The following is a 57,671-nucleotide window of genomic DNA, read 5'->3' on the forward strand; positions in this document are numbered from 1 at the left end:
AGCATAACTTTTGAAATAATCTAAAACCAAGGCATGTGCTGGATAATCAGGAAAGTGCGCCGGCATAGGAAAATCTTCAAACTCCGACCAACGCTTGGAACTGATAATATGTGTGGTTTCATAAACACTGGAATGATTATTTTTTTCATCATATACCCAGTTACCACCGATCTGATTATTTTTTTCGAAGACGGTGATATCAGTTACTCCCTGTTCTTGCAAATTTTTAATTGCAGCAAGTCCACTAGGACCTGATCCAATAACGCAGACACGAGGACAATCTTTTTTACCCTTTTGCTTTATTTGCATTACTCAACACCTTTTTTACTTCATCCATTATCATTGCTTGAACCACAGGATCTTTATCAATCGTGAAATGATTCACTTCAATTCCTTTTATCGTAGCGACATTGATATTGTCAATACGAGTTTTTTCTGGATTTACTGCCCTGAGTTTCAAACCACTAAACATAGGAACAAAACCAGGTTTGTAAAAATTCATCGCATGCTTCACATTAGGAGGTACAATTGTTTGAGACACCGCATCTACAGTAACGAGTAAATCTACTGGGATGCCTGCTTTATCAAGATTACGTGCTACTTTAATTTGCTCATTAGCACCCAAAGAATGCCCTACTAGAATAATAGGTCGGTGCATCTTATGTTTTTGATAATAAGAAACTATAGAACGCGTCACATTACCGGCGTTGTACCACATATTACTGGGTGCTGGTATATTACATTCCTCAACAACAGTTCCACTCAGTGTTCGCATACCCGTACTAAAAAGTCCAAGGCCACCTAACATCGTATGTACTTCACCCCGGTAGGATTGAGTTTTACTCGCCTTTACCGTTTTCACTTGTTTCGTTGATTTCTGAGATGTAGGTTGATGGACCACCGATTGAGCGATCTTTGGTATTGGTTTTTTCTCAGAAGCCCTGCCACCTGATAAGTCAACACAACCAGTGATGCTCATGGTGATGAGGAAAAACAAAAATGAGCAGAAAATACCTAATTTTCTATTTTTGAAGAAAGAGTTCATTTTATTATTATTCTTATTTTTTAGAGAAAAGATCATAGCCTATTCTTAGAAGGTTTGCCAAGATGGCTCATTCATGAAGTTCACTCTTTCGTGCTGTAAGTCTGCGATGAATTTTGTTACTCTGCGTCTTAAAGATGGAATACTGTTGTTATGCTTAAAATTTAAACCAAAAGGATTGTTTTCTATTTGTTTTCATTTTTATGGGATATTTTTAACTTATCATGGAAAAACAAAACAAAATTCTTACAGTAACTCAGCTCAACCGGCAAGTTAAAAGCTATCTTGAAAATGAACTGGGAATAGTCGATGTTGAAGGAGAACTCTCTAATTTGAGTAAACCCTCCTCAGGACATTTTTATTTTACCCTAAAAGACAGCAACGCCCAAATCCGTTGCGTTTACTTTAAAAATCGCCATGTCAGTGCGCATAAACTAACCGATGGCCAACATATAATTGCCAGTGGAAGATTAAGCCTTTATGAAGCACGTGGCGATTATCAATTGATCGTGGAACAAATTACCGAAGCAGGTCTTGGTGCGCTCTATCAACGTTTTGAAGCGTTAAAAAATAAACTTGCCTTAGAGGGTTTATTTGACACCGCAAAAAAAAGACCTATTCCGATCATGCCTCGTATCATCGGAGTAATCACTTCAACCACTGGGGCCGCAATTCGCGATATATTATCCACTCTTGCTCGTCGATTCCCCTTGGCAAAGGTCATAATTTATCCCAGTGAAGTACAAGGTGCTGGTGCGGCACAACAATTAATTCATGCATTAGAACTGGCGAATAAGGAACAAAGATGTGATGTACTTCTTCTTGCGCGTGGTGGAGGAAGTATTGAAGATCTTTGGGCGTTTAATGACGAACAATTAGCGCGTCATATTGCAAGGAGCTCAATCCCTACGGTATCTGGGATAGGGCATGAAACAGATTTTACAATTGCTGACTTTGTATCGGATTATAGGGCAGAAACACCTACTGCTGCCGCTACCGCGGTAACGCCTGATTGTAATGAATTGGTTAAATTATTAAATCACTCTATCTCACGAATGCATGAAGCAACCCATCGATTTTTGCAAAAATACCAAATTAAACTACAGCATTTAATCGACAAGATATCATCACCACAAAAAGCGATTGCGAGTTACTGGCAAACATCCGATTATCTGGAACGGCAATTAATTGCTCATATGGTGTATCTTATCAAACAAAAAACACATCAATTGCATCTGTGCATCAATCATCTGAACGCTAAAAACCCCAAAACACAAATCAAACAAACACAGATACTGTTACAAAAAATTACTTTGCAGTTAATCCAACACATGCAAAATAAAATGAATCAACTTAAATATCAATTAAGAACTCAACTGTCTACCTTGCATGCAGTCAGCCCCTTGGCTACACTGGATAGAGGATATGCAATTGCAACGAAAGAAAATAAGGTGTTGTTTTCCAGTCAACAAGTAACTATGGGCGACTCAATCGAGATACTCTTGGCACAAGGTAATTTAACTTGCGAGATCACTCAAATCAACGAGTAAAAAAGTATCTGCTCAGGAGGGATTCTTGAATTTTGGTGAAAGGTTGGATTTGAGCCCTGGTTGCGCTTAAACGATGCTGAGGAAACCTAATATACATCCGTATGTGAGGCTTCCGAATTTTCTTTTCGCGCCAAACATATGCCAAATGCTGCCTTTCGGTACATTGGGCGTAAACGGATACGTAAAAAATGCTTGAAGAATTAAACAATAGTCTTGATTTCATTATAAGCCAAACAAAAAATAACATTCCCATTTTGGAAATTATTTTGTTAATACCCTGGCTTTTCTTTTTTGTAAGCCTGGTCTATAGAAAAATATTATTTCTAGGTATTATCCCAAGACAAATCCGCGGCATGCCCGGGATCTTATTTGCCCCACTGCTGCATGCCAATTTCAATCACATTTTTTTTAATTCAATTCCTTTGGTGGTTTTAAGCAATTTCATTTTGATCAACGGACTTAACTATTTTCTAGTGGTTACAGTAATGATTACCATCTTAAGTGGGATTGCTATTTGGTGCTTTGCCAAACCTGGCTTACATGTAGGGGCTAGTGGCCTGATTACCGGTTATTGGGGGTTTTTAGTGAGTAATATCTATCAAAAGGGTACTTTAACTACCATAATCTTGGGAATCATCAGCATCTACTATTTTGCTGGTATTTTTTTTGGTATTTTCCCCAAAGAAAAAGGCATATCTTGGGAATCCCATTTGTTTGGTCTTCTCGCCGGTTTAGCAGTCAGCTACCTATTTGGACTTTACCCCAATTATTTTCAAGTCATTTCAGACCCAGGTTGGCCAAGATAGTAGAAATGTAAACAGGCCCTATGTTATTCTAAACAGATAAAAAGAAAAATAACTCGAGAAATCAAGATGCACTCACTTAAAGCTTTTTTCTATGCAAGTATATTAAGTATTCTGATCTCACCCGCACAAGCGGCCCAAGGAACTAAATTTTATATAGATGGCTGCTGCAGTAATATGGGCGGAATTAGTTATTGCGACTCTTCAGCTGGACGACTTGTTTGTAAAAATGGTTTTTACTCTACCTGTTATTGCACACCACATGCTGTAATGGATTTACAACTCTTTCGGGGTTGCTGCTTATGGAAAGGCGGTCCTGTAACTACTTATACCATAACGGGGCTCGTTGTATGTAATGATGGTTCTATATCAGAAGAATGCTCATTGAGGCCAGAAGAGAAAATTGCAGCTTGGTAAACTTCCGATATATACTTCGCGGCTTCTATAATTCGGCGAAGTATAACCATCAGGAACTTACATGCTCGATCAGATACAATCTACTATCACTTTATTAAAGAAGCAAAAACCATTAATACTTTGCCTAACCAATTACGTCACCATGGATTTTATGGCCAATAGTCTTTTGGCTTTAGGCGCTGCCCCCCTTATGTCTGAGTCTCAAGCAGAAATTGAAGAATTAGCCCATCTTAGTCAAGTTATTTATGTCAACATAGGTACTCTAGATGATGCCTTTATGGAAAGAGCCTTACTCGCAGCTCATGTTGCACACGCTATAGGTAAACCATTAATTCTAGATCCTGTGGGTGCTGGAGCAAGTAAGCTCCGTACTTCTTCGGCAATGAGATTACTTCCTTATGCCCAAGTCGTTAGAGGGAATGCCAGTGAAATCATCTCATTAGCGGGTTCAAATGGGGCGACAAAAGGAGTTGAAAGCGCAGACCCTGTTACTGACGCAATCAAAAGTGCTCAAGTGCTGGCGCAATCACAAAAAACAGTTGTGATTAGCGGCCCCGAAGATTTTATAACCAATGGCGTGGATCACAAAATACTGCCCTTTGGTTCAAGCTTTATGCCACTTATTACAGGAATGGGTTGTACGATGACTGCCGTTCTTAGCGCATTCATTGCCTGTCATTCCGATTATTTCCAAGCAGCGCTGCAAGCAACTGCTTATTTTGGTTTATGCGGACAATTGGCTCATGAACACATAAAAGGGCCTGCCGCATTCAAACAGGTATTTATCGATAATTTATTTCATCCTGATTGGTCCTTAATGTCACAAGCAATTGAGGGAGTATCGCAAGATGCACTATAAAGCTTTATCTATAGCAGGATTTGATGGTTCTGGTGGCGCAGGAATTCAAGCAGATCTAAAAACCTTTTCGGCATTTGGATGTTATGGAATGACGGTTCTTACTGCCTTACCAGTACAAAACACCCGTGGTGTTAGACACTTCTACAATATCCCATTACAAGCCATAGACGATCAGCTTCATGCTTTATTTGATGACATTAAACCTGACAGTATAAAAATTGGCATGCTCTTTAATAGCGACATCATCGAATTGGTTTCTTCATTCCTGAAAAACAGAGCGATAGATATTCCTATTATTATTGATCCTGTAACTGTCGCTAAAAGTGGGGATCCTTTATTATTACCTGAAGCAGTAAGTTCACTAATCACTCAACTGATGCCACTTGCAACGTTAATTACACCGAATCTTCCGGAAGCAGCTACATTTACGGGGCTGCACGCAAACAATGAAGAAGAAATGTTGGATGTTGGAAACAAATTACTCGATTTTGGTCCTAAATATGTTTTACTCAAAGGGGGACATCTGTCATCTCAGGAGTCGAATGATTTATTAATAGGAACAAATACAGACGTTCATTGGTTTAGAAGCCCAAGGATTCATTCCAAAAACACTCATGGTACTGGCTGTACCCTTTCCGCTGCAATAACGGCCTGTCTTGCTCAAAACATAGATTTAATTACATCATGCCGCATCGCAAAGAATTATTTATTCCATGCCATAAACGCCGCAAAAGAAGAAAGTGTTGGTCAGGGAAATGGTCCAGTACATCATTTTTATCATCTTTGGCCGGTGCAGTTAGAAGATATTTAGGAACATAGCTTGTGATTTGTAGCCAGGATTAGGACAAAGAACCCACGTCATCGCGAGTACAAGGAGGGATCTCCAAAGGGGACATGGTGTGAACTGCACCCTCTTCATTTTTTTCAATTAATTCACCAAAACTCAAAGCGCTGAAAAGTATTAATAGATAGCCTATTGTTGAATAGCAAAATACAGTATCTGAAAAAGATAAGATACAAAAAGAAACCAGCAGGCCTAAAAGAAATGGTTTCATTTCATTTAACTGCACCATAGTTGTAAACAATGCGCCTATAAAAAAAAGGAAAAGTACAATCCCTGCCAAACCAAGTTCTGAAAGGGTCAGCCAATATTGGCTATGGGGCTCATTAAGCTTATGCCCCCAAGAAGGAATCGGTTGATCTTTAACAAAGTTATACTGAAATCCTCCAGTGCCCACTCCTAAAATTGGATGCTTTTCAAATAAAGATTGGGCATATTGATGAAACTGGATTCTAAAACCTAAGGAGGTGTCCGCCTGATTGTTTTGCAATAGCTTGATTTCATTTATCATTGAAAGAGTTCTCTCGTGCATTACGGGGCTTAGCACGTAGGCTAAACTCATTGCTCCAACAAATACCACCATCCCTATAAGTGCTTTTTTAGGTGTAAATTTTTGTAAGATAACCAAGGACATTAAAATGCCGTAAGTCACATAGCCTGTTCTTCCAGTATTAATAAATAATATTTGATAACTTCCCACTAATGCCATAAGTAAGTAAAAAAACCGCATCCAACCACTTTTATTATTCTGCAATAATAAAATTAGGGCAAAATAAACTCCTAAGGCAATCATAAAACCCGTAACGATATGATTATAGAAAATATATCCCGGGTCTTCAGTGTTTATCGCGAGAAGTTGTTTCTCCTTAAGAAATGAAAGAATGCTAGTGAGTAACATCACCAATATATAAGAATTCAAAACCCACAGCCTTGTCTTTGGTTTAACAAACCCCACAGCAAGAATGGGTAAGAAAAGGAGTTTAGAATATTTATCAATAACATTATATTGTAAGGAAAATGGGGCTTGAGACCAGGAACAGGCAATAAGAACAAACAAAAACAAAACAAGTCCGGAACGAGCCCATAAGGTATTAAAAGCGTAAGGCAAAAATTGTCTGTAATAAGGAGTTAATAGCAAAGCAAGCAAGCTTAATATCAATAAAATTGATTTAATACTGGTGCTTATAGGAATAAAAAAAACCAATAAAACAAGAAAGGTTGGTGCAATTAAATTAACTTTTCCCTCTAAGAAGCTTCGTATCAAATTAATTCCTCTGTATTTTTTGCCAAAGAAGGCAATTGTTCCATATCAATATCTTGATACAATTGCTTAATGCCACGATAAAAAGTTCCTTGTGCATTAAATACTGCAAATAAGAAACCTATTCTGCCATCCAAAAAACCACATTGCAAGATATAACACCGGAGGAACATCCATGAAGTGCTGGCCATCGTTTTCATAAAACTGGGGGTTCTTTTCTTTTGTATGTATGTTTTTGCACTATACGACGAATATTTATTCATTTTATATAAGACATGACTGACGTCTTTAAATGAGTGGTGCATAATGGCGGTTTTAATTTTACCAATACGTGTACCCTCTGGAAGCACTATTTTTTCATGCACAATATCATCACTAAAATGCGCATTTGCACGTTTAAAAAGACGAATATGACGCTTGGGACTAGAAGAGTACTTTAGGGGTTGATTATAAAAATGCATTTGAATTGCTATTCTAAAAGCATCCGCAGAATTAGAGGCCATAGCATCCATGATTTCTCTTTGTAATTCCTCACCAACTGATTCATCAGCATCAAGATTCAACACCCAGTCACCCCGAGCTTTTGATAAGGCTCTTTGTTTTTGAACCCCATAACCCGGCCAGTCAGTAGAAAAAACATGTTCCGTATATTCTTTGGCTATTGCTACTGTTTTATCGGTGCTTCCCGAATCCAGGACAATTATTTCATCAGCAAATCGAACGGATTCGAGACACCTTCTTATATTCCTTTCTTCATTTTTGGTTATTATTATTACACTCAACGTCATTTAAAAAACGCCCTCTCTATGATCATGACTATCAAAATGTAATTTTCCATCTTTAACTTTTAAGGTTACATGACCACCATGCATCAACTTACCGAATAAAAGCTCATCAGCCAGAGGTTTTTTAACATTTTCTTGAATCAATCTGGCCATTGGGCGAGCGCCCATGACTTTGTCATAGCCATGTTCAATAAGCCATTCACGAGCCATTTTATCCACGTTAAAGGTAACCCCTTTATGACTTAACTGTTCATCCAACTCCATAATAAACTTATCAACTACAAGACCAATGGTGATTGCATCCAATGGAGCAAAGTTAATGATGGCATCGAGTCTGTTTCTAAATTCAGGACTAAATTGTTTTTTAATCACTTCTAGGCCATCATTGCTGTTGTCTTGTTGTGAAAAACCGATGGAATTTCGTACTATCTCTCCTGCACCAGCATTTGATGTCATTACCAAAATGATGTGCCTAAAATCGGCTTGACGACCATTAGTATCAGTTAAAGTCCCATGGTCCATAATTTGTAACAGCAAGTTAAATACATCTGGATGAGCCTTTTCGATTTCATCAAGCAACAGTACAGCATGAGGATTTTTAGTCACGGCTTCTGTCAACAATCCCCCTTGATCATAACCAACATACCCTGGGGGAGCTCCAATTAAACGTGAGACAGTATGTTTTTCCATGTATTCAGACATATCAAAACGAAGTAATTCGATGCCTAAAACATTAGCCAATTGTCGCGTCACCTCTGTTTTTCCAACACCTGTTGGTCCGGCGAATAAGAAACAACCTACTGGTTTTTGTGGATCTCTCAGACCTGAACGACCTAATTTAATCGCAGAAGCTAATGCAGTAATTGCTTGATCTTGTCCATATACTAGAAGCTTCAAATCACGTTCCAAATTGCGTAAGGTATCTTTATCACGAGCAGAGACCTTCTTGATGGGTATACGTGCAATTTTTGCAACAACACTCTCAATTTCAGTAACACTAATTATTTTTTTACGTTTGCTTGCTGTTAATAAATTTTGATAAGCGCCTGCTTCATCAACAACATCAATTGCTTTATCAGGCAAAAATCGATCATTAATGTATTTTGCAGACAACTCAGCAGCAGCTTTTAAGGCAGGAATTGTAAATTTCACACCATGGTGTTCCTCCAATCGCCCTTTCAATCCTTTCAATATTTCAAAGGTTTCATCGACTGTAGGCTCAGGAATATCGATTTTTTGGAAACGTCTTGCCAAGGCCCTGTCTTTTTCAAATATGCCTCGGTATTCTTGATAGGTTGTTGAACCAATGCATTTTAGCTCGCCATTTGCAAGCAAGGGTTTAATAAGGTTTGATGCATCCATGACACCGCCTGAAGCTGCACCAGCACCAATAATAGTATGAATTTCATCGATAAATAGAACAGCCCCTTCTTGTTGTCCTAATTGCTTTAATACGGCTTTTAATCGCTTTTCAAAATCTCCTCGGTACTTAGTACCTGCAAGTAACGCACCCAGATCAAGTGAATAGACTATACAATCACGGATCGCATCAGGTATTTCACCATCCACGATACGTCGTGCCAATCCCTCCGCAATTGCGGTTTTACCAACCCCTGCTTCACCAACGAGCAAAGGATTATTTTTTCTGCGACGACACAATACCTGAATGGTACGTTGTATTTCTTCATGACGTCCGATTAAAGGATCAATTTTTCCTTGTTTCGCACGTCTATTGAGGTTTGTACAATAACTTTCTAGAGGTGATTCATTGCCTTCTGATGAACTCATATCATCTTCCATAGAGTTCATGTTCTCATGCATATCATTGTTTTGATACTTAGAAACACCATGAGAAATATAGTTAATCACATCAAGTCGGGTGATATTCTCACGGCGTAAGAAATAAACTGCCTGACTTTCTTGTTCACTAAAAATTGCTGCTAAAACGTTAGCCCCTGTTACCTCTGTTTTTCCTGCAGATTGAACATGAAAGACTGCGCGTTGCAATACACGTTGAAAGCCTAAAGTAGGTTGAGTTTCCCTGTCTAATTCATCCTCAGGGATTCTAGGAGTGGTTTCATCAATGAATTCAATTAAATCACGGCGCAGGGCTTCAATATTTGCATCACATGCTTGCAATACACTTCCTGCCGCTGGGTTATCAAGCAATGACAACAACAAATGCTCAACGGTCATAAATTCATGACGTTTCTCTTTGGCTTCCTTGAAAGCTAAATTCAAGGTGAATTCAAGTTCTTTATTTAACATTGTCGTTGCTCCTCTTCAGCCCATAGCAATTTACTCGGGTTCCATGCTCGATAGCAATGGGTGCTGATTCATTCTGGCGTACTCATTTACCAGAGCTACTTTTGTTTCTGCTATATCTCGTGTAAATACCCCACACACGCCTTTTCCTTGGATATGAACCTGTAACATCACCTGAATTGCAATTTCTTCATTAAGATGAAAAAAATGCTTCAGTACATCAACTACAAAATCCATAGGTGTATAATCATCATTGAGCAACACCACTTTGTACTTTCTAGGCACTCTAATCTCTGTGCTCTGTTCCGGCTCAGCGACTTTATGCCTTACAATTTCCTCTAGATTTTGCCCAGTCATAATATACAACCTCTATATTATTTTTATAGACTCACTATGCACTTTTGGCCAGTAAAATCAGTTATTTTTAATGAAAAAATTAGTCTTTGAAATAATCAAAAACATATTGGTTAGATAGCATTCATTAAGCGATAAACTGAAAAAGATACACATTGTAGCCTAGGTAAAGCACAGTGAATCTTAGGAGACCATCTCCGTCTTCCCTTAAATTACTCTGCAATTCACCTCGGCTATTGGATATCCACTCAATTTACATATGCTTAATTATCTCATCTCCAAAACCAGAGCTACTCACCAAAGTAGCACCGATCATACCACGCTCAAAGTCATAAGTTACAGTTTTGGCTGCTATAGCACCTTGCATGCCTTTGATAATTAAATCCGCAGCTTCATTCCATCCCATATGACGGAGCATCATTTCAGCAGAAAGAATAATTGAACCTGGATTTACTTTATTCTTTCCTGCATATTTCGGTGCTGTTCCATGCGTTGCTTCAAATACAGCAACTTCATCACTAATATTTGCTCCTGGAGCAATACCAATACCGCCTACTTGAGCAGCCAAAGCGTCAGAAATATAATCACCGTTCAAATTAAGTGTAGCGATTACACTGTAATCTTCTGGTCTTAAAAGAATTTGTTGCAGGAACGCATCAGCAATTACATCATTGATGATGATTTGCTTGCCTGTTTTAGGATTCTTGATTTCCAACCAGGGGCCGCCTTCATATTCTTTAGCGCCAAAAACATCACGTGCGACTTGATAGCCCCAGTCTTTAAACGCACCTTCGGTAAATTTCATAATGTTGCCTTTATGAACTAAAGTTACCGTATGGCGGTCATTATCAATCGCATATTGGATTGCAGCTCTTACTAAACGTGTAGTCCCAGCTTTAGAAACGGGTTTAATCCCTATTCCGCAGTGCTCAGGAAAACGGATTTTTTTAACGCCCATATCCTTCATTAAGAATTCAATCACTTTTTTCGCTTCAGGAGTATCCGCTTGCCATTCAATACCGGCATAAATGTCTTCTGAATTTTCCCTAAAAATAACCATGTCTGTTTTTTCTGGTTCTTTGAGTGGACTTGGAACACCCTCGAAATAACGAATTGGTCGTAAACAGGTATAGAGATCCATTTCTTGGCGAATTGCCACATTGAGTGAACGAATCCCACCACCAACTGGGGTCGTTAATGGGCCTTTAATTGAAACAACATATTTTTTCATCGCATCTAGGGTTTCTTTAGGCAACCATTGATCGGGACCATACACTTTAGTTGCTTTTTCACCGGCATAAACTTCCATCCAAGCAATTTTTCTCTTATCGCCGTATGCTTTAGCGACTGCAGCATCAACGACTCGAATCATGGGAGGTGTTACATCAACACCAATACCATCACCCTCAATAAAAGGAATAATGGGATTATTAGGGACACGAAGTGACAGATCCTGAGCAACAGTAATTGCTTCACCTTGTGAAGGCACTTTGATTTTATCGTATGTCATTGACAACTCCGTAAAATTAGAGAAAAGGCAATGATAGCATGTGATAACTTGGAATCCCAAGTATCATTTCTATTTAATTACTTCACTTGGATGCTTACTAAGCAGACTGAATTAAATACCGAGCTTTTTATGCGTCAATCTGATGTCAGATTTAAAATTTATGATGAAAAATGTATGCTCAGCTTAGCTACCTATGCCTTTTTCTGACTGAGCGACATTGAAAGATGAAAAAGAAATGCTAGGTATTTAATTCTGCCAGCTTATGCATGTTGCAACATTTTAATTTGCTCGATCAGCTGATCATATCCAGCTTCAACGTTGATATAATCATTTTTTGATAAATATATGGACAAAGATCCATCATCTGTTGCAGAAGGTTTTTGTAAAACTCCATTATACCCTTTGCTTTTTAAACGGAGAAAATCATTGATTTTGGTAACTAAATAAAAATTACGAAAATAATTTTCAGGAGTCATATGAATTGCCTGCGCATCATTTTCTAATGTCTTCCCAGGTAGATAATCCTTAAGTGAATAAGTTGAATTGTTATGAACAGCAACGACTTTGCCTTTTGGCAACAATTGTTTGATTTTAGTTGCCAGTTTATTTACTTCGCGATGCGCCTGGGGATTATATTGGCCAAACTGCGATAAGGTTTTTTTAATCCCGTTATCTGTAAAAATACGATTGGGATCAAACTCATAACGTTGGTTATTTAAATGAAATACGATGTTACGACCTCCAGAATGGACCAAGGCAATAAGACTCCCCCCTTCCTTTTGAATCACTGTTTGAGCTGCTTTTAAAGCGGTTTGTTCATTATGATGCAAATGGATATAAGTTTTTCCTTTGCCTACTAAATGCTTAATTTCTACTTTTTCATCCCCAACCATTACAATATGATTCATTGCATAGGCAAATTGACAAAAGAAAAGCGAAACAAGTATCGAGTATTTCATCTACAATATACACCCAGACATAATTTTACAATGCTGGTTATTGTACAATAATTAACCTATAAAAACAATGAATTGGGTAAAGGAATTGCTCGCAATATAGAAAACACCTACTATAAGCCCACTCTACTTTTTTGATAATATCTAATGCCTGAAATTATATTGTTCAATAAGCCCTATGGTATCGTCAGCCAATTTTCTGGAGATAATCCAGAACATACATTAGCTACTTTTATTCATAAGCCCCATTTTTACGCAGCAGGCCGATTAGATAAAAATAGTGAAGGATTGCTATTATTAACAAACGATGGCCTATTGCAACACCAATTAACTCATCCCAAATTTGAAAAAAGAAAATATTATTGGGTTCAAGTAGAAGGCATACCCTCTCAAGCAGATTTGGAACCACTTAAAAAAGGCTTGGTCCTTAAAGACATTACATTTTTACCTGCCGAAGTAAAACTTATAGACGAACCGCAGTTATGGCCTCGTAATCCGCCAATTCGCTTCAGACAAAATATCCCTACCTGCTGGCTAGAAATCATTTTAAAAGAAGGAAAAAATCATCAGGTTCGCAAAATGACCGCAGCAATTGGCTTTCCCACTTTAAGATTGGTACGACATCAAATTGGTAATTGGAAATTAGAGGATTTACAGCCTGGTGAATACCGAACAATACAGCACCATTTCAAGTAACCCGACGCCTATCACGAGTACAACGGGGATCTCCATCGTAATACAGGGCTACAGCATCGAGACCCCTCACTAAGTCCGGGAATGAGGATTCAGCGATAAACCAATCGCTTCAGCAGCGTATCTTCTCCAAGTAAGCGAATCCATGGCCAGAGAAACATACCCACCAAAGCACTCGCTACGGGTGTAAATAAGCTGTAATTGAAACCAAGTAGCGCGGTGATTAAAGAAATAATAGATTGATATAAAAGACAAAAGAATCCAATTAAAAAAATTTGTTGCATCATTGAAAAAAACTGAAACCGTCGCGATTTGCTGGAAGCAATCCAGGTGACAAAAAGTAAAGCAAATGAATGTTCACCAATTACTGTGGCGAGTAACACGTCTAATAACAGTCCCACGAACAATAATGTAGTCAGTCTAAAATTACCTGGCAAAAAATATTCTATATAAAGTACAAGCAACAAAACCCAAGGGGGTCGAAAAGCAGAAATTAATTCCGGCATAGGTAATATGGATAAAAGAAGAGCTATAATAAATCCCAAGCACAACCGTATGCGAAGATTTCTAATCACATGGTCTCCTTGGCATTTAATCGCTCATTAATTTGTTCATTCAATTGCTCTTGTTCAGCATCAGGCCAGATCAGTAATACAAGTCGATTACGATTGAGCAGTGCGACAGATTTCACTTTCACTTTCACAAAATCCTCGCCAGGAATACTATTCACTTCTTCCACGAATCCTACAGGATAACCTTCTGGATAATGTCTGTCCAAACCGGAGGTGACTAATACATCGCCAGGATGAATTGAGGAGGTTTTTGGTAAGTTAATTAGGGATAACTTCTCTATATCATTTGTTCCAACAAGAATTGCCCGCTCCCCAGTACGATTGTTTCGCACAGGCACGGCACTTTTAGAGTCAGAAATAAGTAAAACTGTACTGGTTATAGGACCAACATCAACAATCTGCCCCATAACACCTTTTGCATCCAAAACAGGCTGTCCTACATATGCCCCATCACGTTTTCCTTTATTTAAAACAACTACTTGACGTGAATTGCTGGTATCCACAGCAAGAATTTGTGCCGCCATTGCACGCATGTCCGCCTGTGACGAGGTAAGGAGTAATTCTTTTAGTTGCGAATTTTCTTTTTGGATTACCGTTAATTTTTGTAATTCTGCTTCCAACATCGTTTGTTGATATCGCAATTGCATATTTTCGGCAATTAATGCTTTTTTCGCGCTGACGAGTGACTGCACCCAGCCAATTACGCGTACAGGATAATCTACTGCATATTGTAAGGGGGCAACAATAAAGGAAAAGCCGCTTCGCACACTATCTAAATAACGATAATGATAATCAGAGAACATTAAAAAAACAGAAAAGACAAGAGCGAGTACAAATCCTATAGAACTGTACCCGCCCCGACTAAATAATCTGTTATATGTATTATTCTGTTGAGAGGAAATCACCGCCACGCAAGTCCATGGTTTCTAAAGCTTTACCACCACCACGTGCGACACAGGTTAGTGGATCTTCAGCTATTAATACAGGTAAGCCCGTTTCTTCCATCAGCAGAGTATCTATGTTTTTCAACAGAGCTCCGCCTCCAGTTAGAACCATACCACGTTCAGCAATATCAGCTGCTAATTCAGGTGGAGCCAATTCTAGCGCTGCCCTTACAGCACCAACAATACCAGATAAAGGCTCTTGCAGTGCTTCTAAAATTTCTGCACTAGTTAGAATGAAACTACGAGGAACGCCTTCAGCGAGATTTCTTCCACGGACCTCTATTTCAAATAAATCACGACTTGGGAACGCTGAACCAATTTCGTGTTTAATACGTTCTGCAGTAGTTTCACCAATAAGTGTTCCGTAGTTACGACGAACATAAGATACAATAGCATCATCAAACTTGTCGCCGCCTATGCGAACAGACTGGTGATAGACAATTCCACTTAAGGAAATAATAGCGACTTCAGTGGTGCCACCACCTATATCCACAACCATAGAACCACTAGCCTCTTCTACGGGCATTCCAGATCCTAAAGCAGCCGCCATAGGTTCTTCAATAAGAAATACTTCACGCGCTCCAGCACCCATTGCGGACTCACGAATTGCGCGACGTTCAACTTGCGTAGAGCCGCAAGGAACACAAACCAGAACACGTGGGCTTGGTCTTAAGAATTTATTTTCATGTACTTTATGTATAAAGTGCTGCAACATTTTCTCAGTAACAAAAAAGTCTGCAATCACACCATCTTTCATTGGTCTAATGGCATTAATGTTGCCTGGAGTCCTTCCCAGCATTCGCTTCGCTTCAAGACCAACAGCTGCAACTCGTTTTTGTCCTGATTCATTACGCAAAGCAACTACGGAGGGTTCGTTTAAAACAATCCCTTTATCTCTTACATAAATCAATGTATTGGCTGTTCCCAAATCAATCGATAAATCATTGGAAAACACACCCCTTAATTTTCTGAACATAAGCCGCAATATCCTGTTCTTTTTTTTGTGCGCTACTTTATCCTAAATTTGGATAAAAATCGACAGTTCTTATACAACAATTTTAAATTAAAGAGTGAATTTTTATACATGAAGATAATTTTGAGTTTTTGAACTGAAAACACGAATGCAAAAAATAGCTTCTAATACTATTTATGAAACATGGAACACTCAACTTTGCCAGATTCTTGGTTGGTTTTAGGCGTGCCCGCTTGCTTTTAACCAGATCCCCGAGTTACGCCAGCCCTCACCCAAGATGATTGAAGTTTGATAACCTCAATAGTCTAGGTGCAACGCAGCGAAACCCGGGATATAGTTTATATTTTTTACAGGTCGGACGTAACACCTACTACAGCGACCTAAAAAATAACTTGTTTATGATTTATTGTATTTTACTAATAACAAATACCTGATTTAATTTATCTCGATTTGTAGTCATAAATCGCTGCCCCAAGCCCTTCACATCGGCAAGTTCTTCCAATGATTTAAATCCATGATGACTTTTCCGATAGGCAATAATTGCTTCAGCACGTTTTTTGCCTATACCCTTTACAGAACCAGTAAGCGTTGATAAATCTGCGGTATTAAGATCAATTTTATGAATTACTATAGGGGGCTTTTTCTTCACCGAAGAGTCTTTAGGGATGACTGCATGAGCAGAAAGAGTGATTACAGATAATGACAATGCAGTAGCAATAAATTTTGCTCTCATAATTTTCTCCTAATTGTTGGACTAAGTGGCTCGTTCCAGAGCCGGCAGAAGTATCCCAAGATTTTGGCGCACTGTCGAGTGTTTTTTTTAATTTTTTGCTTAAAGTTCAATGAGTAACAAAGGATTTGTCCTGATTCAAAACGGATGCATACTTCCCCTTCTGCCATTATCCCAAGGCCTCGTCATTCCGAGCATAGCGAGGGATTACGTCGTGGCTCAGAATGACGAGAGAAGGGAGACGTGAAATGAAATCAAACGGCTGTGGCCTTATATAGTACGTAAGCAACACATGCAGTTAATTTTTTCACCATGTCCAAGTGCAAAAATTCATTAGGACCATGTGCATTAGACTGAGGTCCTAAAACTCCGGTAATCATAAATTGTGCCTCCGGAAATTTCTTCCCTAACATTCCCATAAAAGGTATGGTTCCTCCCTCTCCAAAGTAAGCAGCTGGTTTACCATAATAAGCCATTGATGCTTCATCAGCAGCTTTTTCCAACCATGAAGCAAGTTTAGGTGCATTCCATCCTTGTGATCCATCACCTACCTTAAAACTTACTTTGGCATGATAAGGAGGGTTGGTGGTTAAGGCATCATGCATTACGGTTGCAGCAACTTTAGGGTCAACTAGGGGTGGCAAACGCATAGACAGTTTTAATGACGTTTGAGGGCGTAAAACATTTCCTGCGTCCGCTATGGCAGGAAATCCATTGGCCCCAGTCACTGTTAATGCCGGTTTCCAGGTTCGATTTAAAATTAATTGTTTTCTGTCTTTTGTTACTGGTTCAACCCCAGCATATAATGGAAATTCAGCATAAACCGAATCTCCTAGAACCTGAGCACATTTCTCGGCTTGTTGCGTTCTTTCTTCAGGAATATCACAATATAACTCAGGCAATTTCACTTCTCCTGAAACTTCATCTTCGATTCGGCTAATCAATTGTCGAGCAACCCGAAAACTGTCTGCAACAATGCCACTTGCCGCGCCGGAATGAACTCCTTCACGAATTAGTTCAACGGATAGTTCACCTACCAAATTCCCGCGCAATGAAGTAGTCATCCATAATTGTTCGTAATTACCTGCTCCAGAATCAAGACAAATAACCAGGTTGGGTTTGCCAATCCGTGCATTGAGCAATTCAATGTAATAAGGCAGATCGTAACTGCCACTCTCCTCACACGCTTCAATAATTAAAACGCAACGTGGAATAGCTAAACCTTGTTTTTGTAAAGCGCAAATCGCAGTTAACGAAGCGTATGCAGAATAGCCATCATCTGCAGCTCCCCGGCCATATAAGCGCCCATCTTTTAATACCGGTTTCCATGGATGCAAATCTTCGTTCCATCCTGACATTTCAGGTTGTTTATCGAGGTGACCATACAACAAAACCGTTTCGTCAATTTGACCTGGAACTTCGATAAAAATTAAAGGGGTACGCCCTTCCAATCTCATAATTTCCAGCATCATCCCTTTAGGTGCATGGGCTTTACACCAATTTGCAATATGACTAACCGCCTGCTCCATTAATCCATGCTCCTGCCATTTTGGATCAAAATGAGGTGATTTATTCGGAATTTTTATGTATTCACTTAAGCTGGGGATAATTTCCTTTTCCCATTGACCACATACAAAATCATACAGTGCTTGCGGATTGAACATGAACTTGCTCCTCAATTATAGCTACAATTTGGTCCGTAGCCGACTTAATATTTAGTGCATTGATTTTATTATGAATATCCCTTTTATTTTTCTCCAGTTCATGCAAGCTTTGCAGCAAAGTGTCTGTATTTAAAGAGCGATCTTCAATGACGAGGCTAATACCCAAGCCTTGGAAATATCGTGCATTTTGGATTTGATCTCCTCGACTGACCTCAGCCGGTAAAGGAATTAAAATATGGGGCTTACCTAGAGCCAAAATTTCATAAAGGGAATTAGCTCCAGCTCGAGAAATAATGATTGACGCTGCAGCAAACAAATCAGCTAATTCTTCATGAACATATTCAAATTGTTTGTAGCCTACATGATCAATTAAAGAAGGCTCTAATTTCCCTTTTCCACAAATATGAATAATTTGATATTCTTTGGTTAATTGCTCTAGTGCATCACGAATGCTGCGATTGATAGAGCCTGCTCCCAAACTACCCCCAATCACTAAAAGACAAGGTTTTTTAGAATTAAATCCACAGAACTCAAGACCGCGGTCACTATTACCTTCAAACAACTGCTCACGGATAGGCGTACCCGTCACTTCTATTTTATTTTGCTTTTTAAAGTGCTTTTTCCCCGCCTCAAAAGTCAGGCAAATTTTATTAACAAAAGGAAAACAAAGTCGATTAGCAAGTCCAGGACTCATATCCGATTCATGAGCAACAACAGGAATCCGATTTAAACCAAGCCCCTACTACTACTGGAAATGCAACAAACCCTCCCTTGGAAAAAACCACATCGGGTTTCATCTTATTAAGCAAGAAAAATGATTGCACGATACCCAGTATAATTTTAAAAGGATCCAATAAGTTTTTTACACTCAAATACCGACGTAATTTACCGCTGCTGATCCCATAAAATGGGATTTTAAGTGGTTCTATCATCTGCTTTTCAATACCCTTTGCTGAACCAATATAGGCAATTTCCCAACCTTTATGACTTAATTCACGTATCAATGCCATATTAGGCGCTACATGTCCTGCGGTACCTCCTCCCGTAAAAACAATCATGGGCATCATAAAATCTTCCTAATAAGTAAACTTAAGTCTATAGCTTGAATCGACTTGGTAATCGCACCAACGGAGATGAAATCAACACCTAACCGCCCTATTGCAGCAATATTTTCCAGAGTAACCCCTCCGGACACCTCTAATGTGCAATGTTTTGGTTGATTCATTCTCACTGCTTTTTCAAGCATACCCTGACTAAAATTATCCAACATAATTCGATCTGGATGAGCACAAATGGCTTCGCGCAACTCATCTAGAGTTTCCACTTCTACCTCAACTAACATTTCTTTATGACTTTGTCTTGCCAAAGCAACCGCTTTAGCTACGGAGCCACAGGCTGTAATATGATTTTCTTTAATTAAAACAGCATCGTAAAGCCCCATACGGTGATTAAAACCACCCCCACAAGTCACAGCATATTTTTGGGCCGCTCTTAATCCTGGAATCGTTTTACGCGTATCCAGTAATCGAGTCGGTGTGCCCTGGAGCTTTTGGGCATATCGATATGTTTGCGTTGCTGTGGCGGAAAGAGTTTGTAAGAAATTTAATGCAGTACGTTCGCCTGTTAAAATACTTCTTCCTGAGCCATATAGAGTACATAGAGTAGATGGTTCTGCTAACCATTCCCCCTCAACAACACGCCACTCAAGTTTAATTTGGTCATCAAGTTGATTAAATACCTCTCTGACCCAAGCTTGCCCACAGACGACCATAGGCTCCCGCGAAATAATTTCAGCCTCAACCTGAAGCTGGGGAGACAACAAAATCGCAGTCACATCGCCATCACCTACATCCTCATATAATGCACGGGATACATCGGCTTTTATGTCTAAAGAGGGGTTATTCATGTGCTAGTTTCCTATCTTTTGCCGCATAACGCGCTTTGAGTAACATAGGAGCAATAAAAGTAGTAATCATAACCATTAAAACGATTGCAGAAAATAAATCATCGGAAATAACACCGAGAGTTCGACCAATCGAAGCAAACACTAAACCTACTTCACCGCGTGGCAACATACCCATACCAATGAGCAAGCGATCATCTGAGGGGCGCGCCCCATAGCCACTAATTAATTTACCTACTACCGCTGCGACGATTAAACCACTTGCCAAAATGATTACATTCCAATGGTAAAAACTTTCTAATTTAACCTGGATACCAATCACGATAAAAAACATAGGCGCCAATATGGATTCCAAAGGAGATAATAAATGATAGATACTGCGACTTTCTTGTTGGCTCAGAGGTATCCCATCAAAATAGTCATCATGAAGAATTATTCCCGCCGTAAACGCACCAATAATTGTGGCAAGTTGAAGCACTGAAGCCAACCAAGAGAGAATCATAATAAACAGAAAGGAAATAAATAATTTTGCTTCCCAAGGTTCAAGAAAACGAAAAAAATGAATTGCCTTCCGTAAAACAATCGGACCTAAGAACAAGGTTCCTGCAAAAAATAATGCAGCACTCACCATAATGCGCAATACAACCATGATATCTACTGCACCACTAATGACTAAGGAACTAACGACAGCTAAAATGATTAGCCCCAATACATCATCTAACATCGCTGCACCCAAAATGATTTTTGCTTCCCGAGTACGTAATTTTTTCATTTCAGTCAGTACTCGGGCTGTAATACCTATACTGGTGGCACTCAAAGTAGCAGCGATAAATAAATCAGATTGATAGGAACCATTAGGCATTAATAGGTAAGCGACGCCAAAACCTAGGAGCATAGGTGCGATCACCCCAATCAAAGCAACAAAAAATGAATCACGGCCTGTATGTTTCATTTCTGCTATTGAGCCTTCCAAGCCCACCATAAACAGAAGAAAAATAACGCCATATCGTGAAAAAATATCCACAATATAAGCTATTTTCAGAAAATCGGATCCGTGCGGTCCGCTTAAAGCGCCAACAATTTGTTGTGCATAATTGGTGTTAGGGATAATTGATGTAACTGCTTGATTTAACGGAACTCCTTTGAGTATTTCTCTGACTATATCAAAAATTGAAGAACCTTCTCTTAATAAAATAGCCAATGGAAATCCATAATAATAAAATAAATTACCGATAAGAATTCCCATGACTAACTCACCAAGAACACTAGGCTGATTTAAGCGTCTTGCTGTATAACGGCCAATAATTGCAAAGAAAAAAATAGTAGTCACACCAAGCAATACAAACGCAACCGGATCAACATGATCAGGCTCAGCCGAGGCAAAAGCCATCGCAGGGCATATTCCTGCAATAAAAAGCCACCATTTTAAACGCTGCATTACAGTTCCATACTTTGCTAAAATACTCTCTTCGTAAATGTACTCGTAACCCAGTAAAACGGAGTGAAACTTTCGGCCCCCTCCTAGCCTTCACCTAGGCTACACTGAAAACATTACCTACACGGTTACATCAGTCCCCTACAGACTATGTTTTGCCAAAAATAAACAGGTTTCCAAAACAGAGTCTGGGTTAAGTGACACACTCTCTATGCCCTCTTTCATTAACCATTGTGCAAAATCCTGATGGTCTGAAGGTCCTTGGCCACAAATACCTATATATTTATTTGCCTTTTTACATGCAGAAATGGCCATATGTAACAAAGCTTTTACTGCATCATTACGCTCATCAAATTGAGCAGCAATCAATCCTGAATCCCTATCCAAACCTAAGGTTAACTGAGTTAAATCATTAGAGCCTATAGAAAAACCATCAAAATATTCTAAAAATTTTTCTGCTAGCAATGCATTGGAGGGTACTTCACACATCATGATTACACGCAGTCCATGTTTGCCTCGCTCCAGTCCATGTTGTTTTAACACCTGAATGACATTACTTGCTTCAGAAACAGTCCTGACGAAGGGGATCATCACTTCTACATTGGTTAAGCCCATTTCTTCTCGAACTCGTCGTACAGCTTTACACTCCAAGGCAAAGCAGTCGGCAAAAGATTCAGAAACATAACGTGATGCGCCTCTAAAACCCAACATCGGATTTTCTTCATGTGGCTCATATAAATTACCGCCAATAAGATTAGCATATTCATTGGATTTGAAATCTGATAATCGTACAATGACAGGCTTAGGATAAAACGCAGCTGCGATTGTCGCAATTCCCTCTTTTAATCGTTCAATATAATATTCAACTGGAGAAGCATAGGCTGCTGTTTTTTCGATAATAAATTGTTTTAACTCTTTATCTTTTAGGTTATCAAAATCCAGCAATGCGCGTGGATGAATACCAATTGTATTGGAAATTAAAAACTCTAAGCGAGCTAAACCTACCCCTGAGTTGGGAATGGATTGGAATGTAAAGGCTCTTTCCGGATTACCCACATTCAACATGACTTTCATCGGTAGCTCAGGCATAGTTTCTACATCAAGACGCTCTTGCTCATAAGGTAATAAGCCTGCGTAAACATAACCGTTATCCCCTTCAGCACAGCTAACAGTCACTTCATCACCATCACGAATGGTTTTCGTCGCATCCCCACATCCGACTACTGCAGGAATACCCAACTCACGCGCAATAATAGCGGCGTGACATGTTCTACCACCACGGTTGGTCACAATAGCAGAAGCACGCTTCATAACGGGTTCCCAATCAGGGTCAGTCATATCTGAAATCAATACATCACCGGGTTGGACTCGGTCCATTTCACTTACGTCTTTAATAATTCGTGCTTTACCTTGGCCTATACGTTGTCCGATACTGCGGCCTTCGGCAAGTACTTCACCCTTCTTTTTAAGGGTATATCGTTCCAATATTTGTTTATTGTCACGGCTTTTTACTGTTTCAGGACGAGCTTGTAATATGTATAGTTGACCATTCAAGCCATCTTTTGCCCACTCTATATCCATGGGCCGGCCATAATGCTCCTCAATAATCATGGCTTGATGAGCCAAACGTTCCACTTCATCTGGGGTTAAAGAAAATAATAATCGCTCTTTCGCATCAACTTCGACCGTTTTAACGCGTTCTTTCTTGCTGGGATCATCACAATAAACCATCTTCAACGCTTTACTACCTAGATTTCTGCGAATTACTGCAGGTTTACCTGCTTTTATTCCAGGTTTATGTACGTAATACTCATCAGGGTTTACGGCTCCCTGAACAACCATCTCACCCAAACCATAAGATGAAGTAATAAATACGACCTGATCAAAACCTGACTCAGTATCCATAGTAAACATCACACCACTTACCGCCAAATCACTACGAATCATCTGTTGAATACCTGCGGATAAGGCGACTTCATGATGTTCAAACTGATGATGTGTACGATAAGTGATGGCTCTGTCATTGAATAATGATGCAAAAACATGCTTTATTGAGAGTAGAACCTCATCAATCCCTTTTACATTTAAAAAAGTTTCTTGCTGACCGGCAAAGGAGGCATCAGGTAAGTCTTCTGCTGTTGCGGATGAACGAACTGCCACACTAAAATTATCATGGCCAATCGTTTTCGCCAGCTGTTCATAAGCAACTCGCACTGAGCGTTCAAACTCAGGGGTAAATGGCGTGTTGACAATCATTTGTCTAATTTCTTTCCCTACCACAGCTAATTGCTGCACATTATCAGCATCCAGGTTTGCCAATTTTGCGTAGATTTTTTTATCTAAATTATCCTGAGACAAAAACTCCCGGAATGAATCTGCGGTCGTCGCAAAGCCACCAGGAACAGCAACCCCTGCTGAGGATAAATGACTGATCATCTCTCCAAGAGAGGCATTTTTTCCACCAACCTGCTCCAGGTCGTGCATGCCAAGATGTGCTAAATCAATAATATGTGTTTTGACCGTCATAGATACCCCAAGCCCATAAAATGATAAGTTGTCATTTTACTGAAAATGTACGGCTATGGGAATTGAAACTTTATTGTCAGACAATATTCGTACTCATACCTTGAATTCATCGGATAGTTTTCTTAATTCAGGATATGAGTACCTATACTTTGTTCTGTTTACGATTCGCTAGATTATGCGTTACTTGCAGCCAAAGCCTGAGAAAAATCCTTATGGAAATTCGCGGCGCCCAGAAGTTCAATGATCCCCCCTTTGCGTAGTTTTTCCTCTACCCGTGAATTAGCTCCACTTAAAATCACTCTCACTTTTCGTTCTTGTAAATCTTCAATAACTTCTTCCAAAGTTTGCAAACCTGTTACATCCATAAAGGGAACCCAACGCATTCTAATGATTAAAGTCTTGGGATCAGAATGAGTTACTGCTAAAGCATGTTGAAATGCTTCAGCGGCTGCAAAGAAGAAAGGGCCTTCGACAGCATAAACCAATACACCATCAGGCAAAGTGTCCATATTTTGTCGTGCCAATTCATGCGCCAATTCTTCCTGAGACATTTGTTGTACTTCAACGCTAGAAGCCATACGCCGTATAAAATGCAACACAGCAATAATTACACCTATGTTGACTGCAACCACCAAATCAACAAACACCGTAAGGAAAAAAGTGACTAATAAAATCACCACATCAGCTTTGGGGGCACGTTGTATTAATTTAACAAAATGTTTTACTTCACTCATATTCCAAGCGACAACAAATAAAATTGCGGCCAATACGGTAAGAGGTATATTTACGGCCAAAGGAGCTAAGAAAAGAATAATGAGTACTAATGTGAGTGCATGAATTATCCCTGCTAAAGGGCTATTTCCCCCATTGCGAATGTTTGTTGCAGTACGGGCAATCGCCCCTGTTGCGGCAAACCCTCCAAATAAGGGTGCAAAAATATTCGCGATTCCTTGACCAATGAGCTCTTGATTGGAATTATGTTTTGTTCCCGCCATTCCATCAGCGACTACTGCAGATAAAAGTGACTCTATGGCACCAAGCATGGCAATAGTAAATGCAGGTCCTATCAATTCGAGCACTCTATCTATTGTCAGATCAGGGAGTTTAAATTCGGGTAAACCTTGAGGTATTCCTCCAAATAAGGAACCTATGGTTGCCACCCCAGAAAAATGATAGATGGACTGTAATATGGAAACGGTTAATAAAGCAACAAGTGGGCCTGGGACACGTTTTAATCCAGGAATTCTGTTTGAAAAAATGACCAGGAATAACGAGAAAAAGCCCAAAATAGTTGTAGGTACATTGAGCTGTGGAAGGGTATGCAATAAGTACCATAATTTTTCGTGAAAATGGCCGCTACCTCCAGAGGGAAGACCAAAAAAGTAATGCCATTGTCCAACCCAAATCACTACACCTATTCCTGCTGTAAAACCAATAATTACGGGGGCAGGTATAAATTTAATAATACCACCTAAACGAGCCAGGCCAAAAAATAATAACATGAACCCCGCAATCAAGGTGGAAATTTGCAAACCAGAAACCCCGTATTTTGCAGTAATACCTGAAAGAACTACAATAAATGCGCCTGTAGGACCTGCGATTTGCAAACGACTTCCACCCATCACTGAAACAATTATCCCAGCGATAATTGCTGTATAGATCCCTTGTTCCGGCCTTACCCCCGAAGCAATAGCAAATGCCATCGCAAGAGGCAAAGCGACAACTCCTACAATAATTCCTGAGATAATATTTTGTAACCAATATTTTTTGTGAAACAGACCTGCTTGATAGGATTCGATAATGGTTTTCATAAAATGATGTGACTTATTTTTAAAAATGAGATCATTATACACAAACATATTAAAAAGATATCAAATTTGAGATAAAATTCCTTACTTTAATTCACATCTGGTCGCGCATCTAATATTATATGTGCTTTATCATTAGGGCTAGCAACTTATGACTCTTACTGCTTTAAATGCGATCTCTCCAATCGATGGACGTTATATTAATAAAACACGGGCTTTGAGTCCTTATTTTAGTGAGTTCGCCTTAATTTATTATCGCCTCACTGTAGAAATTCGCTGGCTTGAATCTTTAGCTGCGAATAATTCTATTACAGAGGTCCCGCAATTAAATCAAAAGGCTAAAGATTTTCTCAATGATCTGATTGCCAATTTTGATGAAACTGAAGCAATCAAAATTAAAGAATTTGAAAAACAAACAAATCATGATGTTAAAGCGATAGAATATTATCTAAAAGATAAATTCCAGCAAAATGACAGCTTGAAAGCAATTACTGCTTTTATACATTTTGCCTGCACCTCAGAGGACATCAACAATTTAGCTTATGCGTTAATGGTAAAACAAGCCATTGCACAGGTCATTCAACCTACGCTTGCTGAAATCATGGGCGGCATTACCCTCCTAGGAAAACAACATGCCGATGTATCTATGTTATCCAGAACCCATGGACAGCCAGCAACGCCGACAACCATGGGTAAAGAGCTAGTCAATTTTGTTGCTCGTCTCAAAAGACCACAGCAACAACTATGTGAAGTCTTGATCCCAGGTAAATTCAACGGTGCTGTTGGTAATTATAATGCCCATGTTGTGGCCTATCCAGAAGTAGACTGGCGTAAACACTGTGCTAACTTTGTCACCTCTTTGGGGCTATCTTTTAATGCCTATACCACACAAATTGAGCCACATGATGGTTTGGCAGAAGTATCACAAATTATGATCCGTATTAATAATATTCTACTGGATTATACTCAGGACATCTGGAGTTATATTTCTCTGGGCTACTTTAAACAAAAAACTGTAGCTGAAGAAGTTGGTTCATCTACCATGCCTCATAAGGTGAATCCTATTGATTTTGAAAATGCAGAAGGAAATCTGGGGGTAGCCAACGCCCTATTCATTCATTTTGCTAACAAACTCACACAATCAAGACTGCAACGCGATTTATCTGACTCTACTGTTTTACGCAATATAGGGATGGGATTTTCTTACAGCTTGATCGCCTATCTCTCTTTGACTAAAGGTAATGATAAATTACAAATCAATAAACGTGCTTTACAAGACGATTTAAAATCAAACTGGGAAGTACTTGCAGAAGCGGTGCAAACGGTGATGCGCCGATATAATGTCCCCAATGCATACGAACAATTAAAAGCATTAACCCGGGGACATGGAATAGATGAGCAAAGCCTCAAGTCATTTATTAAGGAACTCTCTATACCCGAAGAAGCGAAAGCGCAACTGCTTAAACTGACACCAGAAAACTATACGGGGCTAGCAACTCAGTTAGTAAAGGCCTTTTTATGAGTGATACACTCACACAACAAGGACAAACTTTTGAGTTTGATGTGCTTGTTATTGGTACAGGACTAGCGGGTTTGCAATATTGTTTGCAGCTCATTAGTTTGCAGCCACGTCTAAAGATTGCATTAATTAGCAAGGCAGAGGCTATTGAATGCAATAGTCGTTACGCTCAAGGTGGAATCGCTGCTGTTTTTTCAGCAGAAGACTCCCTGGAATCACATATTTCGGATACTCTGGTTGCAGGTGATGGTCTGTGTTATCCGCCAGCTGTTGAATTCATTATTCGGCAAGGTCCAGACGCAATAAAACAACTGAGCGAATATAATGTTCATTTTAAACAAGACAGCAAAGGCAATTTTAATTTAGCACAAGAAGGCGGACACTCTCACCGGCGTATTTTTAATTGTGGCGATCAAACCGGTTTATCCATCACACAAATAATGAATCAACTTGCTTTGCAAAGTGAACAGATTTCTCTTTTTGAACATCATGTTGCCGTAAACCTCATTACTTATTACCATCCCCATCGCACCGATATTCAAGGTGAAGTTTTAGGGGCTTATGTTTTAGATTGTTCCGCGAACCGGATTCATACTTTTTTGGCAAATTGCGTCATACTGGCCACAGGAGGCGCAGGTAAAACATACAGATACACCACCAACCCCATGGTTGCCACAGGAGATGGGGTGGCCATGGCTTATCGTGCTGGAGCTCGTGTGGGTAACATGGAATTTTATCAATTTCACCCTACCCTATTGCATCATCATTCTTTAAATAACTTTCTCATTTCAGAAGCAGTGCGTGGTGAAGGGGCTTTACTTAAAAATGCCGAGACTGGGGAACGGTTCATGAAACAGTACGCCCCAGAACAAATGGAGTTAGCAACACGTGATGTGGTTGCACGGGCCATTTTAGTGAAATTGAACGCAGTCAAATGGGATATGTTTATCTGGATATTACCCATCAATCCAAAGAGTTTTTGAAAAAACGCTTCCCGCAAATTTATACAACCCTTTTATCCATTGGCATTGGATATGAGTCAAGATATGATTCCTGTTGTGCCGGCAGCACATTATCAATGTGGGGGAATACTTACCGATATTGATGGCCGCACGGATTTAAAACGGCTCTATGCTATAGGTGAAGTGGCGTTTACTGGTTTACATGGTGCCAATCGTCTTGCGAGTAACTCCTTACTTGAAGCTTTAGTTATGGGTTCCAATGCCGCCCGATGTACTTTAAAAGATATTTCTTCCCCTTGGAAATATACCGAACATATTCCGAACTGGAGTGCTCCCAGTGAAGTCAATGCACGACGTGCCAGTCAAATTAATGCGCAGTGGCGGGGATTAAGAGGAGAAATGACTTCTTATGCTGGGATAGTCCGGACTGAGGCAGGGCTTGAAGATCTACTACAATTAATAATGAAACGAAAAAAAATAATTGAAGAGTATTATTGGAGGCATTGCATCACCCGAGATTTTATTGAGCTGAGAAACATTATTCTTAATGCCGAATTAATTGTAAGAGCTGCTCTGGCAAGGCGAGAATCACGTGGCGGTCACTTCCGTGAAGATTATCCTAATAAAAAAGCTGAGGCACAAGAAAGTATTGCCAAACTCGGATTAATGGATACTTCACCTGAATAATAGATTTAATGTAGGTTGGGTACAGCTACCGCCATCCCGGGCGTAGCCAGGGATGGCGAGGTTCTATTGCACCCAGGCTAAATATTCCAAACGACACATTAAAATGATTTGAGGCAAAAATAGATGTTTAAAAATCCCACCCTTTACACACCTGAAACAACATTAATGCATATCCGGAACGATATGAGCATTTGTCAAAGTGACTACCCCATAGACTGGTATCAGGAAGACTTTATCCCATATGCCCAAGAATACCAAGCATTGCCAGATCGTAAGCTCACCACTGTTTTAGCATGGATGACTCCTTATCTCAAAAAAGCACAGGATCATTTTGGAGAGCGATTATTACTCTTGGCACATTATTACATGGGTGGTGATATTGTCCGCTTAGTCGAGCAATTTGGTGGACTTATTGGTGATTCCTATCAATTAGCCTTGATGGCAGCCGAGCATCCTGAAAAATCCGTTATTATTGAATCTGCGGTGCATTTCATGGCTGAATCAATTAGTATTTTAGCGAATAAGGACCAACAAGTTTACATCACTAATCCTAAATCCGGTTGCACTATGGAGATGCTTGCTAAAGACTTCATGGTTGAACCTGCCTTTCTTGATTTAAATGAACGTTATGGTGCCGAGAATATTTTACCTGTTTGCTATATGAATACTTCAGGCCGAGTCAAAGCGCTTACTGGAGCCCAAGGTGGCGCTGTATGTACCAGCTCCAACGTAAAAAAAATATTTCAATGGGCACTAAAGCAAGATAAAAAGATCCTCTTTATTCCCGATCAACATATGGGCGAGAATGTCGCCTATTGGTTAGGCATAAAAAATCGTGCTTATTGGCCAGGTGGAACTGCAGGCGCTCAATATTCTCTTGCGGATCAAGATGCAAAAACACTGAAACAGTTTGATGACGCACAACTGATTCTATTTGCCAGCCAATGTGCCGTACATACGCATTATCAACCAGAAATGTGCGATTATTGGCATCATCAAGGATATACTACGATTGTTCATCCTGAATGTCGCAATTCAGTGATCAAAGTAGCACAGCACTCAGGTTCTACCGCCTTCATCTGGGATTATGTGGTTCATGATCGTGCCAAGACCAAACGGTATGCTATTGGTACTGAGAATCATATGGTAGAAAACCTCAAACAACATTGTAAAGGCTTAAATATAGAAGTAGTCAATTTGGCTGAAGCACCTAAAAAAGAAAATGAACAAGGTATAGGCTGTGGTTGCGCTACCATGTCACGCAATGATCCTCCGCATCTGGTCGCGCTTGTCGATTTACTCAGACAAGGAAAAACAATGTCTTATAATGAGGTTAAAGCTGGAGATGTGGTCAATGAATTCACTGGAAGCAGACATAGATTGGCAGAACATGATCAGCAATGGGTTATCGATAATGCCAAGAAGTCTTTGCAAATGATGATAGATATAACGGAAGATCGTATTTAATTCTTTCGCTTAAATGGATTTAAAAATATAGCCTGGATTAGTAGTAGAACCGAAAAACGTGTTCAGTGCAGCCAAGCGTAACCTGGATTACGCTTGGATGTACTTGAGTAGAAATTACCAGTAAGTTAATGGTGATCTCAATGACAAGCACAGCTAGGTGATTGAGAGCCATCTTTACAAGTTAGATAACCAGTAGATTTATTGCATTGACCTACCCCACCGTGTTTCGAACAACAACCTTTATTACTTGTACCGTTGGTCGTAGTACTTGTTGTACTGGTTGCAGGTTTAGTAGTAGTCGATTTTCCACTCCACCAGTGAGTTTTAGGCTTGGTTGTAGTTGTAGGAGTAGTTGTCGTAGTTGGAGGAGTAGCAGTTGTTTTTTTGGTAGTTTTTTGCTTAGTCGATGTTGTAGTCTTTTCTTTCTTACACTTACACGTTGGTGACGCCGTACCATCCTTACACATTTGAAAGCCAGTCGTTTTATTACAGGAGGCTACCCCGCCATGCCCTGAACAACATGCCGCATATACCGCTAACGGACTACTCAGTAAAAAAAGAACAGCTACAAGCTGGTTTATCCATCTAGAAGCCCTATTAGTATTTTTCATTTGAAACTCCATTTTCGTCCATGACATTAATAATATAGACCATATTTATTAAAACGACACAAAGGTTGATACCCCTAAACATGGACATACAAAATTAATATCCACACATAAGTTACACGCCCAATTTGCTTTAAACTTAATTGCCTTCTTTAAATCCAAAAAGTCCTTTAATCTTGGCAAAAAAACCTTCAGCCTCTGCTTCGAGCTCTCGTAAGTCGCCCAACTTTTGAACGATACCCAGTTCCTCTTCATTGAGTTCCACACCAATTTTACTTAATGCTTGTTGGGGATCATCTTTTAATTCACTAAAAAAGTTAGGATCGTTTTTAATCGCTTCCATTACTGCCATCACTTTGGGGCTTTGGCTTGTAAGTGTACTGAAATCCATAATCATGACTCCTTAGATGATTAAACATAAACATATAGTTATTTTAGTACATAAATTAATCAATTCTATCGATAATCCTTATACCATACCCGTGATTTAAATCATGCTGTATAAAATTGACATTGTTCCAATCCCTGAGTACAAACAAAACCATTTAACGTCTCAATCCAACTGTAATCCTGACGCGATGGGATTTTAGTTAGGGCCTGCCACCAAATGGAGTAATCACCCGCTGAGCTCCTATAAGTACAAACCACTCCTTGTCCATACCCAGCAACTAAAATATTTGCCCGAACAAAATAGGTATTCTCATCCCCTTGCGGGGGATTAGGTGAATAAGGATTGACAGTCCACGGAGCTGGTGGCACGCCCCATTTTAATGAAGTCGTTTGCGGATCAGGACAATTCGTCGCATAACCAACCCCAACAAATTGCGCAAGAAAAAAACTAAATAGGATAAAATGATATTGCCTCATAAAACTCACTTTTATAATTAGCTATTTTTTAAATAATAATATACTAAAACCCATTGTGAGAATTTATTTCTTTGTTATAATGGCCGCTCAAATGCCTGGGTGGCGGAATTGGTAGACGCGCCGGATTCAAAATCCGGTGGTGGTGACACCGTGTGGGTTCGAGTCCCACCCTAGGTACCATTAACTTATTTATTTTCTAGACATCACATCCCTTCTAAAAAAATCCATAAGCAACTTTAATTTTAAAAATAATTAAAGACTTCTCAACTCCAAATTAACCTTATTAAACGTTTTCTCTCATTGTTGCGCTATGCTGATGCAGGTCGGGCCTTGGCCCGACATTTCCTTAAATACAAAAGCATGATGGAACTTTTTTTGGGACCCAACAACTTTTTAAACCAAAAAATAAAACCAGCCTATACTATAAAGAAGAATGACATGCGCTTTACGCAACTTAAGGAATTAAGATGTCGACCAAGTGGATTAAGAGTCATCTGACTTTGATAGCAGGACTTTCATTACCCGTTCTACTGATGCTTGTATTTGTTGTTTCTAATTTTTCTTTTTTAAAATCTGATCCACCACGTTATAGTCTCCTATTTTCTGTCTTGGACTCCTCATCGGGCTCCTTTCCGGTGCAAGTGAATCTAATCGTTAAAAATGATAAATTGGTGGCTCAATACTCAAAAACTCAAAATAATTACTGGGGAATAAAAAAACTCTACTTATTTGATGCAAAAACACAAAAAGTACGTGAACTCCCTTTAGATTTCCCTAATTTTAAAGATAACTCCAGTTTTAAAGAGGAAGCGGTGCAATCAGCCCAACAATTTAAACTGGATACCTCACTGGAGTCTCCTGATGGCTATGTTTTGTATACAGACAATAATAATTTGAATACTGGATTGTTGTCCGATCTTCTGATTGGTAATAACTATAAAAATAATTATATTTGTCTTAAAAAAGACGCTACGTGCTTTAAATTATCCAACCCTAGTTTAGGACGCTATTTTACTTCGAGTAATGTCCAATTTATTGGCTGGATTAACCATGAATAAAGAGCAAGCGTTACAAAAAATCGTTGATCTAGCCAAACAATATCAAATTGAAATTAAAGAAATTGCCATCGCATTGAAACCGAATCAATCTACAAGCCCAACAGATCAAAGCAGCTGGCTAAATAAACTGTACAGTTACCTAGGCGGCATCTTAATCTTTGCAGGTATTTGCGCACTGATTGTGATGAAATGGGAAGAATTCAATTTCTACGAACGTGTGACCTTGACTTTAGGTTTTGGCTTCTCGTCCTATATTTTGGCATTTGTATGCTTCAAACACCCTAATTATCAAAAAACTGCGACGCCATTATTGCTGATCGCCTTATTCCTTGAACCAACGGGACTAATCATCTTATTGCAAGAGTATCCTACGCTCCTGCCAATCGGGTGGTTATTCATCATAGTCATTATCTACTTTACCCATCAACATCTTGCAATTATATGGGATAAGACATTCATTCTTGCAATCACCACGGTTGTATTTGGATGTATCCTTTTTTCCTGTACAACAGGGACTAATCGAATTTTTCTAAATCTAGGTTTTGGATTTTTAACTTTTCTTCTGGGTCTTTACTATCAAGACAAATCATCCAAAATATCCGCTCCATTATTTCTTGTTGCCGCAGTTCTTGAAGCCGGTGGCTTGCTCACTTTTATATCACAACATACTTCGATACTGATGCCAACATGGGGGGTACTTTTTGTAAGCTTTATACTCTTTTTACAATATGGCATTACATTTATAAGCACACGACTTACAGTACTGGCTTTTATTACGTTGGTTTTCCTCTACTCCTTTTTCCTGGCAGCATTTGAATTACTTGGAGTACCAGAGCGCTTAAAATGGTTTGTACTCAGTAGCTCATTATTAGCTGTCAGTTCGTTTATAAATCATTCGAAATACCAAAGCATTGCTGGATTACTCTTTTTCATATCATCAGTGGTACTACTTTCAGTAACCTTCGATGTCGTTAAAGATAAACCCTATGAAATACTCTATTTGGGATTAGCTTGTGGATTAATTTATATGGCAATAATAGAAAGCAGCCGCGTCTTACTCTTCATCTCGAGTTTGGCCACCCTGTGCTTCATTTTGTATTTTTCAAGCCAACATTTCCCTCACACCATTGGCTGGCCAATTACACTGATAATAATTGGACTACTCTTAGTGGGGGTTAGTGGTATTGTTATCAAATTAAATAAAAAATATATGTAACAGCTACCACATTTACCTAATGGGATTCAATTCGCCCTCTTTTTCTACTTCATCCACATTTTGTCGATTTGCTTTAGTTTGTTCCTTAATCATAATTAAAAATGGAATGAATAACAGAGCAAATAAAATTGAGAGTTGGTACAAACCTACCCAGCCGATTGCTATTTGAATCGTTGCTGCAACTGGTCCGGATAGAATACGAGGTAATGTAGATAGAGCAACAAGCATCGAAAATTGGGTTCCGGTATACTGTTTGTCAACTAAACGCATGAATAAAGCAACAAGCGCTGTAGACCCCATTCCCGCTGCAAAATTATCAAAAAATACTGCAATTGCCAATAATGTAATATTTTTTCCTGTTATTGCCAAAGCAACAAATAGGACATTGGTTAATGCTTGCAACAATCCAAAGATCAGTAACGAGCGATACAACGAATAACGCATCAATAAAAATCCTGCACACAAGCCGCCAAGTAAAATGGAACCGACTCCTAGCATTTTATTGATGTAGCCGATGGTCTCTAAAGAAAAACCAAGCCCTTGAATTAAGAAAGGCATAACAATACCACTGGTAGTCGTTGTAAAAGCTTCACCTAACTTATAACAAAAAATAAAAAGTAACAGTGGGATAATGCCTGGACGAAATATCAATTCCTTAACGGGAGCGAGAAAAGATAAAGCAAAATTACCCTTCTCTTTGATATCAACACTGGGTTCCTCACTAAAGAAAACAGCAAACATGCCCGCAATCATTATGAGCCCCATAAAACGGTAGGTATAAGCCCAACCTAATTTTTGTGCCATAACTAAAGCCAAACCACCTGACAACAATAACGCAATTCGATAACCTAATACGGCTAAAGAAGCTCCCAAAGCATGTTCGCTCACTGGTAAATATTCTGCTCTATGCGCATCAATAGCTACATCTTGGGTGGCAGAAAAACACGCTAAAATCAAAGCCAAAAAAGCCATTAATTTAGGATATTGCTCTGGAGTAAACCACGCCATTAAGTTGAATCCAAGGAGCAATAAAAATTGCATACTTAAAATCCAGCTTCGTCTTTTACCCATGCTAAAGAGAGAGTATCGGTCTAAAATAGGTCCCCAGAAAATACGGTAAGCATAGGGCAAACTAACTAAACTTAAAGTTCCGGTAGCAAAAACGGACATCCCGCTGTATGCAAACCATGCCTGTAAGGTACTGCTGATTAACGCCATAGGCAAGCCAGAGGAAAAACCTAAAATGAAAACAATAAATAGTCGTTTATTCATTTTGCGGAGCTCTCAACGGCGGAAAAATTGATCTTGAAAGAAAACCTCACTCCGACTTTCAGGAGTGAGGTACGATAAGGAGGGAAATTCCCTTCTCATTGATTAGGCAGCTTTTTTAACGGAGATCAAATGAATTTTGAAAATTAAAGTTTCATTTGGACCGATAGGACCACCAACGCTACGTGGGCCATAAGCTAAGTCTGAAGGTACGAAAATTTCCCAAGTAGAACCAGCAGGCATTAATTGTAATGCTTCAGTCCAACCAGGTATTACTTGTGATACTTGGAATGTCGCTGGTTTACCTGCTTTTTCAGTGCTGTCAAATACAGTACCATCAATTAAAGTACCAGTATATTCAACTGTTACTGTATCAGATTTGCCTGGCTTAGCTCCTGTACCGGCTTCAATAATTTTATATTGCAAACCACTTGGCAATACAACTACACCTGATTTTGATTTGTTGGTTGATAAGAACGCTTCACCTTTAGCCTTGTTCTCTTCAGCTTTTTTATTGAACTCGGCGCTGCGCTTTGCCATCAAATCTTTCTGAAATTTATTCAGAACATCTTTCATTTGTTGTTCAGTCAAAATCAATTGGGCACCAGACATTCCATCTTGCATTCCTTTAGCTAATGCGTCCGGATTAATATCAATACCTTGATTTTTGAAGTTTTTTCCTAAATCAGCACCAATACTATAAGATAATTTATCTTTATCCGTAACAAGCGATGTAGCATCAGTAGCAGCCATTGCAGTAGACATTGCCAGCCCCATAATGGCCGCAGTGACCAATTTCATCTTCATAAAGAATCCCCTTGTAGTCTTTCTGTTGTGCATATCTTCTCAATTTCTTTTGGAAGTTATTGCATTGTAAAATGCATCATAATTCTGCCTAAATTCACGTGAAATTACCAGTATTTAAATGCGATTAATTGTAATTATATTACAAAGTTCATTGAATTCATGACTATCCTTAAATGCTTATCCCTGGCAGCACTGAGTAACAGCGAAGCGACGGCGAACCGAAAGTCAATAGGTTCACTATAATTAAAATAGACAAATAACTAAGATCCCTCTACACTTTGCACTAATTGTAACTAGAGATTAACCCACATGAACATCAGTGTTTTTGATTTATTCTCCATTGGAATTGGTCCTTCAAGCTCCCATACTGTTGGTCCCATGCTTGCTGCTAATGCTTTTTTAAAATTATTGGAAGAAATGCAGCTCATGAATCAGGTACAACGTGTTAAAACCGAACTTTATGGTTCACTTGCTTTAACAGGCAAAGGTCATGGAACAGATAAAGCTATTTTAAATGGATTAGAAAACAAAGCACCTGAGACTGTAGCTCCTGAATCGATGGTTCCGCGTATGCATGAGATTCTCAGCTCCCATACGCTCAATTTAGCAGGCAAGAAAAATATTCACTTTAATGAATCAACGGATTTTCTGTTTTTGCAAAAAGAGCTTTTGCCAAAACATTCTAATGGGATGCGTTTTTCCGCTTTTGATAGCCAAGACAATTTATTAATTGCTCAAGTTTATTACTCAATTGGCGGTGGTTTTATTACTACTGAAGAAGATTTTTCCAAAACCACTGAAGATACGAACCCACCTCCATATCCATTTTCTACCGCAGCCCAGCTCTTGGAGTTATGTCAAAATAATAATTTAAGTATTGCGGAATTAATGCTTATTAATGAAAAAACATGGCGCAGTACTGAAGAAATTCATCATGGAATTTTGGCAATTGCCAAAGTTATGGATGATTGTATTGCTAATGGGTGCAAGCATGATGGCATTTTACCAGGCGGACTTAACTTAAAAAGACGTGCCCCTGATTTATATAAAAAGCTCATGAATGAAAAAGGCGTAAAAAGCATTTTCGAACAATCAGATATCATGAACTGGCTGAATCTTTATGCCATGGCAGTCAATGAGGAGAACGCAGCGGGTGGACGTATCGTTACGGCACCAACTAATGGGGCTGCTGGTATTATTCCTGCTGTGCTCAAATATTGCCAACACGCACATGATAGAATGAGTAATGAGGACATTTACACCTATTTTCTTACTGCAGCAGCGATAGGCATACTTTACAAAAAAGGTGCATCTATTTCTGGGGCTGAAGTAGGATGCCAAGGTGAAGTCGGTGTTGCCTCTTCTATGGCTGCAGCTGGCCTTACAGCAGTACTTGGTGGCACTGTAGCTCAAGTTGAAAACGCAGCAGAAATCGCAATGGAACACCATTTAGGAATGACCTGTGATCCTGTTTTGGGTTTAGTACAAATACCATGCATAGAACGTAATGCCATGGGTGCAGTAAAGGCAGTTAATGCAACACGAATGGCACTTATTGGTGATGGTCAACATCAAATTTCGTTAGATAAAGTGATTAAAACAATGAAGCAAACAGGAATGGACATGCAAAGTATTTATAAAGAAACATCTATGGGTGGCTTAGCAGTTAATTTACCGGAGTGTTAAGAACGGTGTATCTGCTGTTTTGATATTTTGTATAATAAATTTCTCTAAACCAAATAGCCTATGTTCCTCCATCACCTTATAAAATGACTGAATTTCCTCTTCTAAACACGAAGAGGAAAGTTCAGTTACAATCCCCACTAGTTTTTCCATCTTTTTATTGACTCGCATATTCCTATACTGCTTCTCTCCACCTCTATCTTTAACAAAAAATAAATTCTTACTTATCGAATGCCATGCGGTTTCGCCCTTGGAGTTCACAATCTCATCTTTAAGCTGTTCCGAATCACGAACTTCTTTTTCTAGTTCTGGTACAGAGTGTTTTGTTCTTAAGAGCCTGACAGGTAGAGAACTCGCAACGAGTTTAAAATCATAGATCTCATTGAGCTCCTCCTCCGTATAACAATTCGTCAGAGATTCACGAAATTGGGCCAAGGTCCTCGCTGCCTCATCTATTTTTCTTTCATGTTGATGAGACCTCATATAATCATAAACGGGGTTGTACTTATCTTGATTCGATAGCATTGAAACATTATCGGTCACAAAATAGGCGCATGTACGCCCTTTCATTTGTAATGTGTCTATGGGAATATAAATCATCAATGTACACAATTTACTTAAACTACCAAACCTCATCTTACTGCTTAATAAATTGGTTAAAACGAGTGATTGTTTGAAACCAAGCGGATCACAAATCAAAATATCTAAACCAGGAGGGGTTTCTGTTCCTTTAAAATTGAATTCTAAAAAAGACCAATGATTTAATTGCGCACTTCCGTCCCATTTTGAAAAAGCAATTTCAAACCGCAGATCCTTGACACAACACTCAATCATTTGTTCAATAATCCCTGCTAAACAATCCATTTCATCATAGCTCATTGCGAAAGCGTTAAATTTATCGCTACTTTTTTTCAACCGTTTTTTTAAATATAAAAAGAATGCCATAAGGTCTTCAGGGATACTGTCAGGCTTTCCACTAAGTGCGAGTAATGATTGAATGTCCGAAATATTTTTCATAGTTATAATGATTTGATATTTAATTATTTTTTTTTATTAATCTAAATTAGTTTAATTAAAATTGAAAATAATTTTTATTGAATTAATCAAAATACATTTTTTATTTTCAATTTGAATAAAACTTGAATTTTATGTTTTCTCGTGTACTATAGCGCTTCTTTTTAAACCAGAGGTAATAATAATAATGAAAATGAAACCCCATGAGTGGATGAATGAAGATGGAGAACTTAATCTCATTACAAGAACTCAAAAGAAATTAGCACAAGCCCCTCAATCACAAGCAATATTCTCACAATATCTCTTCTTTAAACAACATGACTTAACTGGTGCGCAACAGATTAGAAAAAATGTGAATCATGCGATGGAAATCGCCTATGAACGAGATGTTGGATTCGGTCCGACTGAGCACGCGGATCTTCCTCACAACAAGTTTGGTTACTAAGATATAAAATCCCTTTTCCCCTATCTACGTCATCCCGAGACAACGAGGGATCTCCTCATTGTGACATACCATAGTCTGGAGATGCCTCGCGATGCTCGGGATAACTGGATCAGGGAAGACGGGAAATTCAGAAACCATTAACGAAAATCCATGCGTCTGCACTTTCTTTAGAAAAAAATAGATCACTCATTGCAAAACCAACTACTGCTGCAAGCGTGTCATTAAAATAAACTAAAGGAATGCGTTCCCTTAACCATGGTGGAACGCCCCACTCTTGGAATAATTTTTTTAAACGCTTGGTTTGCCCATGCCAGAAAAATTCTTCTCCGCCTTGTCTGAATCGGACAGATATTTTTGTATTGGGAGGAACAACTAGACCTTGAATGCTTTTTTTTGCCAATAAATGAATTTGCAGATCAGCGATGATTAAAGGAAAAGGAAATACCGACCATTCAATGCAGGAAGGTAATTTATTTGTATTTTTCCTATCTATGTATAAATGCCTTTGGTAGCGACGCACAATCACCTCTGCCCAACTCACCTCTGGAATCGCATCGGAACTTGCAAAGATCACTTCATCAATCAAACGCTCAAAAGTAGCTGTCGAGGGCAATTGAACTCGATTATTTTTCAACCAAACCCTGAGCAGATTCACAAGACGATCGCGGCTGAGTTCTTTTAATGGTGTTATCAACAAAAAATTGTTTAAAAGAACGTCTGAATTTTCTTCCGATGCAGTCACCTTATTTCCAACCTCATCTGGGGTGGAAAATTGCTGCGTCGATACGGTGCCCAAATTCTCATGTACTGGTGTGTACGTTGCGGTTCTTCCTTCGATATCCCCTTGCCCTTTTCTCTCCTTAGAGTGTTTGGAAATAAGTCGACTATCTCCTTCTGCCAAGCTATCTAAATTTCTTTTAGCTTGCTGGCAATGAATCGCTGTTCTTGCGATATTACCCACCACTCCAGGCCATTTTTTTTTCAACAAGGGGATAATTTGATGACGAAGGTAATTGCGTGAATAATTAATGTCCTGATTGCTCTCATCTTCAATCCATCCTAATTGATGTACCACAGCATAACGCTCAAGTTGCGCCCGGGAATGATTTAAAAAAGGACGAGCCACTTCTCCCAATCCCAATTTGCCCCAATCACACATCGCAGCCAAACCATCCACTCCAGCGCCTCGAAAGAGTTGCAAAAGTACTGTTTCCGCTTGATCATCCAAATGATGTCCTAAAATCAAGCAATTTTGTTCGGTCATCAAAGAAGAAAAAACTGCATATCGAGCAATGCGCGCCCTCTCTTCGATATTGGCTGAGCGATCAAATTGTACGGATTGGGTCATTAAAGGAATGCCCAAATGATGACAAAACTGCTCGCAATGTGCTTGCCAATGAGATGCTCGAGCACTAATACCATGATTCACATGCACTGCAACTAATTTAGCAAACAAGGTGGGATGGGAAGCGAGCACATGCAAAAGCACCGTTGAATCAAGCCCTCCACTAAAGCCTACAATTAGCTTATTAAAATGGCTTAGGCGAGAAAGCCACTCGGTATTCATTAGAACACTTTCCAAACTCGCTGATGGAGGCGAGGCGTGATTAGACGCGGAGCTTAGAACCGGAGTGTACAAGCAAGTACTTGAAGATTCGAGCACCTCATCGGCCATGCAATCCACCTCCTCAGTTGAATCTGGAAGGAGATCTAATAAATCTTTAATCACTTGCACCCATAGCCATAAATTTTTGGTATCTGTTTTCGACCAGTTGGTCCAATGGTAATTTCTTTAAAGCACGTAATTCGCTAACCAAAACATCCTTTAAACGCGCAGCCATTTCATCAACATTACGGTGTGCCCCCCCTAATGGTTCAGGCACTACCATATCAATTAACTTATTTTCCAAAATCTTATCTGCCGTAATTCTCATCGCTCGAGCAGCTTCGCTTGCTTTAGAAGCATCTTTCCACAGAATCGAGGCACAACCTTCTGGAGAAATCACTGAATAAATACCAAATTGCAGCATGAGCACACGGTCTCCGACGCCAATTGCCAATGCACCTCCAGATCCGGCTTCTCCTGTTACCACACAGATAATTGGAGTTTTAAGATTTGACATCACAAAAAGATTTCGCGCAATTGCTTCTGATTGATTGCGTTCTTCGGCACCAATCCCTGGATACGCTCCTGCGGTATCAATAAAAGTGAAAATAGGTAATTTGAATTTTTCAGCCATCTTCATCAAACGCAAAGCTTTTCGATACTCTTCAGGACGAGCCATCCCAAAATTTCGATATACTTTTTCTTTAGTACGTTTACCTTTCTGATGGCCAAGCACCATAACTGGCTCACCATTTAAACGAGCCAAACCGCCAATAATTGCAGGAGCTGAAGAACAACTTCTGTCGCCATGTAACTCCTGAAAATCTGTAAAAATACGTTCAATATAATCTGTAGTCTGTGGCCTTAGTGGATGTCTCGCCATTTGCGCTACTTGCCAAGGCTCCAAGTTTGAAAAAACTTGGGCTGTTAAATCAGAACATTTTGCTTGAAGTCGTGCGATTTCATCACTTAAATTCACTTCGTTATCATGTCCTAACATACGAAGTGCTTCAATTTTTTGATTCAACTCTTCGATGGGTTGCTCAAAATCCAAAAATTGTCTGCTCATTGAATACTCTTTGGTGAATTAAATATCATGGTATATGATAACCTTAACCGACAATTGATGCCAGATTCAAACAAAGTATATGATCATTACCGGATTTAACCCTTTAAATACACAAAACTGCATCTTAAATGAAGCTCGAATTGATCTTTGGCAATTTTCTTTAGTGCATGAATTAAACAATGCATATGAACTATTAAATCATGAAGAGCGAGCACGTGCGGAGCGATTCTACTTCAGTAGACATAAACGCCGTTTTTCTACTGCCAGGGCCACGTTGAGAATCATCTTAGCAAATTACCTCAATATTCCTCCTGAGCAGCTGGAATTTACTTATAATGAGCATGGAAAACCAGAGGTCATCAATACAGCAAAATTACAATTTAATATAAGCCACACGGGTGACCTAGCGCTACTGGCAGTTGGAAAAGGATTTCCTTTAGGTGTTGATATCGAGAAATATTCCGCCAGGCCTTATGAGGGAATTGCCAAAAATTTATTTTCCGATCTTGAATATGAAGAGTTTATTAAAGTACCTCTCGCTTTAAAACCGGCTGTTTTCTTTCATGTTTGGGCGCAAAAGGAAGCATTTATTAAAGCCTGTGGCTTAGGTCTTTCTTACCCAACCAAACATTTTAGCGTCCCTGTATCGATACCAACGAAACAGTTAGTGAATGATCCATTACATAACATGACTTGGCAATTACGCTCCTTTATGCCTGAAGTAGCTTGTAGTGGCGCTTTATGTTATCACCCCACAGTAAGGGAAATTCGACATGGATTTATTCATCTACAACAAAATACTCGCTTGATTTTTTAGGTTTCTCCCAATGCATCTTACCCATTCACAACTCACATTATTAGAATTACTTGGCGATGGCGAATGTCATAGTGGTTCCGAATTAGGAGCAGCCCTGGGTATTACCCGTTCAGCGATTTGGAAACAAATTAATCATTTAATTGAATCGGGAATTCCTATAAAACGCATGAGACACCAGGGTTACCAACTTCCTAATCAGTTGATTTTATTAAATAAAAAGAAAATTACAGAATATCTTATCGCAGAAAAATGCATATCACCGTTTAAGTTACATCTATTTACAACCATTGATTCAACAAATCGCTATCTTAAGGATTTACCCCTTTCAAATTCCGTTGATATTTGTTGTGCCGAAATACAGACTCAGGGTAGAGGTCGGTTTGGAAGACACTGGCACTCACCTTTTGGAGAAAATATATACTGTTCAAGTCGCTGGAACCTCAACTATGATCTCGCCAAACTTTCCGGATTAAGTTTAGTGACCAGTCTAGCCATTGTAGCCACATTAAATGAATTAGATCTATCCTCTAATATCAAGATTAAATGGCCTAATGATATTTTATGGGATAACAAAAAATTATGCGGCAGTTTGATTGAAATATTGGCTGAATCAAATGGTAATGTCCAAGTCATCATAGGTGTTGGCTTAAACGTCAATACGGATACTCAAAACAGCCCTCTTCCTGATAAGCCATGGTGCTCCTTATATGAGATGACCCAAAAGCATTTTGATCGAAATGTTCTTATTGCCAAACTGATTACTCATTTGGAATATTATTTAATCAAATTCATTCATCATGATCTTAACTTCTTTATGGATGAATGGAGTAAGTCGGATTATTTATTTGGAAAAAAAATTAAAGTGACCCAATCTTCCAATACCTTATCTGGGCTTGCATGCGGAATTAATGACTCAGGACAATTAATTGTAGAGGATGATGACGGTATTAAGCATTTTCTCTCATCAGGAGATACTTCGCTTCATGACTCATAAAAAATGATCATAGAGGGAAAAAGAAAAAATTAGGTTTGTCCCGAGCATTTTTAAGTGCTCGGAACTGGATGACTGCGAGGAAATCGATTTATACTGCTTCTTCAGATTCGTCTGATTGCTTTTCTTGTTGTATGCGTAAATAAATTTCTTCACGATGGACAGATACATCTTTAGGTGCATTAATACCGAGACGAACTTGGTTACCTTTTACACCGAGCACGGTAATATTAACATCATCACCTATAATTAAAGTTTCACCAATACGCCGAGTTAAAATTAACATAAAAATCTCCCTAACTAAGCAGCTACCTATTCCTCCACAGAACGCAATCCATGGTGTTCTTGATAGCCAAAAAACGACTAAAAACAAATTAATATTTATATTTGCTATTCGAATTTAATTTTACACTGTGATTATTAACGGAGTATTAAGAAAATAATTAATTTTATTTATTTGTAAGAAAAATCTTATTATAACGAGTTAATAGGCAAGTGTTGTTGGTTACATTGGAAACATTTTTTCAATCAAATAATAAATAAAAACATAAAACTATTTAAAGTATTAAAAACTAGAATGAATACATTATCAATAAATTTTTCCTTTGTCACCAGTCGCAAATTTCCTCCATTTAAGGATATACTTACCAAACCCTCTTAAACTGGAATTTTTGCATGTCCTTGAAGGCCATGTACAACGACATCGCGGAACACTATGCTATGGCAAATCGTTTTGGAGCAATTAGCCAGAGTCATGAAGTAGCCATTGAACAAATGAAGCGCTTTTATTTGGGCATAAAACCTCATTATAAAGTTCTTGATTTGGGTGTTGGTGATGGTGCTTTTCTAAAAAAACTACAACAGATAATGCCGCAAGCAGAGTTTACAGGCATTGATGTTTCTACTGAAATGTTAAAACGAGCTCGTGAAACATTGCCAGTGATTACTATAGAAGGTAGTGCCGCACAAGCTAATAAGTTCTTACCTCCTCATAGTCAAGATTTAATCCTGGCCCATTTTATTAATGCTTATATTCCGATTAAAGTTTTATTTCATGAGGCTAAATTACTGACCCGAGCGAATGGTCACTTTTCAATGATTACCACAACCTATGATTCATTTCCGGTAGCACAACAGCGCCTTGCTGAATTTATCACGGAAGACTCCATCTTAAGCAGTGTTGTTGGTCATTATTATAAATCCATTGTAAAAAATACTACGGTTGCGGCAAACAACAATGAATTGATGCAGGCATTCCAACAACATCAATTTGAAGTCATAGCACATCAACGCTTGGAAATTCCCATCACTCTGAATACTATCGATGAATTAGCGCTTTTCGGAATTGAAGGTACCTGGTTTCTCAATACATTATCCATTAGAATGCTCCCAAAAATCTTTTTAATTCAAAGACTAAAGAGACTTTTTAGCAAAATATTCACCTTCCCCTATCATGATACTCATATAATTGATGTCGTTCTTGCCAGAAAATGATAATCTGATATTTATCTTAAGATGATGAGGTAGGAAAAATGATTTCTCAAGAAGTGAAAAATTATTTGCCTGAATTGGCCCTGAGACAAAAACAAGCCAATAACATCATATATATTACCTTTTGGAGCCAATTTTCAGTATATGCACTGAATACCATATTGGTTTTATTTTTAACTCGTCCCGTATGGTCTCAAGGTTTAGGGTACAGTCAAGCCAAAGCATATGCTTTTATTGGGGTGGCTCATGCAATGGGTTATCTTATGCCTATGCTTGGCGGCTATATGGCGGATACTGTGGTCGGAATTAGGCGATCCATACTTCTTGGCAGCATCATGTTGGCCACTGCTTATTTGCTCATTATGATAAGCGGATACACTGTAAGTACTCTAGGAGACACTTTTTTTATTGCGGCTTATGCTTTTGTTCCCGCGACCAATTCTCTTTTAATGGGTACCTCTTCAAGCATGGTCTCGCATATTTATTCCGATGATGCGGTTAAAGCAAAATCTGCGATGACTTACTACTACATCGCAATTAATGTTGGTGCATTATTAGCAACTTTAATAGCGCCATTACTCTTTGAAAGCCGTTATGGCCCACTTTCTATCCTTACCTTGGCTTTTGTTGGTAAATCCATTGCTGCATTGAATTTTGCCAAACGCTACCCTATTTATGAAAATGTTATTTGGGGAAAAGATCAATCCAAACTCTCTAAGTCAGGCATTTTTCGCTTAATTGCATACATCGCTACCATTTATGTACTGACTTTATTTGCGTATTCCCATGTTTATGTCGCAAGCACAATCATAGCTTCCGGTTGTGGAATAGGAATTGCCTGGTTTTTAAAAAAAACATTAACCCTTAAAGGAAGGGTACGAGAAAAACAAATGATTGCTCTTCTACTCATCATTGAAGCAGTTGTATTTTTTGTTATCTATAACCAAATGAACAGCACCCTAATTTTATTTGCCGAAAATAATTCAGATCATAATTTATTTGGCCTCACTGTTTCCCCCGCTCATTATCAAATACTGAATCCATTACTTATCTTAGCTATAGGCAGTCAGCTACCTCGTTTTTATAAACTGTTTCCTCATTTCACTATTCCCTATCAATTTGCGGCGGGTACAGCACTTGCGGGAATTGCTCTTTTGGTTATGTCATTTGCTGCCTCAACGACTACAGATGGAATAATTAACGGCAATTACATTGCATTAACCTATATTCTCATTTCAATTGCGGAATTATGGGTGAGTGCCATTGGCTTAAGTATGGTAGGCTTGTATTGCGACAAAAATTCAATCGCCTTTGCCATGGGTGTATGGTATTTGGCAAGTTCTTTGGCGCATGCCATATCAGGAAGAATTGCTGGTTGGGTCGCAATTCCAAACACAGTCCACTCTGCCATAGAAAGCCTTCCTTACTATCAAAATTATTATTTAGCTTTAGGGATAACCGCCATAGTGCTTGGCACCCTTATGTATCTTTTCGCGTATATTTTACAAAAATTAATGGGAAAAAGAGGGATAATCTTAGGTTAAATTAAATAGACCAGGCTTTATGCTGTATTAACTTTTCCATTTAGGATTTAATAAAGCGCAAAGAGATTATTTTTTGATCGGCAATTGATCAAGGTACTTGCTTGCACATGACATAATTCGTACTATGTTTTTTTTGATCAGAGTGTCACAATTATATGAAAATTTATTTTCAAAATATTACTTTCCAAGGTAGCCCCTTAGTTTGGGAATTGAATGAAAGTACCCATCAAGCTACTTGCCTATTATATTGTATTAAAAAAGGGACTCATTCTCGATTTGAACCTAAAATAAGTCTCGACATGTTTCATGAATATCCTGGCGTCACTATTGACGATGGGGCAATTATTGTAAAAGACGTCAGAACATTTCCCGTCGCTTATCAAACTCTAGAGCACCTGAATCAGTTAAAAGACAAAATTGTTCGATCCAAGCCCCCCATATATAAAAAACAGAGTACTTTTTTCCAATATAAAAAGGATAATGCGCTCGAAAGTAGTACGTCCTATTCTAAAACTCAAGCTGATAAACGCAGACGCAGCTCATCAATGGCCGACCTACCCTTGTATGGTCGCATCAGTTTAGATGACTTAATTAAAAAAGATGATCATGCCAACTCATCCTTATGGGGAGATACGGTTGCCTATGAGACCTATTTCGAGGAAAAAACAAGGAGTGACGCCAAAGCACGTGGTGCCATTTTTCTAAAATCAGTGTCCTCTTTTTATATTATGGTGCAGTATGAAAAGAATCATCACCTTTATCCTTTAAAATCACAACTCATTAAAGAAATTCGAAAACTATTGGATAGTCTTGATCCAATTTATGTGAATTGGTGTGCTCAAGAAATTACATCTAACAGAAAATCAATTTTTCTTTATTTTCAAAATGCAGTATTAGAAGCCATGATTAATGGAACATTTAATGACAAGCCAACAGAATTTGACACACCTGAACTAGAGAAATCAAATCCTAAATTAAAACAATATGCAATCGAAAAAGCCCGTGCTTTACGTGCTGAGTTAATGTTAATGAAATTCAATATCTTAATTAACCCAGAATTATTCCCTGAGCTCGCACTTAACGAAAAAGAAGCAAAAAAAGTTCTGCCTGAAATTACCTCTTTTCGACAATTTGTACTCAAACAGCCTATTGAAGTGATTGAAGATATAAAACTAAAGCTAAAGGATGTGGCTGGTTTAATTATTCAATCCGGCATTGTAGAAGAATCGAATCTGAAATTAAGTACGCAACTCAATCATGAGTTAAGCACTAATGCAGCTGTCATCATGGATTTTCATTCATTTCAAGCATTATTACACCTTCAATTAGACAAGCAACTAAGCAGTAATAAAAAGGAATTAATCCCTGATATTGCTACTAAGGTGGCTAAAGAAACGATCATTCAAATAAATAAAACATTTGGGAAGTCACATGGCCAATATATCGCTCAATTATCCAATATAGTGGATAGCGATTTTTACTTGTGCAAGGAATGGGCTGAACAATTAGCTGTTGAATTGGAAGAAATTATACTAAAACATCCTAAAGAGGAGAAAAAAGTACTTGCTTATAGCCATGCGATAGCAGATAAAGTAGTTACTTTCTTACAGACCCAATTGCACGACTATACTCCTACTCTCAATGAGGGAACAACGGCATCTATATCTATGTAAATTTGAAGCATGATACTTTGTGCTGAATTTGATGTAGGCAGGGCCAGGGCTCAACTTACATCAAATTCAGAACCTAAAACGAAAATATAAAATTAATTATCTAAACCCAAATTATCTTGCTTAAAAATCCTATCAGCACGATAGCTTGAACGAACCAAAGGACCAGAAGCTACCTCGAAAAATCCTTTCTTCAATCCGATCTGTCTTAGCTCAGCAAAAGCCTCAGGAGTCACATAGCGCGCAATAGGTAAATGGTTTTTTGTCGGTTGTAAGTATTGCCCTAGCGTAAGAATATCTACATTATGTGCTCGTAAGTCATCCATTGTTTGCACAATTTCTTCATCCGTTTCACCTAAACCTAACATCAAGCTCGTTTTTGTCAATACATCAGGTCGATAACGTTTAGCGTAAGCGAGTACTTTTAATGTTTGAGTGTAACCCGCTCTATTATCACGAACAGGATGAGTCAACCGCTCTACCGTTTCTACATTTTGTGCAAATACATCAACACCACTATCCAGTAACAAGGCAATATCTCTTTCTACACCTTGGAAATCGGGAGTTAATGCTTCTACTTTAGTTTTTGGAGATCTTTGCTTAATTGCTCGTATCGTATGCGCGTAATGATTTGCGCCACCATCAGGCAGGTCATCTCTATTCACTGAGGTTAACACGACATAATCTAGATTCATTAATGCTACGGTATTTGCTGTATTTTCTGGCTCTTGTGCGTCCAACCAACCATGAGGATTACCAGTGTCTACAGCACAAAAACGACATGCACGAGTGCAAACAGAACCCATTAACATGATTGTTGCGGTACCATGAGACCAACACTCAGAAATATTAGGGCATTTTGCTTCTTCACAAACAGTAGACAGACGATGTTTTTGCACTTGCTCCTTTACCTGATGATATGCGGGAGTAGTATGATTTACCACGCGTAGCCATTTAGGCTTAGGTAAGCGCTCATAAGCATCTCCAGTTGCTTTTACACCATCTTTAATTGCTGTTACGCCATGAGATGTTTTATATTTTTGTCCGCTCTCTACAACAACGGGAATATCAATGAGCTTACTCATGTTATCACCTGAAAAAACAAAGGTAATGCCAGCCCCTTTTGAATTAACATTAAATAAGGACCTGAGCTATTACAAACAAAGAGAGATGATAATCCCAAATCATCAAAATAAGATCAAGTCAATTTTAAAAAGTAACCGCAAATCACCAAGATCAGTAACGTCGCAAGGGATATTCCAAAGTAAGACAATACATAGGGATATGCGATTAGACTGGCCGCAATGGCGATCATAAACAATAAGCCAATGTTGGCTAATTTTGTTCGTGATGCAGCAAAACGCTCTATTTTAAGTAAGAGCAAGTAAACCAATAAAATCACGATTAAAGGAAGTATATATACCCCTTGATAAAGCAATTGGTACATATTGGATTGCCAATTCATTAACTGCTGATCATTTAACCATTGTTCAAAGATAGTAGACCAGTTCATGACACAAGTTTGTTGATAAATTGTAGTAATCAATCCTAATAAAAAAGCCAATGAAAAATATAAAATTCCTGAAGCCTGTTTTTTTAGAAATTGCATCGCAAAATAAAGAGTTATTATTCCTAATAATGCAGCAGGAATACGCAACCATGGCAACAATTCAAAAAACGCATTGGTATAAACCTGTTGAAAGTAATGGACTATTGCTACTGAAAAAATAAACAGGAGACTCGCGATAAGCTGTTTTTTCTTCTGGGTTTCTATTAAAAGAAAAGCAAGAAATCCTGCGAAGCAAAAAAATGCACAAGGACTAAAGGAGTCCATAAATGCCAGGGTAATCGTAAACCGCAACCTTGACGGTTTTTCTACTAATCCAGTAATAAATCGATTTGCATTGGCCAAATGTCGCAATGCATTCACAGTGGCAGGGGTTAACGTACCTTTTTTTTCAATTTGTTGCTTACAATAATTAATCGCATGCAATAAATCTTTACCGGTGGTTTCTGCTGATGTAAAGCCCACCCACCGTGAATTGCAAAAATAGATTGATGGAACAGAAAAATCATCCATTTGCTGTTCGCTCAATAATTGATAAAAACGGCCTAAAGCATTTTTATCCTGATTAATATAATACCGCTGAATATGAAAATCAGGATGTTTTGATTCGATATCGCGAAAAAATGCATCAGCCTTTTGACAATGGGGACAGGTGGTGGACAAAAATAATTCTATGTTAATCACAACCTTGTTATCAGGACTTTTGGAATACCAATTGGTCGATAATTCAGTTGCCCAAACAGGCGCATTGAATACCATTAGAATGAGCAGCAATTTGAAGGCTGTTTTCATATGAGTCATAAGTACATTAAAAAAGATACTATATCATCCTAAAAAAAAATCTGTTAATAGGTATGAATGTAATTTTCTAATTGTTCAATAACTCTAGCCTTGTCCTCCAGTAAATGATAAAGCACATCACCTATCGATAAAATAGCCACAAGTTCATCGCCTTCATCACGAACGAGTACATGCCTTCTTTTTGTTGCAGTCATCGCCTGCATGGCCTTTTCCACAACATCATTAGTTCTAAGAATAGTGATGTCCTTATTGACTACATCTGAAACTTTTCCTTTTTCCAGGTTAATGCACTTATGCAAACAAGACCGTACTATATCACGCTCACTCACGATACCTATTAATTGGTTGTCATTATCGACTACCACTAATGCCCCAATATCATATTCCGTCATCATATCAATACTTTTTTTAACTGAGTCTTCCGGATGGATATAGATAATTTTTCGTCTTGGCATTGGCAATGCATTATGAATTAGGTCAGCCATTTTATTCTCCATTTGAACACACTTAACCTATCTTATAAATATAGTACAAATGGAGAATATTTAAGCTAAGGACGGATAATTATATTATTTTCAACTGCACGTACACCTGGAACCTGACGGGCTATTTGTTCGGCAATATCACTTTGGCGAATTTTCTTTACATATCCAGTAAGAATCACAACATCTTGCCTTGTTTGAACCTGCACATGGGCTATCGCTAGCTCATCATTACGCATCAACGCTTCTTGCACTGTTTGCGCCAAATTTGCCCCTTGAGCAATTGAAGGAGTAAACGGTCTAAATATATTGGAAGTTGCCTGATTGGACTGACAACCCGCCAAAGAAAAAAAGAAAAAAACAACCAGCGTATTAAATAAATACTTTTGCATAAATGTCTCCAATATCGATTCAAACAATCTAGGGGTCTGTTTTCAACTTTACTATCTTGGCCATAATGGCGAATTGTCAACAGCCCTTTCATACTTAGCGTAACGCTTTATTTTTGTTCTACAGCCTTGGGAAGAGTGAAGCCGTAGTATGGCAAAAACACACAAGTAAAGTGAATAGTATGTACTTTAACTGATTAATATACAAATAAATATCTAAGAGACTATACTATTTTATGATAATAATGATGATAAGACTAAGCTCATGAAAAAAATGGATCATATCAATCAAAATAAAACGAATCATCACAAATAAAAGAGGAGCCATGTATTTCCCCAAACATTGGTTAAATATTGCCGAACATAGAAAGGGGATTATGGTGGATTGCCCTGCTCAAGGTGGGTCAGGTAAGATGGTATCATCCCCTAAGCTTAATAACACTTCAGCTGACGTCCCAGGAAAATAGGTGTTACTAAAATAAAAAATGACTTTTAAATTGAGTATAAAAACATGGATAAAGACTATTACAAAATAATGGGAGTAAGTGAAGATGCCACTGAAAAAGACATAAAGATGGCCTATCGAAAACTTGCTCGAAAATACCATCCTGATATCAGTAAAGAACCCAATGCCGAAGAGCAATTTAAAGAAATGGGAGAAGCTTATGAGGTTTTAAGGGACCCAGTAAAAAGGGCAGAATATGATGCGTTTCGGAAAAATAAAGCATTCCATCAACAAGGCGCACAGAGTCATTGGCGTCCCGAAGATTCGGAACATGTATATCGCGGTCCATTAAATGAAGACTTATTCGAGACATTATTTGGACACTCCCGTTATCGGCAGCAACCAATGGCCGGTCAGGACTATCATGGAAAAATTAATATCAGCCTCGAAGAAGCATTTGCAGGAACGGTTAAAAACATTCAGATTCCGACTGCGCACGACGCTCAAGTCTCCATGCAAACATTGAAAGTGAAAATACCCGCAGGAGTTAAATCAGGTCAACAAATTCGTTTGGCTGGCCAAGGTGCACCTGGCATACATGGAGGTCCTCGTGGCGATATTTATTTAACGATAGATGTTGATAAACATCCCCTTTTTGACGTAATAGATGGTGATATCTACCTCACCCTACCTGTAACTCCTTGGGAAGCGGCTTTAGGAGCAACAATAGTGGTTCCTACTTTAGGCGGAAAAATCGATTTGAAAATTCCACCGGGATCTCAAGGAGGACAAAAACTAAGATTGAAAAATCGTGGCTTACCGGGTACGACCACTGGACATCAATATGTACTTTTAAAAATTATTACTCCGCCGCCAACAACTGAAGAGGCAAAAGAACTCTATAAAAAGATGGCACAGGTAATGCCTTTTAATCCACGCGACACGATGGGAGTATAAGCATGAAGCAAGACAATACAATAATTGGCGTGCTTATTGAAGAAACAACCACTATTTCATTCAATGAGGTATGCCAAAAATATCATATACCTAAAGAATTATTGATCGAAATGGTCGAATATGGCATTTTTTCAAGCAAAACAACAAAAACAGAGCATCTAAAATTAAACCAAAAAGATCTGCGTAAAATTGAGTCTGCCTTTCGCCTACACCAAGATTTAGGAATCAATCTTCCAGGGGTAGCACTCGCATTAGAACTCTTGGAAAAAATAGATCTATTAAATGAAGAGCTTAATATTTTACGAAAACATTTTTGATTCGCAAAGTAATTCGCATAGGTGCAATCCAGCAAAATAGAATACCCTCTCCCACTTATGGGAGACGGGAGGTACCCTAATCCCCCAGGCACTTTTCCACCCCGCCTTGCCTCATCCCGAGGGTAGCGAGCTTGCTCCCATCGTATATACAAGAGTTCCATCTTGGGAATACCTCCTGAACTCGTGATAAGTATGCATTGCGCTGCGCTTCATCCCAACAACAAATCATAAGCTAAATTCTTATAAAAATTACGCAAGCAGATATTGCTAGACATTGCGAAATGGTAATAGAATGGTTAAAGGATAATCTTTTAACGAAGCAAACCTATGCGCCCTTTGTTTATCATTTTGATTGTTTCTCTAGTTGTTTTACAACATAAGTTGTGGCTGGGCGATGGAAATTTGATTCAATGGCATAACCTTGAAAAAAAAACTCGCCGCTCACGAACAGGAAAATAATAAATTAACAACCCGTAATCGGGTACTTGAAGCGGATATCAGGGAGTTAAAAAGTGGCGATCAAGCCCTGGAAGAGCAGGCACGGTATGAGCTCGGAATGGTAAAAGTAAATGAAGTCTATTACCAATTCGTAGATTAGAAGTAATCGCTCAAGCCTCATTCTGACATTGATTCAAACGTTTAGACTTACTCACATCCTGCGCTTAAATAGAACCATTCTCTATAGACACTGAACACAGAATAAATCCATCATGAGGCTCTGTTCAGGAGTATACTTGAATCGTGATGAACGTTTGGATTTGAACGCAAATACAGCCTTTCGGTGCATGAGGCACTGTATTTGCATCAAGCAGTCAATAATTCGAGATGGTTAGGTGGTTGCTTATTCCATAGACTCAATACAAATCCGCCTCCCCCAGATCCTGTTGGTTTTACGGCGAGCGCCCCTTCTGCGCTCAGCCAATTCATATGTTGTTGCAAACTTTCACTAACTAGATTCCATTGATAAAAGCAATCAGCAGCTTTATTAATTGCTTGGGCTAAAGAAGTTATTGCATCTGCGCCACCCTGCTCTAAAGCAGCTCTTGCTTCTTCAACCGCATCAACCATTTGTTCATCAATTTGTTGAGCCAAAATAGGATTATTAGTCCATAAGTTCTGAACTTGATGAATACAATGCGATGTAATGCCAATCTGTTTGCATGAAGACAAAAAAAACTGTGGGTAAATTTTTTGCTCCAGTGGCATAATAGATCCCGATTTAAAATAAACCCCTTTATCAGTAGCAACTCCAGCAACATCAAGTCCGCTGCTTTTTCCATGGAATAAATGTTCTAGTTCTTTTGCAAAATCATTACATTGATCTTGCTCTATCATTTTTTGCGCACAAAACCAACGACTCATTGCCACACAAAGAGCTGCTGAAGCGCCCATACCAGCTCCCACAGGGATCGTGCTGTCTAAATGAAAATAGCCACCTATTTGGTTTAAAGAGCGTCCTAATAAGTGCATTCCATGCTCTAGCACGCTCCAAAACAACAGTTGCATATCAGCACCGCTGCTCCCTGCATAATCAGCTCCTAAAGAAGACCCTGCCGCAGAATAATTGAGCGTTAATTTCTTTTCCTTAATTGGAAATACTAAGGCTGGATGTCCTCGTACTACAGCATGTTCACCTGCTAAAATCCACTTACCAAAAGTTGTAGTTTCAAAATCAAAGAACGTCATAATTCCCTACTAAATAATCACGTTTAAATTCACGTGCTAAGTCTGCCTGGTTGGAACGATATAATAAATGAATGTTTGGTCCAGCATCCATGGTTACTATGGGGCCATCGCCTTTTTTATTCCAAAAATTTTCTAAGTGATGCAGGAGGTCGGTACAACTTTCCGTCATGTAAGTAAAAGGTTGTTCGCAAGTAGTAAACAAACGATGCATATCTTGAAATTCTTTCCAGCAGATTTGATATGCGGCAGTCCAATCTTCCGTCATTAAAGCATCTAATAAAAGCTTTAGGTTCTCTCTTGCTCTTTGGCTACGTGTTTCATAAAAAGGACTACTCTTTACTCGTTGATGGGCTTCACTCGAAGGGACTTCTTTCTTTTTATTACTTATCACGACACCTTGGTAAATTAATTCTTGATAAGGCAAATCCACTTCTTTAACTTCATTGTCATCCCATAAAGCCCAAGGAGAATAAAAAGATCGACACGATGAACCTGATCCCAAACGGCTTAGCTGGGCTTGTTCATCGATAGAAGGCATAGGCTTATTGGTTAGCTCACTCAAAGCCACAACAGCACAGCGCGTTAATGCCGCAAAACTTGAAGCAGAACTTGCCATACCACTACTGTGAGGAAAGTTATTGCACGATTGCACTAAAAAACCACCCTCATAGCCAAAGTATGTTTTTATGCGAGCTAAATGATCAAGAAATCTTTTTTGACCCTCTGGGGACAGTACAAAATGTTCAATTCCAGCAGGTATTATAAGCGGTTCCCAAATATCTTTTTTTGAGCTTATTTTTTCAAGCCTGACCGTACTTTTGAGATCGTTTAAAGTATAGGATAGCGATGGGTTATCAGGAGTATTTGCATTATCCTTTTTTCCCATATATTTGATCAGAGCAATATTAGCTGGGGCATGGGCTAGCCAATACATATTTTTCTCCTTGGAATCCATAAATTAGTTCAATGTAGCCTGGGTTAAGGCAAAGCCGTAACCCAGAACTTCAGAGTTACGCATAAAAAATTTATTAATTATATCGTACGTAATCTTGAATTAGCCAATTGAGCAGTAGGTGTACCAGGATAAGCTCTTACTACTTGTTGCAGGAATTTCTGAGCCTCTTGCTTATTACCTTGTGCAGCATAGGCATAACCAGTCTTTAGCATGCTTGCTGCAGACTTACTTGAGGTGGGGAATTGTTGTAAAACCACGTTAAAATGTTCTATAGCCTTAGAATAATCTTTTTTAGCTAAATAGAGCTCTCCAAGCCAATATTGAGCATTAGCAGTATAACCACCCTTAGGATATTTTTGCACAAATCCATTCATAGCAATTATAGCGTCATCATATCGCTTGTTTTTCACTAATTCATAAGCTGCTAAATAGCTAATTTGTTCGTCAGCAGGATTAGCTCTCGAAGTAGAAACAGCAACAGGGGCTGGTATAGAAGCTGATTTACTTGCTTGTATATCAGACGTGGGTGTAACTGTTTTGGGAGCTGGTTCTTTAGAACCAACGGAAAGATCCAGTGCCGGCTTATTAGCCGATGCTTTATTTGGCGATACTTTCGCAGAACTGGTTCCGCTTAAACGAGCATCTAAATCTTTATAAAAAGCAACTTGCTGTTGCTGCAACAATTTTAAATCGTGAGCTTGTACTTCTAATTGGCCACGGAGTTCTTGTACTTCTTGTTGTAAGCTTTGGATTTTATCAATCAGCTTAGCATTATCTGTAATATTATTATTCGAATCATTTGCTTGATCATCCTTGGCAAGCGCAGGTTCATCATCCGTTTGGGAATTATCGATGGTGTAATTCTCATTCCGAGCTACATCATACTGTCTACTTTCAGCACCGTACTTTGAGCCAACAGGCGCTTCATACGCCTGTTGTTCCTCACTAATTGCAAAATTTTCACTATCATCGACCACAGGCGCCTCTGACCAACAGGTCAAAGGAAGGATTAGCATAAAGCCAGCAGCGATAATGTGTTTTTTGCAATTAATCATCTTGTTGCCTCATAAGTAAATTCAACACGTCGGTTTTGTGCGTGTGATGCTTCATCATGTCCTAAATTAATTGGACGCTCTTTGCCATAGCTTACGACACGAACTTGTTGTCTGTTCACGCCAGCCATACGTAAAATATCAGCTACGGTATTTGCTCGACGCTCACCAAGAGCTACGTTATATTCACGGCTACCACGCTCATCAGTATGTCCGGCGACTAACACTCGAGCACCAGGATGAGTCTTCAAATATTCTGCCTGAGCATTAACTGATGGTAAATATTTGGGAGCCAAATTACTGTCATCATAGGAGAACAAATACAATTGATTATGGGGT

General features: G+C 38.8%; 54 protein-coding genes, 1 tRNA gene and 3 pseudogenes (2 of these 58 running past the window's edge). 23 read left to right on the forward strand and 35 right to left on the reverse strand.

The window, feature by feature from the left end:
• A protein-coding gene (locus EL022_RS13245; protein WP_028380115.1) for a flavin-containing monooxygenase crosses the window boundary here: on the reverse strand, positions 1-309 show its 5' end (the start). Its footprint begins 1,002 nt before the window's first position; the window shows 309 of its 1,311 coding nt (coding positions 1-309); the start codon lies at positions 307-309; its stop codon lies beyond the left edge, outside the window.
• Positions 287-1,045: a hypothetical protein gene (locus tag EL022_RS13250; protein WP_028380114.1), complete on the reverse strand. Its 759-nt coding sequence runs from the start codon at positions 1,043-1,045 to the stop codon at positions 287-289. The genes EL022_RS13245 and EL022_RS13250 overlap by 23 nt, the downstream gene beginning before the upstream one ends.
• Positions 1,046-1,266: 221 nt before the next feature.
• On the opposite strand from EL022_RS13250, the gene xseA reads away from it, so the two are divergent.
• From xseA to thiD, 5 genes are all read left to right on the forward strand, one after another.
• Complete coding sequence (xseA, locus tag EL022_RS13255) at positions 1,267-2,592, forward strand: exodeoxyribonuclease VII large subunit (RefSeq protein ID WP_028380113.1); 1,326 nt, start codon at positions 1,267-1,269, stop codon at positions 2,590-2,592.
• A gap of 188 nt (positions 2,593-2,780) precedes the next feature.
• A complete protein-coding gene (locus tag EL022_RS13260; RefSeq protein WP_028380112.1) occupies positions 2,781-3,398 on the forward strand; it encodes a rhomboid family intramembrane serine protease in 618 nt (205 codons plus the stop codon).
• A gap of 66 nt (positions 3,399-3,464) precedes the next feature.
• Positions 3,465-3,812: a hypothetical protein gene (locus tag EL022_RS13265; protein ID WP_028380111.1), complete on the forward strand. Its 348-nt coding sequence runs from the start codon at positions 3,465-3,467 to the stop codon at positions 3,810-3,812.
• 61 nt (positions 3,813-3,873) lie between these two features.
• The gene (gene thiM / locus EL022_RS13270; RefSeq protein WP_028380110.1) at positions 3,874-4,671 is read left to right on the forward strand and encodes a hydroxyethylthiazole kinase; all 798 of its coding nucleotides are present in this window, start codon (positions 3,874-3,876) and stop codon (positions 4,669-4,671) included.
• On the forward strand, positions 4,661-5,482 hold the full coding sequence (gene thiD / locus EL022_RS13275; protein ID WP_028380109.1) for a bifunctional hydroxymethylpyrimidine kinase/phosphomethylpyrimidine kinase: 822 nt from the start codon (positions 4,661-4,663) through the stop codon (positions 5,480-5,482). Before thiM ends, thiD begins: the two co-directional genes overlap by 11 nt.
• Positions 5,483-5,510: 28 nt before the next feature.
• On the opposite strand, the gene EL022_RS13280 is transcribed toward thiD, so the two are convergent.
• From EL022_RS13280 to EL022_RS13305, 6 genes are all read right to left on the reverse strand, one after another.
• Positions 5,511-6,776 (reverse strand): O-antigen ligase family protein, encoded by a 1,266-nt coding sequence (locus tag EL022_RS13280; protein ID WP_065235799.1) that lies wholly within the window; start codon positions 6,774-6,776, stop codon positions 5,511-5,513.
• Entirely contained in the window at positions 6,773-7,561 is a 789-nt protein-coding gene (locus EL022_RS13285; protein WP_028380108.1) for a glycosyltransferase family 2 protein, read from the reverse strand. The genes EL022_RS13280 and EL022_RS13285 overlap by 4 nt, the downstream gene beginning before the upstream one ends.
• Positions 7,562-9,826, reverse strand: coding sequence for an ATP-dependent Clp protease ATP-binding subunit ClpA (gene clpA / locus EL022_RS13290; protein WP_028380107.1), 2,265 nt, complete (start codon positions 9,824-9,826; stop codon positions 7,562-7,564).
• Between the two features lie 30 nt (positions 9,827-9,856).
• Entirely contained in the window at positions 9,857-10,180 is a 324-nt protein-coding gene (gene clpS / locus EL022_RS13295; RefSeq protein ID WP_028380106.1) for an ATP-dependent Clp protease adapter ClpS, read from the reverse strand.
• A gap of 250 nt (positions 10,181-10,430) precedes the next feature.
• Positions 10,431-11,687: an NADP-dependent isocitrate dehydrogenase gene (gene icd / locus EL022_RS13300; RefSeq protein WP_028380105.1), complete on the reverse strand. Its 1,257-nt coding sequence runs from the start codon at positions 11,685-11,687 to the stop codon at positions 10,431-10,433.
• 260 nt (positions 11,688-11,947) lie between these two features.
• Entirely contained in the window at positions 11,948-12,646 is a 699-nt protein-coding gene (locus EL022_RS13305; protein ID WP_028380104.1) for a hypothetical protein, read from the reverse strand.
• A gap of 144 nt (positions 12,647-12,790) precedes the next feature.
• Here EL022_RS13305 and EL022_RS13310 point away from each other — a divergent pair, with 144 nt between their 5' ends.
• Complete coding sequence (locus EL022_RS13310) at positions 12,791-13,339, forward strand: pseudouridine synthase (RefSeq protein ID WP_028380103.1); 549 nt, start codon at positions 12,791-12,793, stop codon at positions 13,337-13,339.
• An 89-nt stretch (positions 13,340-13,428) separates the two neighbouring features.
• On the opposite strand, the gene mreD is transcribed toward EL022_RS13310, so the two are convergent.
• The 10 genes and pseudogenes from mreD to EL022_RS13360 form a co-directional block, all read right to left on the reverse strand.
• Positions 13,429-13,908, reverse strand: coding sequence for a rod shape-determining protein MreD (gene mreD, locus EL022_RS13315; protein WP_028380102.1), 480 nt, complete (start codon positions 13,906-13,908; stop codon positions 13,429-13,431).
• The gene (gene mreC, locus EL022_RS13320; RefSeq protein WP_028380101.1) at positions 13,908-14,813 is read right to left on the reverse strand and encodes a rod shape-determining protein MreC; all 906 of its coding nucleotides are present in this window, start codon (positions 14,811-14,813) and stop codon (positions 13,908-13,910) included. Before mreC ends, mreD begins: the two co-directional genes overlap by 1 nt.
• Complete coding sequence (locus tag EL022_RS13325) at positions 14,791-15,828, reverse strand: rod shape-determining protein (protein ID WP_003636696.1); 1,038 nt, start codon at positions 15,826-15,828, stop codon at positions 14,791-14,793. Before EL022_RS13325 ends, mreC begins: the two co-directional genes overlap by 23 nt.
• Positions 15,829-16,228: 400 nt before the next feature.
• Complete coding sequence (locus tag EL022_RS13330; protein WP_028380100.1) at positions 16,229-16,558, reverse strand: ComEA family DNA-binding protein; 330 nt, start codon at positions 16,556-16,558, stop codon at positions 16,229-16,231.
• 251 nt (positions 16,559-16,809) lie between these two features.
• A complete protein-coding gene (locus EL022_RS13335) occupies positions 16,810-18,219 on the reverse strand; it encodes a M20 family metallopeptidase (RefSeq protein WP_028380099.1) in 1,410 nt (469 codons plus the stop codon).
• Positions 18,194-19,286: pseudogene (locus EL022_RS13340) on the reverse strand (undecaprenyldiphospho-muramoylpentapeptide beta-N-acetylglucosaminyltransferase). The gene EL022_RS13335 and the pseudogene EL022_RS13340 overlap by 26 nt, the downstream one beginning before the upstream one ends.
• On the reverse strand, positions 19,283-20,125 hold the full coding sequence (nadC, locus tag EL022_RS13345) for a carboxylating nicotinate-nucleotide diphosphorylase (RefSeq protein WP_028380097.1): 843 nt from the start codon (positions 20,123-20,125) through the stop codon (positions 19,283-19,285). Before nadC ends, EL022_RS13340 begins: the two are co-directional and overlap by 4 nt.
• Positions 20,118-21,560 carry a cation:proton antiporter gene (locus EL022_RS13350; RefSeq protein WP_028380096.1) on the reverse strand — a complete coding sequence of 481 codons (1,443 nt, stop codon included), beginning with the start codon at positions 21,558-21,560 and terminating at the stop codon, positions 20,118-20,120. Before EL022_RS13350 ends, nadC begins: the two co-directional genes overlap by 8 nt.
• A 138-nt stretch (positions 21,561-21,698) precedes the next feature.
• Entirely contained in the window at positions 21,699-24,083 is a 2,385-nt protein-coding gene (ppsA, locus tag EL022_RS13355) for a phosphoenolpyruvate synthase (RefSeq protein ID WP_028380095.1), read from the reverse strand.
• Positions 24,084-24,256: 173 nt separating this feature from the next.
• Complete coding sequence (locus tag EL022_RS13360; RefSeq protein WP_028380094.1) at positions 24,257-25,894, reverse strand: SulP family inorganic anion transporter; 1,638 nt, start codon at positions 25,892-25,894, stop codon at positions 24,257-24,259.
• Positions 25,895-26,042: 148 nt separating this feature from the next.
• On the opposite strand from EL022_RS13360, the gene purB reads away from it, so the two are divergent.
• The 4 genes and pseudogenes from purB to nadA all read left to right on the forward strand — a co-directional run bounded on the left by purB (position 26,043) and on the right by nadA (position 30,526).
• Positions 26,043-27,413: an adenylosuccinate lyase gene (gene purB, locus EL022_RS13365; protein ID WP_028380093.1), complete on the forward strand. Its 1,371-nt coding sequence runs from the start codon at positions 26,043-26,045 to the stop codon at positions 27,411-27,413.
• Positions 27,410-28,594 (forward strand): annotated as a pseudogene (locus tag EL022_RS13370) (L-aspartate oxidase); the annotation flags it as partial. The gene purB and the pseudogene EL022_RS13370, both read left to right, overlap by 4 nt.
• A gap of 177 nt (positions 28,595-28,771) precedes the next feature.
• Positions 28,772-29,059 (forward strand): hypothetical protein, encoded by a 288-nt coding sequence (locus EL022_RS16470; protein WP_241972280.1) that lies wholly within the window; start codon positions 28,772-28,774, stop codon positions 29,057-29,059.
• 123 nt (positions 29,060-29,182) lie between these two features.
• On the forward strand, positions 29,183-30,526 hold the full coding sequence (gene nadA / locus EL022_RS13375) for a quinolinate synthase NadA (protein WP_028380091.1): 1,344 nt from the start codon (positions 29,183-29,185) through the stop codon (positions 30,524-30,526).
• A gap of 137 nt (positions 30,527-30,663) precedes the next feature.
• Here nadA and EL022_RS16115 read toward each other — a convergent pair whose 3' ends face one another.
• The 3 genes from EL022_RS16115 to EL022_RS13390 form a co-directional block, all read right to left on the reverse strand.
• The gene (locus EL022_RS16115) at positions 30,664-31,137 is read right to left on the reverse strand and encodes a hypothetical protein (RefSeq protein ID WP_028380090.1); all 474 of its coding nucleotides are present in this window, start codon (positions 31,135-31,137) and stop codon (positions 30,664-30,666) included.
• Positions 31,138-31,273: 136 nt separating this feature from the next.
• Positions 31,274-31,525 carry a hypothetical protein gene (locus tag EL022_RS13385; RefSeq protein ID WP_028380089.1) on the reverse strand — a complete coding sequence of 84 codons (252 nt, stop codon included), beginning with the start codon at positions 31,523-31,525 and terminating at the stop codon, positions 31,274-31,276.
• Positions 31,526-31,626: 101 nt separating this feature from the next.
• Positions 31,627-32,001 carry a DUF3757 domain-containing protein gene (locus EL022_RS13390; protein ID WP_028380088.1) on the reverse strand — a complete coding sequence of 125 codons (375 nt, stop codon included), beginning with the start codon at positions 31,999-32,001 and terminating at the stop codon, positions 31,627-31,629.
• A gap of 93 nt (positions 32,002-32,094) precedes the next feature.
• Here EL022_RS13390 and EL022_RS13395 point away from each other — a divergent pair.
• The 3 genes from EL022_RS13395 to EL022_RS13405 all read left to right on the forward strand — a co-directional run bounded on the left by EL022_RS13395 (position 32,095) and on the right by EL022_RS13405 (position 34,275).
• Positions 32,095-32,181, forward strand: a tRNA-Leu gene (locus EL022_RS13395).
• 287 nt (positions 32,182-32,468) lie between these two features.
• On the forward strand, positions 32,469-33,059 hold the full coding sequence (locus EL022_RS13400; protein ID WP_028380087.1) for a hypothetical protein: 591 nt from the start codon (positions 32,469-32,471) through the stop codon (positions 33,057-33,059).
• Positions 33,052-34,275 (forward strand): hypothetical protein, encoded by a 1,224-nt coding sequence (locus EL022_RS13405; protein WP_028380086.1) that lies wholly within the window; start codon positions 33,052-33,054, stop codon positions 34,273-34,275. Before EL022_RS13400 ends, EL022_RS13405 begins: the two co-directional genes overlap by 8 nt.
• A gap of 12 nt (positions 34,276-34,287) precedes the next feature.
• On the opposite strand, the gene EL022_RS13410 is transcribed toward EL022_RS13405, so the two are convergent.
• Positions 34,288-35,547, reverse strand: a complete 1,260-nt coding sequence (locus EL022_RS13410) for an AmpG family muropeptide MFS transporter (RefSeq protein WP_028380085.1) — start codon at positions 35,545-35,547, stop codon at positions 34,288-34,290.
• A 102-nt stretch (positions 35,548-35,649) separates the two neighbouring features.
• A complete protein-coding gene (locus tag EL022_RS13415) occupies positions 35,650-36,351 on the reverse strand; it encodes a BamJ family beta-barrel-assembly machinery protein (RefSeq protein ID WP_028380084.1) in 702 nt (233 codons plus the stop codon).
• Positions 36,352-36,660: 309 nt separating this feature from the next.
• On the opposite strand from EL022_RS13415, the gene EL022_RS13420 reads away from it, so the two are divergent.
• Positions 36,661-38,037, forward strand: coding sequence for an L-serine ammonia-lyase (locus EL022_RS13420; RefSeq protein WP_028380083.1), 1,377 nt, complete (start codon positions 36,661-36,663; stop codon positions 38,035-38,037).
• Here the strand turns inward: EL022_RS13420 and EL022_RS13425 are convergent.
• The gene (locus EL022_RS13425) at positions 38,023-39,051 is read right to left on the reverse strand and encodes a hypothetical protein (protein WP_051544402.1); all 1,029 of its coding nucleotides are present in this window, start codon (positions 39,049-39,051) and stop codon (positions 38,023-38,025) included. The genes EL022_RS13420 and EL022_RS13425 overlap by 15 nt on opposite strands.
• Before the next feature lie 184 nt (positions 39,052-39,235).
• Between EL022_RS13425 and EL022_RS13430 the strand changes: the two genes are divergently transcribed.
• Complete coding sequence (locus EL022_RS13430) at positions 39,236-39,493, forward strand: hypothetical protein (protein ID WP_028380082.1); 258 nt, start codon at positions 39,236-39,238, stop codon at positions 39,491-39,493.
• 127 nt (positions 39,494-39,620) lie between these two features.
• Here EL022_RS13430 and tilS read toward each other — a convergent pair whose 3' ends face one another.
• Both tilS and EL022_RS13440 read right to left on the reverse strand, forming a co-directional pair.
• The gene (gene tilS / locus EL022_RS16475) at positions 39,621-41,075 is read right to left on the reverse strand and encodes a tRNA lysidine(34) synthetase TilS (protein ID WP_028380081.1); all 1,455 of its coding nucleotides are present in this window, start codon (positions 41,073-41,075) and stop codon (positions 39,621-39,623) included.
• 139 nt (positions 41,076-41,214) lie between these two features.
• Entirely contained in the window at positions 41,215-42,168 is a 954-nt protein-coding gene (locus tag EL022_RS13440) for an acetyl-CoA carboxylase carboxyltransferase subunit alpha (RefSeq protein ID WP_028380080.1), read from the reverse strand.
• 79 nt (positions 42,169-42,247) lie between these two features.
• On the opposite strand from EL022_RS13440, the gene EL022_RS13445 reads away from it, so the two are divergent.
• Both EL022_RS13445 and birA read left to right on the forward strand, forming a co-directional pair.
• Positions 42,248-42,985, forward strand: coding sequence for a 4'-phosphopantetheinyl transferase family protein (locus EL022_RS13445; protein WP_028380079.1), 738 nt, complete (start codon positions 42,248-42,250; stop codon positions 42,983-42,985).
• Positions 42,986-42,995: 10 nt separating this feature from the next.
• Positions 42,996-43,979 carry a bifunctional biotin--[acetyl-CoA-carboxylase] ligase/biotin operon repressor BirA gene (gene birA, locus EL022_RS13450; RefSeq protein ID WP_028380078.1) on the forward strand — a complete coding sequence of 328 codons (984 nt, stop codon included), beginning with the start codon at positions 42,996-42,998 and terminating at the stop codon, positions 43,977-43,979.
• Positions 43,980-44,067: 88 nt separating this feature from the next.
• Here the strand turns inward: birA and csrA are convergent, their stop codons facing one another.
• Positions 44,068-44,262: a carbon storage regulator CsrA gene (gene csrA / locus EL022_RS13455; protein WP_010654169.1), complete on the reverse strand. Its 195-nt coding sequence runs from the start codon at positions 44,260-44,262 to the stop codon at positions 44,068-44,070.
• A 389-nt stretch (positions 44,263-44,651) separates the two neighbouring features.
• Between csrA and EL022_RS13460 the strand changes: the two genes are divergently transcribed.
• The 3 genes from EL022_RS13460 (at position 44,652) to EL022_RS13470 (ending at position 48,684) form a co-directional block, all read left to right on the forward strand.
• Positions 44,652-45,470 carry a class I SAM-dependent methyltransferase gene (locus EL022_RS13460; RefSeq protein WP_028380077.1) on the forward strand — a complete coding sequence of 273 codons (819 nt, stop codon included), beginning with the start codon at positions 44,652-44,654 and terminating at the stop codon, positions 45,468-45,470.
• A gap of 38 nt (positions 45,471-45,508) precedes the next feature.
• The gene (locus EL022_RS13465; RefSeq protein ID WP_028380076.1) at positions 45,509-47,011 is read left to right on the forward strand and encodes a peptide MFS transporter; all 1,503 of its coding nucleotides are present in this window, start codon (positions 45,509-45,511) and stop codon (positions 47,009-47,011) included.
• Positions 47,012-47,166: 155 nt separating this feature from the next.
• Positions 47,167-48,684 (forward strand): hypothetical protein, encoded by a 1,518-nt coding sequence (locus EL022_RS13470; protein WP_051544401.1) that lies wholly within the window; start codon positions 47,167-47,169, stop codon positions 48,682-48,684.
• A 92-nt stretch (positions 48,685-48,776) separates the two neighbouring features.
• Here EL022_RS13470 and lipA read toward each other — a convergent pair whose 3' ends face one another.
• From lipA to EL022_RS13490, 4 genes are all read right to left on the reverse strand, one after another.
• Entirely contained in the window at positions 48,777-49,766 is a 990-nt protein-coding gene (gene lipA / locus EL022_RS13475) for a lipoyl synthase (RefSeq protein ID WP_028380075.1), read from the reverse strand.
• Positions 49,767-49,879: 113 nt separating this feature from the next.
• Complete coding sequence (locus EL022_RS13480; RefSeq protein WP_035900557.1) at positions 49,880-51,040, reverse strand: thioredoxin domain-containing protein; 1,161 nt, start codon at positions 51,038-51,040, stop codon at positions 49,880-49,882.
• 53 nt (positions 51,041-51,093) lie between these two features.
• Positions 51,094-51,534 carry a CBS domain-containing protein gene (locus EL022_RS13485; protein WP_028380073.1) on the reverse strand — a complete coding sequence of 147 codons (441 nt, stop codon included), beginning with the start codon at positions 51,532-51,534 and terminating at the stop codon, positions 51,094-51,096.
• Positions 51,535-51,599: 65 nt separating this feature from the next.
• A complete protein-coding gene (locus EL022_RS13490; protein WP_028380072.1) occupies positions 51,600-51,923 on the reverse strand; it encodes a BON domain-containing protein in 324 nt (107 codons plus the stop codon).
• Positions 51,924-52,431: 508 nt separating this feature from the next.
• Between EL022_RS13490 and EL022_RS13495 the strand changes: the two genes are divergently transcribed.
• From EL022_RS13495 to ftsB, 3 genes and pseudogenes are all read left to right on the forward strand, one after another.
• Positions 52,432-53,322, forward strand: a complete 891-nt coding sequence (locus tag EL022_RS13495; protein WP_028380071.1) for a DnaJ C-terminal domain-containing protein — start codon at positions 52,432-52,434, stop codon at positions 53,320-53,322.
• Positions 53,323-53,324: 2 nt separating this feature from the next.
• The gene (locus EL022_RS13500) at positions 53,325-53,639 is read left to right on the forward strand and encodes a chaperone modulator CbpM (RefSeq protein WP_028380070.1); all 315 of its coding nucleotides are present in this window, start codon (positions 53,325-53,327) and stop codon (positions 53,637-53,639) included.
• Between the two features lie 327 nt (positions 53,640-53,966).
• Positions 53,967-54,237: pseudogene (gene ftsB, locus EL022_RS13505) on the forward strand (cell division protein FtsB).
• Positions 54,238-54,443: 206 nt separating this feature from the next.
• Here ftsB and EL022_RS13510 read toward each other — a convergent pair.
• The 4 genes from EL022_RS13510 to pal form a co-directional block, all read right to left on the reverse strand.
• A complete protein-coding gene (locus tag EL022_RS13510; RefSeq protein ID WP_028380068.1) occupies positions 54,444-55,325 on the reverse strand; it encodes a mevalonate kinase family protein in 882 nt (293 codons plus the stop codon).
• Entirely contained in the window at positions 55,312-56,259 is a 948-nt protein-coding gene (locus tag EL022_RS13515) for a diphosphomevalonate/mevalonate 3,5-bisphosphate decarboxylase family protein (protein ID WP_028380067.1), read from the reverse strand. Before EL022_RS13515 ends, EL022_RS13510 begins: the two co-directional genes overlap by 14 nt.
• Positions 56,260-56,357: 98 nt before the next feature.
• On the reverse strand, positions 56,358-57,335 hold the full coding sequence (gene ybgF, locus EL022_RS13520; protein WP_028380066.1) for a tol-pal system protein YbgF: 978 nt from the start codon (positions 57,333-57,335) through the stop codon (positions 56,358-56,360).
• Positions 57,332-57,671, reverse strand: partial view of a peptidoglycan-associated lipoprotein Pal gene (pal, locus tag EL022_RS13525; RefSeq protein ID WP_028380065.1) — the 3' portion only. 188 nt of this gene lie beyond the right edge of the window; only the last 340 of its 528 coding nucleotides appear in the window; its start codon lies off the right edge, out of view — the gene reads right to left on this strand; it ends in the stop codon at positions 57,332-57,334. The genes ybgF and pal overlap by 4 nt, the downstream gene beginning before the upstream one ends.

The organism is Legionella cherrii, from assembly GCF_900635815.1.
Taxonomy (GTDB): Bacteria; Pseudomonadota; Gammaproteobacteria; order Legionellales; family Legionellaceae; genus Legionella; species Legionella cherrii.

Bases quoted from the DNA above. Each gene is read 5' to 3' on its own strand.
- EL022_RS13385 (WP_028380089.1), bottom strand. From the start codon at position 31,525: ATGGATTTCAGTACACTTACAAGCCAAAGCCCCAAAGTGATGGCAGTA.
- EL022_RS13510 (WP_028380068.1), bottom strand. From the start codon at position 55,325: ATGACGTTCTTTGATTTTGAAACTACAACTTTTGGTAAGTGGATTTTA.
- csrA (WP_010654169.1), bottom strand. From the start codon at position 44,262: ATGTTAATTTTAACTCGGCGTATTGGTGAAACTTTAATTATAGGTGAT.
- EL022_RS13470 (WP_051544401.1), top strand. From the start codon at position 47,167: ATGAAAATTTATTTTCAAAATATTACTTTCCAAGGTAGCCCCTTAGTT.
- EL022_RS13415 (WP_028380084.1), bottom strand. From the start codon at position 36,351: ATGAAGATGAAATTGGTCACTGCGGCCATTATGGGGCTGGCAATGTCT.
- EL022_RS13420 (WP_028380083.1), top strand. From the start codon at position 36,661: ATGAACATCAGTGTTTTTGATTTATTCTCCATTGGAATTGGTCCTTCA.
- EL022_RS13425 (WP_051544402.1), bottom strand. From the start codon at position 39,051: ATGAAAAATATTTCGGACATTCAATCATTACTCGCACTTAGTGGAAAG.
- EL022_RS13335 (WP_028380099.1), bottom strand. From the start codon at position 18,219: ATGTTCAATCCGCAAGCACTGTATGATTTTGTATGTGGTCAATGGGAA.
- EL022_RS13285 (WP_028380108.1), bottom strand. From the start codon at position 7,561: ATGACGTTGAGTGTAATAATAATAACCAAAAATGAAGAAAGGAATATA.
- EL022_RS13325 (WP_003636696.1), bottom strand. From the start codon at position 15,828: ATGTTCAGAAAATTAAGGGGTGTGTTTTCCAATGATTTATCGATTGAT.
- EL022_RS13460 (WP_028380077.1), top strand. From the start codon at position 44,652: ATGTCCTTGAAGGCCATGTACAACGACATCGCGGAACACTATGCTATG.
- nadC (WP_028380097.1), bottom strand. From the start codon at position 20,125: ATGAATAACCCCTCTTTAGACATAAAAGCCGATGTATCCCGTGCATTA.
- EL022_RS13485 (WP_028380073.1), bottom strand. From the start codon at position 51,534: ATGGCTGACCTAATTCATAATGCATTGCCAATGCCAAGACGAAAAATT.
- lipA (WP_028380075.1), bottom strand. From the start codon at position 49,766: ATGAGTAAGCTCATTGATATTCCCGTTGTTGTAGAGAGCGGACAAAAA.
- EL022_RS13360 (WP_028380094.1), bottom strand. From the start codon at position 25,894: ATGAAAACCATTATCGAATCCTATCAAGCAGGTCTGTTTCACAAAAAA.
- EL022_RS13430 (WP_028380082.1), top strand. From the start codon at position 39,236: ATGAAAATGAAACCCCATGAGTGGATGAATGAAGATGGAGAACTTAAT.
- EL022_RS13410 (WP_028380085.1), bottom strand. From the start codon at position 35,547: ATGAATAAACGACTATTTATTGTTTTCATTTTAGGTTTTTCCTCTGGC.
- nadA (WP_028380091.1), top strand. From the start codon at position 29,183: ATGTTTAAAAATCCCACCCTTTACACACCTGAAACAACATTAATGCAT.
- clpA (WP_028380107.1), bottom strand. From the start codon at position 9,826: ATGTTAAATAAAGAACTTGAATTCACCTTGAATTTAGCTTTCAAGGAA.
- EL022_RS13490 (WP_028380072.1), bottom strand. From the start codon at position 51,923: ATGCAAAAGTATTTATTTAATACGCTGGTTGTTTTTTTCTTTTTTTCT.
- birA (WP_028380078.1), top strand. From the start codon at position 42,996: ATGCATCTTACCCATTCACAACTCACATTATTAGAATTACTTGGCGAT.
- ppsA (WP_028380095.1), bottom strand. From the start codon at position 24,083: ATGACGGTCAAAACACATATTATTGATTTAGCACATCTTGGCATGCAC.
- EL022_RS13305 (WP_028380104.1), bottom strand. From the start codon at position 12,646: ATGAAATACTCGATACTTGTTTCGCTTTTCTTTTGTCAATTTGCCTAT.
- EL022_RS13265 (WP_028380111.1), top strand. From the start codon at position 3,465: ATGCACTCACTTAAAGCTTTTTTCTATGCAAGTATATTAAGTATTCTG.
- xseA (WP_028380113.1), top strand. From the start codon at position 1,267: ATGGAAAAACAAAACAAAATTCTTACAGTAACTCAGCTCAACCGGCAA.
- EL022_RS13440 (WP_028380080.1), bottom strand. From the start codon at position 42,168: ATGAGCAGACAATTTTTGGATTTTGAGCAACCCATCGAAGAGTTGAAT.
- clpS (WP_028380106.1), bottom strand. From the start codon at position 10,180: ATGACTGGGCAAAATCTAGAGGAAATTGTAAGGCATAAAGTCGCTGAG.
- EL022_RS13465 (WP_028380076.1), top strand. From the start codon at position 45,509: ATGATTTCTCAAGAAGTGAAAAATTATTTGCCTGAATTGGCCCTGAGA.
- thiM (WP_028380110.1), top strand. From the start codon at position 3,874: ATGCTCGATCAGATACAATCTACTATCACTTTATTAAAGAAGCAAAAA.
- EL022_RS13260 (WP_028380112.1), top strand. From the start codon at position 2,781: ATGCTTGAAGAATTAAACAATAGTCTTGATTTCATTATAAGCCAAACA.
- EL022_RS13250 (WP_028380114.1), bottom strand. From the start codon at position 1,045: ATGAACTCTTTCTTCAAAAATAGAAAATTAGGTATTTTCTGCTCATTT.
- EL022_RS13350 (WP_028380096.1), bottom strand. From the start codon at position 21,560: ATGCAGCGTTTAAAATGGTGGCTTTTTATTGCAGGAATATGCCCTGCG.
- EL022_RS13390 (WP_028380088.1), bottom strand. From the start codon at position 32,001: ATGAGGCAATATCATTTTATCCTATTTAGTTTTTTTCTTGCGCAATTT.
- thiD (WP_028380109.1), top strand. From the start codon at position 4,661: ATGCACTATAAAGCTTTATCTATAGCAGGATTTGATGGTTCTGGTGGC.
- EL022_RS13330 (WP_028380100.1), bottom strand. From the start codon at position 16,558: ATGAGAGCAAAATTTATTGCTACTGCATTGTCATTATCTGTAATCACT.
- EL022_RS16470 (WP_241972280.1), top strand. From the start codon at position 28,772: ATGACTTCTTATGCTGGGATAGTCCGGACTGAGGCAGGGCTTGAAGAT.
- EL022_RS13310 (WP_028380103.1), top strand. From the start codon at position 12,791: ATGCCTGAAATTATATTGTTCAATAAGCCCTATGGTATCGTCAGCCAA.
- EL022_RS13480 (WP_035900557.1), bottom strand. From the start codon at position 51,040: ATGAAAACAGCCTTCAAATTGCTGCTCATTCTAATGGTATTCAATGCG.
- purB (WP_028380093.1), top strand. From the start codon at position 26,043: ATGACTCTTACTGCTTTAAATGCGATCTCTCCAATCGATGGACGTTAT.
- ybgF (WP_028380066.1), bottom strand. From the start codon at position 57,335: ATGATTAATTGCAAAAAACACATTATCGCTGCTGGCTTTATGCTAATC.
- EL022_RS13500 (WP_028380070.1), top strand. From the start codon at position 53,325: ATGAAGCAAGACAATACAATAATTGGCGTGCTTATTGAAGAAACAACC.
- icd (WP_028380105.1), bottom strand. From the start codon at position 11,687: ATGACATACGATAAAATCAAAGTGCCTTCACAAGGTGAAGCAATTACT.
- EL022_RS13405 (WP_028380086.1), top strand. From the start codon at position 33,052: ATGAATAAAGAGCAAGCGTTACAAAAAATCGTTGATCTAGCCAAACAA.
- EL022_RS16115 (WP_028380090.1), bottom strand. From the start codon at position 31,137: ATGAAAAATACTAATAGGGCTTCTAGATGGATAAACCAGCTTGTAGCT.
- EL022_RS13515 (WP_028380067.1), bottom strand. From the start codon at position 56,259: ATGTATTGGCTAGCCCATGCCCCAGCTAATATTGCTCTGATCAAATAT.
- EL022_RS13495 (WP_028380071.1), top strand. From the start codon at position 52,432: ATGGATAAAGACTATTACAAAATAATGGGAGTAAGTGAAGATGCCACT.
- EL022_RS13445 (WP_028380079.1), top strand. From the start codon at position 42,248: ATGATCATTACCGGATTTAACCCTTTAAATACACAAAACTGCATCTTA.
- EL022_RS13400 (WP_028380087.1), top strand. From the start codon at position 32,469: ATGTCGACCAAGTGGATTAAGAGTCATCTGACTTTGATAGCAGGACTT.